We start from the raw sequence: 56,895 nt of genomic DNA, 5'->3' as shown, positions 1-56,895 counted from the left end.
CCCGATACTACGGCCGGGCCTTCTGGAAGCGCTGGACGGGATATCACGCCCGAAGTCGGGTCGAAGCCAAGATGCGCTGCCTGAAAGCCTTCGGCGATCGCATCGCCGCCAGAGACCCCGACCGCCAGACCGCCGAAATCCACATCCGCATCGCCCTCATCAACAGCTTCTCGGCCCTCGGCACCGCCGAGATCGTACGCGTCGCATAGACCCTACGGGGGAAGGGGTCGTCACGCCCTAACCGACACTTCTGCAACAATGCCCAATTGTGGGAAAGGCGTAAGTTTCGAGCGTCTGTATCCACTGCGCAATATGCTTGCCGTTGTTCATCCTGTCTTTGATCTTCCGCTCGTGAACGCGGCGAGCCATCACTTCGAAGGTCATTGCCCATCGCCGGCTCGAGTATACGCCCTTGGGCTGCCGCCCATAGCGGCTACGCGCCGCAACTCGAACGCCTGGGCACGCGCGTCAGCCAGAGAGATGACGTTGGCCGACCCAGGACCATAATCCCGACGCGGCTTTTTGACCGTTATGCGAAGAAGCCAACGCCGCGCGCCCGATTGGTCAACTTCCAGATAAAGACCCCCGCCGTCCGTATGCCGCCCGGGCGGCGCAGTCTTGACGAATGCCGCAGAGAGTCGCCGTTCAGTGTGTGGCCCCGGCTTTTTGCCTACGGGCGTCTTTTCAAAGTGTGAACCGTCTATCTGTTCTACCCCACAATTTCTTGAGGGTGGATTGAGGCCAGATGTTGGGCAACCTATCACAAAACCGTGGAAACCTTGTGGCTTTGGCTTCCAAACACCTCGAATAGAGGGGCTTCTGGCGGAGACGAAGGGATTCGAACCCTCGAGACGGTTTCCCGCCTACTCCCTTAGCAGGGGAGCGCCTTCGACCACTCGGCCACGTCTCCGCCGACGGGTATAACCACCCAAGTACAGGAAGGACAAGGGAAAAAACGCAGGCATGTAAATTCATTTTTGATCTCCATAAAGTTGCAAAAACCTCACCGAATCGCACTGAATCACACCCTGCTTGGGCAACTTTTGGACACTTTTTCCCTTTCACAAAAGCGCCTTGGCGGATTTCTGGCCGTCGAACCTACCTGTCAACAAAAATCGCAACCAGCGTTCATTTTTCTACTTTTGCGCGATCTGAAACGCAGCGACCTTTTGGGCAGAAAGGTCGTGCGTAATGTACGACTTCAACTTTTCGACCGGCACTGCGAGCCTTGAAGAGTTGCGTTGCTACTGGCGCCTTCCGACCACGCGTGCGGCGCGGGAGCTCGTCCGACAGCTCGGCCTGCGGAGGATTGTTGGTGGCTGCCGCCGTTGTTGCAAAACTCCGGCCGCGAAGGATTCACTTCGGGAATCCATGCGGTTGGGCGGGTTGGATGAGCAAGCCTCCTCCCGCCCGGTATCGCACCACGAACTGGTCCAGCTACAATGCATCACTCCGGAAGCGCGGTTCGCTGCTGATCTGGGTCGATAAGGGGATGACTTGGCTCGCGCCGCGCGACGGACGGCCTGGGCGTCCGCCGGTCCTTTCCGATGCCGCGCTCCAATTCTGCCTCTCCATCAAGGTTCCGTTCAAGCTTCCCTTGCGACAGACCTCCGGCATGGTGGCCAGCCTGCTTCGGCTGTCCGGGTTGGACTGGCCCGTGCCGGCAAGCCGCGCAAGCTCGCCATGACCGCCGTGATGAGAAAGCTCGTCGTCTTGGCGAACGCTTTGATAAGAGACGGCAGGAAATGGGCTCCAGAACCCGCTTGATCATCACGGATACTCGGAACATTGCTGCGCAATGCACTGCCGGGCAATGGATGGGGCCTATGACACGCGTCGGTGCCACAGCGCGATCCTCGCGCGCGACGCAGTCCCAATCATTCCGATCCGCAAGAATGGTCGATTGTGGAAGGAAGATTGCCCGGCGGCATGCTTCCGCAACGAAACCCTGCGCGCCACCCGATACTACGGCCGGGCCTTCTGGAAGCGCTGGACGGGATATCACGCCCGAAGTCGGGTCGAAGCCAAGATGCGCTGCCTGAAAGCCTTCGGCGATCGCATCGCCGCCAGAGACCCCGACCGCCAGACCGCCGAAATCCACATCCGCATCGCCCTCATCAACAGCTTCTCGGCCCTCGGCACCGCCGAGATCGTACGCGTCGCATAGCCCCTACGGGCGAAGGGGTCGTCACGCCCTACCCGACACTTCTGCAACAATGCCACCCCGAACGCGCCCTGCAAACCGGGAGCGGCCCGGTCACGGTGAAGGTACCGAAAGTCCGCGCCGAGGACGGCAAGCCCGTGACATTCCGCTCGGCGCTGGTCGCGCCCTATGTCCCCAAGCCAAATCCATAGAGGCGGCGTTTCCGTGGTTGTGCCTGAAGGGCGTCTCGACGGGTGAGATGGGCGCGGCGCTCAAAGCGTTGCTTGGCCCAGATGCGAGTGGTTTCTCAACCAGGACGGTAGCGCGCCTGAAGACGCAATGGGCGACAGACTATGACGCCTGGCGCAAGGCCGACCTTGGCCGCGATGAATGGGTCTATGTGTGGGCGGATGGCATTTACAGCGGCCTGCGCGGCTCGGAAGACCGGCTCTGCGCCTTAGTCGTCATCGGGGTCAGCGCCCGGGGTGAGAAGCATTTTTTGGCTATCGAGGACGGCGTCCGCGAAAGCACCCAAAGCTGGCGTGAGGTGCTTCTGGCGCTGAAAGCGCCTGGCCTGACCGCGCCCAAACTGGACACCGGCGACAGGGCCATGGGGTTCTGGGCCGGCTTGGAAAAGGTCTTCCCCTCCACCCGCCACAACGCTGTTGGATGCACAAGACCGGCAATCTCCTGAACTATCTGCCCAGGCGCACCCAACCGAAGGCCAGGAAGATGCTTCACGATATCCATTGACCGGCAGGGCATTTCCAAAGGAAATGTCCCGAGAGGTTGGCAGGCCGAGACCCGTGAAGACGCTCATGCCGCCTTCGATCCATTCGTGGACATGTTCGAGGCCAAACATCCAAAGGCCACCGAATGCCTGGTGAAAGATCGCGGTGAACTGATGACCTTCTACGACTTCCCGGCCCAGCATTGGCAGAGCATCCGGACTTCAAACCCGATAGAAAGCGCCTTCGCCACCATCCGGCACCCGGCCAAGCGTACCAAAGGCTGCCTCAGCCGGGATGTCATGCTCCACATGATATTCAAGCTCGGAGAATGCGCCCGGAGAAGCTGGCGCAAGATGCGCGGCTTGGCTCATCTCGCCGACGTTATCGATGGCGTCGATTTCATAAACGGCATCAAGCCATCAGCACCAGATCAGGCCGCCGCATGATAATCGCCGAACACCAGATTTGAAAATACCTCATGCGACGATCATGCGGCCAAGAGAGCGACCCCTGACCTTTTGTCGGATCGGGCGACGCGCGCCATGGCACTGCGGATTGAGACCGTGCCGGTGGGCAAGCCAACCTCTGATTATCGGGAATTGCACCTTTGGCCCGGCGCGGGGGCACCGTTTCGCAATATGCGGCTGAATGCTCTCCTGAAATTGCCGAAAGACCGGGTTGATGCCAATCTTGTTGGGAAGAGAGGCCAGGCGATCGGTGGATGTCCTCCGGGTTTTACGAGACAAACTTGCAGCCGCGCGGGTCTTAACCCCCGAATTTCATTAACAGCAGATGTCTTTCCCTTTACAACAAACCGAACGACGCTGACTGCACCGGGATCGAGGAAACGGACATGCGGACCAATGCTGCCTTCAGATTTGGCCTTCCGGGTCTCTTCACTTTGCTGCTTGCCGCGATCCTCGTTTTGGGAAGTTCGCCCATCGGCGCACAGCAGGACGAACGGGCGACACTGCGCATGCCGTGGAGCGCGGATTCGGGTTTCGGGTTCCACGAACCGGACGGCACGCCGCGGAGTTTTTTCATCGACCTCGTCGGGCTGATTGCAAAGGAAGCGGATATAAACGTCGACTTGGTCGAATATGCCTCCGCCGAGGCCGCCCGCCAGTCAATCCGGGACGGAGAAACTGAATTATTCGTCGATACGGGACGCACAGAGCTCGACGCCGCGTTGCTTTTATTCACAGAACCCGTCGCTGAAACCCAGCTGCGCCTCTACCAGCGGTATGATGCCCCGTTCGCCGCTGATTTTGCGTCTTTCGAAGGCGAGGTCCTGGGCGTTGTTCGGAATTCCATTGCAAGCCGAACACCGATGCCTGACGGCATATCGGTCGTCGAATACGATGACCTCGTGACGGCTTTTGCGCAGGCACTTGGCGGCGAAGTCGACGGGGTTCTGGCCTTGTCATCCCTGGCCCGGAGAACGCTTACGACGACAGGTCTCGACGACCTGATCGTCCCGGGGCCGTTTTCCGCCCCTAGCGTCGCACATGTTGTGGCTCTGCGGCGCGAGCATGCCGACTTGATGCCGCAAATCGAAGACGCCCTGGCCCGGCTTGAGCAACGCGGAGACCTGCAGGACCTGCGTAAGCTCTGGGATATGGTGACACCACCGCCAGCGCCCGAGGTGCTGACCGTCGGGGTGACCCATTTCCCCCCCTACTACGTGGTCAATGACGACGGCACCGTGACCGGCTTCGCCGTTGAAATCATCGAGGAACTGGCCGATAGGGCTGGACTGGAACTTCGGTTCGAGGTGGTTTCGCTCGAAAGCTGGTCAAAAGGCCCACGCATCGGCGCCTTTGATCTGCTTCCGGCCCGCAGCGTGACCGAGATCGAGAATGAGTTCCTGGAGTTCACCGTCCCGATCCAGACGATCGACTATGTTCCCTTCGTCCGGGCCGAAGACGCAGGCTTGCCGTTGTCACTTGTCGATGGTCGGATCGGAATTCTCTTCACAGCGCCGTTGCGGGATGAAATTGCACAGGCGCTCGGGGTAAACCTCCGACCGCTTGAAACGCCGCAAGCCGCAGTAGACGCGCTCGAAAACGGCACCATTGACGCATTGTTTTATGCGCGAAGCGCCTTTGAGAGCTTTCTGGAGACAAATGGGGGAGGCGAGCGCTTCGCACGCCTGCCCGAGCCCGCGTTCCGCAATGATCTCGCCATTGCGATGCGGTCCGGTCTGGGGGACCTCGATACAAGGCTCAATGTTGTGATCCAGGGTTTCATCGGATCCGCACAATACCGAAGCCTGGCATCCCGGTGGTTCGACGCCCCACCGTTCTGGACAGCCGCGCGAATCCGGCTTGCCCAGATCGGTGTCGCGGCCATTCTGTCCGTGGCGCTGCTGGCGGTATTCCTGCTTGTGCTGCAGGGTCGCCGGCGGGCGCTGCGCCACGCAGACGCGATGGAAAGCCTTTCGACACGGCTTGGTGCCGTGCTGGACACGGCGCAAAGCGCTATTCTGGGCTTCAACCGCGCAGGCGAAATCGCGTTCTCCAATGCGTGCGCCCGCGCGATGATCCCGGACCTGGTGACCGACAGCCCGGAGTCGTGGCCGAAGCATATTTCCTTCCTCGATCCCGAAACCGGAGAGCCGTTGAACGAGGAACGGCATCCGATCTGCAGCGCATTGGCCGGGTCCGACCTGAAAGGTGAGGTTGCCCTGATGCGGCGGGACACGTCCGGCGACGCGATACGCTATGTTCGCGTGTCCAGCACTCCGGCCCTGCGGTCCGTGGCAGGCGACATAGCAACGGTTGTCATTCTCGATGACGTCTCGGACTTGTACGAAAGTCGCCAGAACGCCGAGGACCAGGCCAAGATAGCAGCGGCCGCGCAGAAGCAGGAAAGCATCGGCAAGCTGACCGGCGGCATTGCCCATGATTTCAACAACCTGCTTGCGGTCATTCTGGGCAATCTCGAATTCCTTCAGGACGAAGAAGCAGACCCCGAACGCGCAAGGTTTACCAAGAACGCCATTGACGCAACGCTTCGGGGTGCGGAACTGGTCCGGAACATGCTTGCGTTCGCCCGCCGCTCGCCAATCGAGGCGCAGGTGCTGGATCTCAACGAAGTCACCCACGCAGTCGAGGCTCTGGCCGCGCGCACCTTGCCCGCGTCGGTGAAGATCGAAACCTCGCTTCTGGCCGGACTTTGGAAGATCCGCGCCGACCGGTCGCTCACCGAGAGCGCGTTGCTGAACCTGCTGCTGAACGCGAGCGACGCCATGAAAGGCGTCGGCCGTTTGACCATCGAGACGTCAAATCTGCGGATTGATGAAGACTACATCGACGACAGGCAAGAAGACATTCCCGTCGGACGGTATGTCATGCTGGCCGTCAGCGACGATGGTCCCGGTATCCCGGAGAAGATCGTGTCACAAATCTTCGAGCCGTTCTTTACCACCAAAGGTCCGCAGGGGGGATCCGGGCTCGGGCTGTCGATGGTGCACGGCTTCATGAAACAAACCGGCGGAACGGTTCGCGTGTACACGGAACCCGGCGTCGGCACGACGTTCAAACTGTACTTCCCGGCGTTCCACGTCGCGGGAACGCCCTCCACGGAAAGACCTGCTGACGCTGCCCTGCCATCGGGTGCGGGCGAGCGCGTTCTTCTCGTCGAAGACCAGCCTGATGTCCTCGCGGCTCTGAAACGCGCGCTCGAACGTGGTGGATATGAGGTCGTGACCGCAGAAACCGGCGATCTCGCGTTGAACATCTTCGAGGGCGATCCCGCGTTCGACATCGTCGTCACCGACATTGTCATGCCCGGGAACCTTCAAGGACCCCGATTGGTGAAAGCCTTGAGGGCCATAAGCCCTGAGCTTCCGGCGATCTTCATGTCAGGATACGCCGAGGAGGCGACAGTTCACGGCAACGGACTGCGGCCGACCGACATTCGTCTGATGAAGCCGGTCCAGCGCACAGCCTTTTTCGCGGCCTTGGAACGGGCGCTCCTGCAGGCCAAAACGCGCGAATGAAACCGTCCCTCCCGATTTCAGGAGCATTGCCCGTTGTGTTGCAGCAACGACCCTGAAACAGGGGGGGGCGGTCTCGCTGACGTCGTCCGCGCCTTGACGAGACCGCCTCCACCGCGCGGGGCCCCACCCCGAAGGCAGGGCCCCATCCGTTATTTTCCCCGGTTCAACCAGGCCGGTCCTTGGGTGTACCCCGACGCGTCATCGCGCCAGAACCTCGCCGTATCGGCGGCCATGCCATTGGCCACGGCTTCCCTCGGGTCGTTGTAGATCGTGGAAGAGCCAAGGTTTGGAAAAATGTCTGCCACGGAAACAGCGCCCATGTCCGAGGCGCAAGCACCAGCCAGGACAAGGTTGCCGGACAGCGTCCAGGCGCTGTTGCTCGTGTCGTCGGTCAGAGTCGTCAGAATATTGTTCGTCAATACGACCCCGGATGCCTTATCCCGTCGTGTCTGGGCATAGGTTGCGTTTTCGAGCCCGCGCGATTCGGGATCTCCAATCAGCACGTTTTCAGAAAGCTCACCAATGAAGCCCTGCGGATTGAACGCGTTCGGTTCGGAGGCCGTGATGACGTTGCGTCTGAAAATCCAATCATAGGCGTTTCTCGACGGGTGATCCGTGGCGGAATAGGAGCCACCGCCCCCCATGTTCATCTGGATAGCCTGAACCCTGTACCATCCCACGTCCACGAAGAAACAATCGAGGACCGCCACACGTTCACCGCAGCCATTTCCTGCATCGGCAGACTGCACAGCATCTTGGTGTTCCGACCCGACAGAGTTGGTCCTCGGGGCGGACCCATCATGGCCAGCGCGGCAATTGGTTACAACGAGACCTTGCGCGCCATGAATGCGAATATGATCGACACGGGTCTTCTCGAATGTCAAATCGAACAGTCCACTCATTTTGCCTTTGGCCATGACACCGAAGGCACAAGAGACAAAGCGACAGCCCTGAACGATACCGAGGTTTCCCACTTCTATCCCGCCGCCATAAACCCCGCGCGAGGCTGGCCCGGTGGTTGGCAGCTTGCCGGATGGATCGTCCTGAAGACCGCCGTTTTCATCGAGCGTGAGACGCCAGCCGGTTTCATTCGACAGGTCCGTCTCATAGCCTTGGAAGGTGACGCCCGTATAGCGGTTGAAACACCGTGGGACGCCTTGCGCAGCAGTCCAGCTCCCGACCATCCAGTTCTGGTAGCCGAAATCGGGAGCGGTTCTGACAGCGAGATCAGACAGATCGCCAGAGGGCAGCGACGTGCGCCGGAAGGTGATGTTTCCCTCAAACCAGATGCCGTGCGCTCGGTTCATGATCCCAGGGTTGATGTACGCCATGCCGGACGTCGGCCCCATGATGATCACGGGCGCATCTGCATTGCGGACGAGCCCGTAAAGATTTCCAAGATCGTACGTGTCGCCATCCACGAGCCGGAAAACCTCCGGGCCCGCCCCGCCGTAAGTGATGCCGGTGGCATCCGCAATCGTGCCACTGGCCGCCGCGATCTCAGTCGGGTTCGCGCGATCCACGGAAAAGATCTCCACCGGGATGGTCACGGTGATCTGCGCGCCGATCGCATCGGTCAACACGGCAACCACCTTGGTCTGCGCACCTGCTTCTCCCGATGCTTCTCCTTCCAGGACACCATTCCCGACATCCCTCAACCACGCTGGCATGGAGGTGAAGGACGCGGTGATCGGCCAAACGCCCCCTTTCATGAAAAACTGCGGATCAACCACCAGCTTCTGACCGGCCTCAACATGGATCGTCGGAATGGCTATGCCCTCCTCATCCCACGTGGTCATGGGATCACAGTGATCAGCCAGAACCGGGATGCGCACCGGTCCAAGGCTCCGCGCACCTTTTGCGGTAACCGCCCCGAAACATGCGTATTCGGCAGTTTCAATTGTCCCGGTCGGCGCGAAGCTGGCCGTCGTTCCGGAAACGGAAATCCCGGACTTGGCCGGAGCGCTGTCGAGCGTGATCCGTGAAACCTCGGACCCGGCGAAGGAATCCCTGAAGTCCAGCGACCGGCTTTCACCGATCACCGACTGAAATGCCCATGGCCAAGGCAAGCGCTCAGGGTCGCAGGGGTATGGCGAGACACTCCCATCCGTGACATCGCGCAGCTGCAGATAATACAGCACAAACGGCGCGGTCCCCGAAGAGGCCACATTGCGCCGCCGCAGCTGGACGCGGAAGGTTGCCGCAGCCGAAGGGGCTGCCAGACTGGTGTAGACACCAACATTTGTCGGCTGGTACAAAACCTCTCTTTCGCCAATCTCCCTGCCGGCTGCGTCAAACCAGAAGAACTCCAGCCTCGGCATTGTGAGATAGTCGAACTTGTACTGTTCGCCCTCGAATGTTGTCGGCTTGTCGAGGACCCAGTAAACCTCGAACACTTGCCCTTTCCTGGCAGCAAAATCGCGATAGCGATAGCTTCCGAACGTCTGTCCGCCACCAAAGGATATTGCTCCTGCCTCGGTTGTTCCGAGCCAGCCGGGATAGTCATCTCCAGCATAGCGCGCATCCGGGTGATACCGGACATCCCCGCCCTGCCAACCGGCGGACGCGTTGGTGTCCAGGTCCAGAGCGTAGATCAGGTTCGGATCGAACCCGACATAATCGCCGCCTTGCGCATTGAGCCCGGAAATCAGGTCCGAGCGGAACAGGTGTTTCATATCCTTACCTCATGCATAACTGTCTAAGTCTGTGGAATTCGGAACGGGACCGGGCTTGAGGCGCGCCATTTCTGGATCGCGCAGAAAACGGCAAGAGTCTGCGTCAACGGCTTTGCGGCCAAGGCAGACAGGATCTTGCAGGAAAACGCCCATGCACGGCCGCGCGGCAGAAGCCACTCCTGCAGCGCCCGCATCGAATTGGTCATCAAGCTGGTCATATCGGTTCCTTTCGTTCAACTTACGCTATGAACCGGGACCTAACGGACCGTTGCACGACCGTTCGGACAGGCTCGCCGCGCGCAACAGTCCCACGGCTCTTGATCATCGTGGAGCGTCTGTGTCCGCCCGGAAAACCGGACAGTGTTTGCGCTGGCACAAGTCATCATACCGGGTTGGAAAAAGCAGGCGATAACCCGCCATCCCCCTGGAGAGGTTGAATTTCAACGGAATGCCGCGAGGCGGCGAAGGTGGGCCGGAGCGCGCGCGCCTATTGCCCGGCTTTGGTCTTTTCCGTCGGCAACAGCATCGACGCCTCGAAACCGGAAGACGCGCCGGGGCGCGGTGATCGCAAGACCAGGGGACAGTCGATACGCTCGGCTATGGCGGATACAATCGCAAGGCCAAGCCCGCTGCCGTCGCCATGCGCACCCGCCCGTTCGAAACGACTCGCCAGTCGATCCAGCGTTCTGGGTGGAACCACCGGCCCTTCATTGGCAACGATCAAACGACCATCAGGGGTCAGCGTCACAGCGATGGGCGCATTTTCATCGCCGTGACGCAGGGCGTTTTCCACGAGGTTGCGACACAGGATCCCAAAGGCATCGGGATCAAGATCCGACATCACCGGCTCATCCGGCAGCGTCAGTTCCATGCGGCCCGCGCCACCCATACGGTTGATGTCGTCAATCACCAAACCCGCGACGGCCCTCAGGTCCGTTGTACGGTCGAGGCGAAGCTGTGCGCCCTCGGCGCGGGCCAGTTGCATCAAGCGCTCGGACAGACGGGTCAGCCGCTTGAGCGTCGTTTCGATGTCCAAAGCGCGGGCAGCAGCAGCGGAATCAAGGGTTTCCGCGCGCAGGCGCTGCGCCTGTGCGATGGCTCCGGCCAACGGCGTGCGCAGCTCATGCGCTGCATTGGCAGCAAAGCCGCGCTCGGCTTCGAACGCATCGCGCAGCCGCGCCAGAAGGCTGTTCAGTGTCGTGGCAAGCGGATTGATCTCCGCAGGCAACCCGCCGGTGGACAGTGGCGAGAGGTCCCGTGCGTTTCGCGCTTCAAGGCTTGCCCGGAACCGCCGCAAGGACCCAAGGCTCGTGCGCACCGCGATGATGATCGCCAGGAGCGCCACCGGCAGCACGATCAGGAGCGGCAGCCCAAGACCCATCTGGATCTCGCGGGCGACCGAGGCACGATGCGCCAGCGGCTCGGCAACGGAAATACGGATCGTGCCTTGCAACGCCGCATCGCTGTAAAAGCGGTGCGTATCCGTTTGTTGAAACCCCGGCGCGGCATAGTCCGGGAAGAGCGCCGGATCGGCGGCATGCGATTGCAGCAGGATACGCCCTTCGACGTCGCGCACCAAATAGGTAAAGAACTCGTCATGGTTCCGGATGGGCGCAAGCCGCTGCGTGACCCCCATTTCCTCGCGCCCGACAATATCGGTGACTGCCAGCGGCAGGATGCGTTCCGCCGTCTCGCGCAGGGCAGAGTCAAAAACCTCGTCCATCTCCGAACGAACGATCACCGCCGTAATCGAGGCAGCCAGGACCCAAAGCACAGTCAGCACCAGCCCGACCGACAGGGCGAGCCGGGCCTGCAGGCTGCGCGTCAGCCTCATGCTTTGCCCAGCCGGTAGCCCATGCCGCGCTCCGTCTCGATCACCGCACTTCCGAGCTTCTTGCGCAGGCGGCTGACATGAACCTCGATCGTGTTGCTCTCGACCTCGGCGTCGAACGCATAGAGCTTCTCCTCAAGCTGCGCCTTGGACAACAGTTGACCAGGACGCGACAGGAACGCCTCGAACAGCGCCCATTCGCGCGCCGTCAGTTGAACAGGCTTGCCCTCGCGATAGATGCTGCGGGCCGCAAGATCGATATCCAGAGGCCCGTGTGCCACGATCGGATTGGGGTTTCCCGAATAGCGCCGGGCAACAGAACCGATCCGCGCCGACAGCTCCGAAAGGTCGAACGGCTTGACCAGATAATCATCCGCGCCCGCATTCAGCCCCTCGATCCTGTCCGACACCTGATCGAGCGCGGTCAGGATGATCACCGGGGTCACCCCTCCGCCTGCGCGCAAACTCTTCAAAAAGCCGATCCCGCGCCCGTCGGGCAGCATCAGATCCAGCAAGATAAGATCATAGGACGTTCCGCGCACCGCATCTGAGGCCGCATCGAGCCGCGTCACCCAATCCACCGACTGGCCATCGGCGGTGATCTGATCCCGCACGGCGGCGCCCAAAACCGTGTCGTCCTCGATCAACAGGATGCGCATGATCGTTCCATTCCTTTGTTCACCGACACGGTTTGCCCGGACAGGCTGACATAATGCTGACGCGCCGAACCGTCCGCCTTCAGGCTCCCGTCAGCTTCGCGCTGCATGAATGGGAATGGTTTGGCCGCAAAGGGGAGTCTGGCCCATGACGAAGACATTGACAATTCTCGCGGTTCTTGCGGTTTTTCCGGCGGGTGTCGCGCTGGCCGATGATGACTGTTTCGTACCGATGGCCAATTGGCAACCGCGCGCCTCCGTGGTGCGGCTTGCCGATGAGAACGGCTGGACCGTGCGCCGTATCAAGATTGACGATGGCTGTTACGAAATCGACGGCCGCGACGCCGAAGGGCGCGCCATCGAGGTGACCGTACACCCCGCGACGCTGCAGGTCATCGAGATGGAATACGAAGACGACGAACAAGAAGACGAGCACCGCCTGCGGGATCGCATCGGGCGTGACCACGACTGACACTGGCCAAGTTCGCTTTGGTTCATTGGAGTACAAAATTCGGCGGCCTGTCCTCCAACCCGGGGACAGGCCACCGCTGCGCAGGACCGACGCAATACACGGCCCGCTGCACGACCATCCCGGCACAAAGGGACGGCTGTGCTGCCCGGTCAGCTGCTAACAATACCGCCCTTACCGGCGGCACCTTGCCTTCCTGACGGCAAACTGAAGCACGAAATGCTCGAACGTCAGGAAACCCTCAGGTCCGCCCCCGATGTTGATGACAGCAGACGCAAAAGGAGACCCTGCCATGCGAAAGACCCTGACCTTTCTTGTCACCACCTCGGCCCTGACCGCCGCTATCGGCGTCCCGGCCTGGAGCGCGATCCACGCTCCGGCCAACGGCGTCCTTGGTTCGATTTCCACGCTCTTCGAAGAGGACGCGCACCCCCTGCACCTGCTGCGTATCAGCGGCGATGACGATGATGATCACCGCCAAGGCACGCGGCGTGGGCACGACGACGACGATGATGATGACGATTGCGACGATGAGGATGACGATGAGGATGACGGGTGCCGCGATGCTGGCCGCAATCCGGCCCCTGCCGGTGCGGTCGCACCGCCTGCGAACGGGCTGTTCGGCAATGGCGCCCCACCCAAGGTTCAGATGAACTGAAAGATGGCTCAAGCGCGGCGCGGATGCCTGCGCCGCTCCCTCTGCCTTCCCTCACTTTCGGAGTTTCCCTGCAATGAAAACCCTTCTCGCGACGCTTGCCGTCACCACCGCGTTGACGCTCCCCGGTCTTGCCATGGCGCGGCCCGTGACGCTTACCACGACAATGAACGCCTACGGCGGCGATGGCGCCTATCTTGCTCTCTATGTCACCGACCCTGCCGGAACCTATGTCGGCAGCCTCTGGATGGCCGGTGGAAAATCCAAATACTACAAGCACCTGACCGACTGGTACCGCGCCACGGGCGGCGACACGGCACAGATCAACGGCATCACCGGAGCGAGCGTGGGCGCGGGCCGTTCGCTCACGATCACGCTTGATCTGGCGGATGCGCTTTTTGACGCGGGATACACGCTGCATGTCGACGCCGCTGTCGAAGACATGCGCGACAGCCCGAACGAGATCGCGGTGCCACTGACAACCCAAGGGGCCGGGACCCCGGTGCGCGGTCGCCGCTACATCGCGAGCTTTGCCTACGACATGTAAGGAGGCACAGGGCATGATCCGTGCATTTCACCGCTGGCCCGGCCTGCTGGCCCTCGCGCTGCTGACAGTGTTGTCGCTGAGCGGCGCGGCGCTGTCGGTCTTTCCCGCAGCCGAGCGCCTGACCGCGCCGCAGGCAGAGGCCGACCTGTCGGTCGCGCGTCTGGCAGACCGCATCCAGAGCGTCTATCCAGGCGTCGAACAAATCCGCCGCGCACCGTCGGGTCGGATCGTGGCCTATTGGTTCGATCAGGACACGCCCGGCGCCGCCGTGATCGACCCGGCCACCGGCGCGGGTGTCGCCTCTGCCGATCCCAATCAAGTCCAACGCTGGCTGACGCGCTTGCATCGCTCACTGTTTCTCGGAGATGGCGGGCGTCTCGCCATGGCCGCCGGGGCCGCCGCGATGCTGCTCCTGACCTTCACCGGCACGGCCCTGGTCCTGCGGCGGGTCGGCGGATGGCGGCAGTGGTTCGCGCGCCTGCGCGGGCCTCTCGCGGGCCGCATCCACGTTGAAATCGCCCGGATCACCGTGATCGGCCTTGCCTTGTCGTCCGCCACGGCCCTGTGGATGACTGCATCGACCTTCGATCTGCTCCCGGATGGCGGCGCCTCGTCCGCGTTTCCAACCGAAGTCAGCGGGCAGACCGGCGCCGCACCCGGTCAAATCGCCCTCCTGCAACAGACGCCCGTCGCGGAGCTTCGCACACTGAATTTCCCCTACCCCGGAGACGCCTCGGACGTTTTCACGCTGACAACCGATCGCGGGACCGGATACCTTGACCAAGGCACCGGCGCGCAGTTGGCTTGGGCCGATCAGACCGGATGGCAGCGCGTTTCGGAAACCATCTACATGCTCCACACCGGACAGGGCGCCGCCGCGCTCGGTCTTCTGCTCGGGCTTATGGCGCTCGGCATACCGGCGATGGGCGCAACCGGCGTGCTGATCTGGTACGCAGGACAGCGCAATCGGCCCCGCATTCCCGGCAACCAACCTGCAGCGCGCGCCGAGACAATCGTGCTCGTCGGCAGCGAGACCGGCAGCACCTGGGGTTTTGCCGCCACGCTGCATGCGGCTCTGACACAGGCGGGGCACAGGGTGCATGTCGGCGCAATGTCGGGCTTTGCGCCGCACCGCTACACGCGGGCCAGACAAGTCCTGGTGCTGGCCGCGACCTACGGTGACGGCGCGGCCCCCGCCTCGGCCAAGGGGTTTCTCGAACTACTGTCAGAACGCGCGCCCCTCCCGGAAGCACGGCTTGCTGTCCTGGGCTTTGGCGATCGCAGCTTCCCGGCCTATTGCGCTTTTGCCAAAGCCGTGGACCAGACTGCCAGGGAGAAAGGCTGGCCCGCACTTCTGCCCTTCGATACGGTTGACCGCCAGTCGCCACAGGATTTTGCCCGCTGGGGCCGGGCGCTGGGTCAGGCCCTCGACCTTGATCTCGACCTGTCACACCGGCCGGTTCTTCCGGCGACACAGGCGCTCACTCTTCTGTCACGGCGCGACTACGGCGCAGAGGTGCAGGCCCCGACCGCGATCCTGCGTTTTGCCTTGCCGAAGGTTACGCGATGGCAACGCCTGACGGGGACCGGATTTGCCCGATTCAAAGCCGGCGATCTGATCGGTATCCTGCCAAACGGCAGCCCTGTGGCGCGCCTGTATTCCCTCGCCTCCGCCCGCCGCGACGGCTTTTTGGAAATCGTCGTAAGACGGCAACCCGGCGGACTTGCCTCGTGCCAACTGACCGCGCTGGCCCCGGGCGATACCGTCACCGCCTTCCTCCGCAGCAATCCCGGGTTCCGGCCCGGACGCGGCCGCGCCCCGCTGATCCTGATCGGAGCCGGGACCGGGATCGCCCCCCTCGCCGGCTTTATCCGCCGCAACAGCAGCAGACGACCGATCCATCTCTTTTTCGGGATGCGCGACCCGGAAAGTGATTTCTTCTACGACACGGAGATGCCGGACTGGCGGGCGGACGGAAAACTGACCCGCCTTGTCACCGCCGTGTCACGCGCGTCCCGGCCGCATTATGTGCAGGACGCGCTGCGGGGTGACGCGGCACAGGTTGCACAGCTGATCCGAGACGGCGCCCGCGTCATGGTCTGCGGGGGCCGTGATATGGCTGCGGGGGTGAGCGAAGCGCTGGCCGAGATTCTCGCTCCGACCGGGCTGACACCCGCAACGTTGAAAGCCGAGGGACGTTATGTCGAAGATGTCTACTGAGTCAAAGCGCTTCGCGCTGAACGGGCCAACGATGGGCACGCGCTGGTCGGCGCTCTTTTTCGCCGCGCCGGATTGGGACCCGGACCCGCTGCGCAAAGCCTTGCAATGCGCCGTCGAAGAGATCGATGCGCAAATGTCCACCTGGCGCGAAGACAGCGATCTGATGCGGATCAACGCGGCGCCGCTGGATGTCTGGATCGCGGTTCCGGCGCAGATGCAGGAGGTTCTGCGCCTCGGACTGGAGATCGGCCGCGCCTCGGGCGGCGCCTTCGACATCGGCATGGGCGACGCGGTGACGGCCTGGGGATTTGGACCAACAGGCGCGGCACAAGAGGCCATTCGCACGGCCATGAGCGCCGCCCGCGTGCCCGCCTTCAAGGCGCTTGAGCTTGGCGACCGCCGGGTCCGCAAATCCGCGCCAATCACGCTCGATCTGAATGGCATTGCCAAAGGATATGGCGTGGACCGGCTGGCCGAGACACTGCAGACCTTCGGGATCGCTGACGGGCTTGTCGGGATTGATGGCGAAATGCGCGCCTTTGGTCTGCGCCCCGATGGCGACGCCTGGACCATCGCGGTGGAAGCGCCGGACCCGGACCGCCGGACGCCGCAGGCCATCCTCGCGCTCGAAAATGCCGCCGTGGCGACTTCGGGCGATTACCGTCATTGGGTTGAGGTTCAGGGACGGCGCCTGGCGCACACCATGGACCCAAGGCGCGGCGCGCCGCTGATCGCCGCCCCCGCCTCCGTGACCGTTGTGGCCCGCACCTGCGCGCAGGCCGACGCCTGGGCCAGCGCCCTCATGGTGCTCGGGGCACAGCAAGGCGCTGACCTCGCGGCGCAGCGTGGGCTGGACGTTCTGTTTCTTCTGCGGGACAGGGCAGGCCAGATCTCGGAGTTCGGTGTCGGGCCCCTGTTTGGCGATGACAGCACCGCGTCGGAGCCCGTGACCAAAACCTGAGGCCCATGCCGGGCGCACTCAGGCGATCACCTGTTCTTCAAACCTCCCGCTCCAGCCCGTCCAGTTGAACAAGCCCTGCATCGCCAAGCCCGACCGTCGCGATGGACCGGGGCCGGAGCGCGGCGCTCTGATCGCTCACCCGAAGCGTGCCGCCTTTACCGTCCAGATCGCACACCCGCAATACCGGCATGTCGCGCTCCTCCGCCATCTTGAGCGTCGAGACATGTGCCGTCTCCGCCCTCACGGGCATCCATTGCCCACGGGGTCCGGCAGTGCCAACGCGGGCGACATGGGGCGTGACCACAAGCGGCTTGTTCAGCGTATCGGCCAGCGCCACGGCGTCCTTGCGGCTCACCTGCGTCCCGGCGCGGATCCAGATGGTAAAGGCCTGCTCCCCCTGATCCATATAGCGATAGCGTGCGCCCGGCTCGATCGGGATCGGGTCGTGATGGGCAAAGACCGGCGCACGCACGGCGGTCATGTAGACCGTGCCGTCCTTGCCCGCGAAGGAATACTTGGAATCGTTGATCAACGCGACTTCGCGCTGCGGCCCGGTGGCGCGGATCCAGCGCAACGCGGGCACTTCGCGCCCGTCCATTGGACGCGCAGCCCAGCCGCCCGGCACCTCGCATTCCATCGTATCGGCCGCGAGCGGATAGGCCAGCCGCAACAGCGTGTGCTGCTCGCGCCAGTCCAGATGAACCCGAAGCTCCACCGGCAGGCTGCCATCCGCGGGCAGGACGATGCTCGTGGTCATTCGAGACGCGCCTGCGCTGCAGGTCACTTCGATGACCTTGCGCACCGGGCCATCCTCGATAAGGCAGATACGCTCCAGCGCCATGGCCTCTCCCGTCAGCCCGAAGGATTTCCCACCGTGGCCCCATGTGTCCGACAGGTCCTCCACGAGGATCGCGCGATGCCCGGGCGCTGTGAAAATCTCCTGTCCCGCGCAATCTCGCAGCGAGGCAATTGCCCCGTTGTCGTCGATCTCCAGAGCGTAACCATCGGTTGCAAAGTGCCGCTGCTGCACCGGCTGGCCAAAGCCGACAGGCGGCGCCTGAACCCCGCGCTCATCAACTGCAAAGCGCAGCATACGCCAGCCGTAGGCGGGGATTTCGAGCGGAAAGGCAATGCGCTGCAGGCCGGTCGTCTTGCCATGCGGATCGGCGTATTGAAACGGAACGGCGGTGCCCTCTTCGTCCACGACAATACGTTTCGAAACGATATCCTTGTCCACCCACGGCTCTGCCTCCATCAGACAGCGCGCGTCCTGCCCATTGGTATTGACCAGCAGCATGGTCGCATCTTCGGGATATGGCGACGGGGCGATTGTCCGGGCCAGATGCCGGATTGCGGCGTTGAGTTCCAGCTCGGCACCATGGATCACCCCGCCCAGCTCGCGCTCGGAATCGATGCAGGCGGATTCGAGGCTGGTTCCGCCAAGCGTGTCGTGGAACTGGTTGAACAGCAGCACACGCCAAAGCTGCTCGAAGCGCGCGCGCGGATAGGGAACGCCGACCTCGCGCGTGGCCAGCGTGGCCGCCGCCTCGGCTTGTTCCAGCAGGCTTTCCGCCTTGCGATTCAGCGTCTTGAGCGCCGAGGCGACGGCATAGCAGCCAACCGCATGGAATTGCAGCTCATCGTTGAAGACCGGCCAATCGCCCCCCTCCACCTCATCGAAAAAGCGTTCCGGATCCGAAAACGTCAGCCGTTCGCCCGCCGTGATCCGGCGTTCGATCTCGTCGATGTTGGCCTTCGTCGGCGCGCCGCCGTGGTTGCCGACACCGTAGAAACACATGAAAGGATGCCCCGCCGTGCGAATTTTTTCGTAGTGCAGATCGGTTTTTTCCGGCAGCGGCATTTCCCGCTTCGAGGTGTTGTAGGCCCCCTGAATACGGAAGGCCGTCACCTCCGAGCCATCCGGAGACTGCCAGCGGAAAATCTCGCCCGGCAGATCCAATTCGGAGGCATTGGGGCGCATGAAGGTATAGCTGGTCGATCCGGTGTGGCGCAGCAGCATGGGAAAGGTGCCGGGGTGTCCAAAGCTGTCGACATTGTAGCCGGTGGGCACCTCGATGCCGAATTTCTGCCGGAAATAGCGTTTGCCATAGAGCGCCTGCCGGATGACGCTTTCGCCCGACGGCACGTTGCAATCGGGCTGAATCCACCAGCCATTCACCACGATCCAGCGACGCGCGGCGATGTAATGGCGGATGCGCGCGAACAACTCCGGGTCCATCTCCTCGATCCAGGCATAGATATGCGCCTCGCCCTTGGAAAAGATGAAACCCTCCCCCTCTTCCAGCCGGTCTATCGCGGCCCAGCAGGTTCCGATCGCTTCCGCGCAGCCCTCCTGCCAACGCCAGAGCCAGACAGGATCAAGGTGGGCATTGCCGATCATATGCAGCATGGGCTGCGTGGGTGTCTCTGCGTCTTTCATGTCGGCCCCTCCCAAGGCGTTATGACAATCTCGTGGCGGCCCGACCCAAGCGTGAAACGGCAGCCTGAGCCATGCGCCTCGGGTTTGGTGCCAAGGACCTTGACCGAACTTGCGGGCTGGGCCAGTTCGGCGGTTCCGGTGCAATTGGGCGGGATCTCCACCGTCCAGCGGACGGCCTCCCCGTCGATGTCCCATGCGCTGCGATAGGTGCCGGTGGGGGCGGTGTACTGCGCGCGGACCGGGGCGACACGCCGATCGAACAACGGGCGCAGCCGCGCCGCCCGGAACCCGGGTGCCGCCTCGTCCCAGTCGAGCCCGGCCATCCGCGCATAAAGCCATTCCCCGACGCTGCCATAGGCATAGTGGTTGAACGAGTTCATATTGGCGCTCTGGAACCCCTGCTCCGGGGTCCACCCGTCCCAACGCTCCCAGATCGTCGTGGCGCCATGGCGAATGCTGAAGCCCCAACTGGGGTAGGTTTCCTTGAGCAGCAGGCGGTAAGCGTACTCTGCCGCGCCATTGTCCGCGAGCACCCGGCACAAATGTCTGACCCCGAGAAATCCTGTCTGCAGGTGCCCATCCGCCGAATCGAGCGTGCGCAGCAGGTGATCACGCGCGGCATGGCGCAGCGCCGGGGGCAGCAGGTCGAAATCCAGGGCCAGTAGATAGGCCGTCTGCGTGTCGCCCGTGATCCGGCCATCCCCCGCGACGAAGGCGTCAAGGAAAGCGGCGCGCACGCGGGCGGCGGTGTCGCGGTGCTGGCGGGCCTCGGCCTGCCGCCCCAGCGTCTGCGCCATGCGCGCCAGGAGATCCGCCACATGCGCCCAATACGCCGTGGCAACCATCGTGCGATCCGAGGCCGGGCCAACGTTGAGCCAGTCGCCGTAATTGTTGTGAACGCGATTGACCCGCAGAAACGTCGGGTTGGCCTCGGCGATATAGGTGGCCCATCGGCTAAGCGCGGGCCATGCCTGTTCCAGAAGCTCCAGATCACCATGACGCAGCCAATGCTGCCAGCACATGATGACCGGCCCATCGCCCCAGCCCGGCGCGCCGGGCTGCCCGGTCAGCCGGTAGGGGTTGAGCGGTTTCGATGGCGCGACATCCGTGAACGCACCGTCAGCCAACTGCGCATCGAGAATATCGTCGAGCCACTTTGCAAAAAAGCCGCTGGTGTCCATGACGAACCCTGCCGTGCGCCAGAAAACCTGCGCATCCGCGCTCCAGCCATAGCGCTCGTCCCGCTGCGGGCAATCGGTCGGCACCGACAGAAAATTGCCCCGCTGGCTCCACGCGATGTTCGACAGAAGCTGATTGACCAACGGGCTGCCGGTCTCGATCGCGCCGGTCGTCTCAAGGTCCGACTGGATCGCGATCGCGGTCAGCCGCACGTCCTCAGGCGACAGGCCCACCGGCAGCGAGAGCGCGGCAAAGCGAAAGCCGTGAAAGGTAAAGCTCGGCTTGACCGTCTCGCGCGCCGCCCCCTTGGCGGTATAGTGGTCGGTGCACACCGCGTGCCGCAAGTTTGCGGTATAAAGGCCGCCATCCGCATCGAGGATTTCCGCATGGCGCAGCGTGAACCGATCCCCGGCCTGCGCGCCCCGGATCTCCATTTCCACATAGCCGGCGATGTTCTGCCCGAAGTCAAAGATCCATTCGCCGCCGCGCGCATGCATGCACTGGCCTTCGAGGCGCACCGTTTCCCGCACTGGAGGGGACTTCATGGCCGTCAGGGCCGGCGCCGCCGGGTCCGGCTCATAGACCTCCACCGGCTGCCATCCGCTGTCGTCGAAGCCGGGGCTGGCCCAGCCGTACTGCTCCAGAAGGGCATCGTAATGTTCGCCCATCAGGAAATCGCTGTAGCGGATCGGGCCCTGCGCGGTGCGCCAATGCGCGTCCGTCACGATGCGATCACGCCGCCCATCTGCATAGTCAACGTGGATCTGGCAAAGCAAACCCGGCCGCCCGCCGTAGTGGTTTCCGGCGCGGCGCTGATTGTGGCCGACACGGCCCGAATACCACCCTTCCCCAAGGATTGCGCCAATCGCATTCGCGCCGGGCTGCATCAGGTCGGTGACGTCATGCGCTTGATACAGCGCGCGCTGGTGATAATCGGTCCAGCCCGGTGCCATGACCTCATCCCCGACGCGCTGCCCGTTGAGGTGCAATTCGTACAGGCCCAGAGCCGAGACATAGGCCGTCGCCCGCACCGGCGCGGCCTCCAGCGTGAACTCGCGGCGCAGATAATCGGCGGGCCGCGCCTGCCACGGGTTGTCATAGAGATTGTCCGACGGCGTCTCCCGCCCGGCGGGCAGAACAAAATAGCGCGCAATCCATTGCGCCGACCAGTCTTCGGCATGCAGCAATCCGGTCATCACCGGCGCCGGATCGGCCCAGTCCGAGACCGCACCATCCGCGCGCCGCACCCGGACCGACCACCAGAACCGCAGGTCCGATGTCAACGGCGCCTCGCCCCATCGGATCCACTGCGTCTCATCGCGCGCCGTCCAGCCGCTCTGCCACAGATCGCCCTGCCCCTTTGCCACCGCTGCCCGGTCGCGCCCGGCACAGATGTCATACCCGGCCTGATCCCCGACGCCCTCCAAAGCCCAGGAAAACCGGGGGCGCGCCGTGGTCAGCCCGCAAGGGGCGGCCAGATAGTCGCAGCGCAGACGTGTCGGCGTCAGTGTAGTCATTGGATCACAATTCAATTGCCCGATCGCGGGCGTTGCGGACGTGGGTTTCGATGGCAAGGATTGCCGCTGCGGCATCCCTTGCCTTGAGCGCCGCAATCACCGCGAGATGATCGGCAAAGGCCGACGGCAGCGTCAGCCTAGTCAGGCGAATGCGATCCAGCTTGATCAGGCGAATGCGGATGGTGTTGACGTTGTATGCCTGGATCATCAGGTCGTTGCCCGTATCGGTAATGAGCCTGTCATGGAACGCGCTGTCCACATCCTGCCCCGCATCGAAAAAGGCCGGCGGCGGATCGCCAAGCGCGGTCAGCTGGTCCAGGATCTCGCGATGCCTGCGCTCTTCAGCCTCCAGCACCGCATCCGGCATCTTGCGAATGGCAGAAAGCACCGCCTCGCGCTCCAGCGCCATGCGCATCTGAAAGGCATCACGAATCATCGGCAGGTCGATGCTGGTGATCTGTATCCCGCGCTTTGGCATGACGTGCAGCAGCCCTTCTGCCTCCAGCCGTGGCAACAGCTCGCGCAGAGCCCCCACCGACATGTCCAGAAGCGCGACCAGCTCTTTCTGCGAGACCACCTGACCGGGCCGCAACCGCCCCTGCAGCAACGCTTGCTTGAAACGGTCATAGGCCGCTTTCTTGAGCGGCGTTTCGGCAGGCGTCAGGGCGGTGCGGTCGGCGGCGGCGGTCATAGGGTTCTCCGGTCTCGTGGCGGTCAGGCTGCGGTGTCCGGAGCGTATCCGGTTTCCGCCAGCGCGGCGAGAACCCGTGTCTCCACGGCCTCCGGAAGCGATCCGAGCGGCGGCACTGCCCGTGTCCAGCCGGGCTCTCCAGTCTCCCGCGCGAGCATCGCCTTGATCACGGGCAGGCCGCCATTGCCGTCCACGGCCTCGATCCGGCGCGCCGCATACGCGCGCAATGTCGCGGTATCCGCGCCATCCGGAGCCGCCAGAACCTGCACCGCGTCGGCGGCAAAGAGGTTTGGCATTCCGCCAATCATGCCCGCGCCCCCCTTCAGCCGCAACGGCGGCATCACCCGGTCGTCCCCGGTAAAGATGGCAAGTTCCGGAAAGGCCTCGATCAGCGCCAGACCGTTCTGCAGATCCCCGGTGGAATCCTTGACCCCGGCAATCCGCGCGCCAAATCGCGCCAGCAGCGCGGAGATCAACGACGGCGTATAGGCGATACGCGAAAACTGCGGGATATTGTAGAGCAGCAGGTCGAGCCCGGTCGATCCGGCGCGCGCCAGAAGCGCCTCGAAAAAGGCGACAATCCCCGCGTCGCCGGGGGCTGAATAGAAGAAAGGCGGCAAGACCAGCGCGGCACGACAGCCGGCGCGCTCGATTGCACCCAGCATGTCGGCCGCTTCAGAAAGAACCGGCGTCATGATCGCCGGTATCAGGCGATCCGCTGGCACCCCCGCCCTGATCAGCCCGTCCAGCGCCGCAATCTTCTGCGCCGAGGAAAACGACGCCCCCTCCCCGGTGGTGCCAAAGACTGACACGTACCTGCATCCCGCCGCCATCACCCGCTGGCAATGCCGGGCCAGCAAATCCACATCGATCTGGTAATTCGCGTCTACCGGCGTCACCGCCGCGCAGACGATTCCGCTCATGTCGGCCTTGCCCGTCATGGTGTCCTCCCCATGTGCAACAACTGATACAATCAGATGTGCAATCAAATATACCATTAGTGTTTACATTAGAAACCAGTTCATGCAAGGTCGTTCTGTCAAATCGGTCCGTCAGGTATGGGAGTGCCGCACGTCGCACCGGTTTCGCAGACATTCTTTTGGAGGGAGGAGCCCCATGAACACCTATAGATTTAAGACACTCGCCTTGTCTGCCGTGTCCGCCGTCGCGCTCAGCGCAGGCGTGGCGCTGGCACAAGACCCGATCGAGGTGAAGTTCACCACCGTGTCGGTGCCGACGGATCTGCACACACAGGCCATGGGCGTCTTCAAGGAGACACTGGAATCGCTGGAGCCGGACAGCTTCGACATCCAGCTCTACGATTCCGGCTCGCTCTTTGGCCAAAACGGCGATCTCGACGCGCTCCAGCGCGGCAATGCCGAGATGGCCTATGTCTCGTTCCAGCTGATTGCCGATGCGATCCCGCAGTTCGGCCTGTTGACTGCGGGCTACCTGTTCCAGAACGCCGATCACTACCGCGCCTTCATGCAGAGCGACATCGGCGCCGAGTTCAAACAAACCGTCCGCGACGAGATGGGCATCGAGCTGCTGTCGGTCTGCTATCTCGGGACACGTCAGCTCAACCTGCGCAGCGCCATGGACGTGCAGACGCCCGAGGATCTCGCCGGCCTGAAGCTGCGCATGCCTGGCTCCGACGCCTGGCTGTTCCTTGGCAAGGCGCTTGGTGCAAACCCGACGCCGCTGCCCTTCTCGGAGGTCTATCTCGGCCTGCAGACCGGAACCGTCGATGCACAGGACAACCCCCTGCCAACCGTCGAGGCGGCAAAGTTCTACGAGGTGACGCAGCAGATCACCCTGACCAGCCACCTGGTCGACGGGCTGCCGATGGTGGTCAATTCACAGACCTGGGAGCAGCTGGACGAAAGCCAGCAGACCCATATGGTCGAGGCCGCTCAGGCCGCCTGTGACTGGAACAACACGCGCCGCTATGCCGAGGAAGACCGACTTGTCGCCTTCTTCGAGGAGCAGGGCCTGACGGTCACGACGCCGGACCTGGACGCCTTCCGCAACCATGTGCAGGAGACCTACATGAACTCCGATCGCGCGGCGGACTGGCCCGAGGGCTGGGTCGAGAAGATCAACGCACTGGCCGGAAACTGATACCGCATGGCTGACACAGCCAACACCGGACTGGCCAGGGCAGTGTCCTGGCTGAAGCGGGGCGCCGACACCGTCGGCGTCCTGCTCTTCCTCGCGGCCTTCTGCGGTTTCATCGCGCAGGTCTTCTGGCGCTACGTGCTGAACGATCCGCTGGCCTGGACCGAGGAATTCGTGATGATCTGCTTCATCTGGACCGTGTTCTGGGCCGCCGCCTTCATGGTGCCGGTGCGCGATCACGTGTCCTTCGACGTGGTCTATGACGTGGTCAGCCCGCAGACCCGGCGCGGCTTTTGCATGGTGACCCTCGCGGCCATCGTCGTCGCCTTCGTCTGGCTGGTGCCCTACACGTGGGACTATCTCGACTTCCTGACCCGCAAGAAATCACCGGTCCTGCGCATTCAGATGCACTGGATCTACGGCTGCTACATCCTGTTCGTGACCGCCTTCGCCGTCCAGTCCGCGTGGCGGCTGGCCGAATTGTTCCGCCCGAACTGGCGCGACCAGATCTGAGAACAGAAAGACCACCATGTTCGTCACCATCGCGCTTCCGCTGATGATCGTCATCCTCGTCGGCACCACTGTCATGGGCATGCCGCTTGGCATCTCGATGATCGTCTCGTCGATCTTCTACCTGATCCTGAGCGGACGGGATGTGGGACTTGCGGCGGAAATGGTGCTCAACGGCGTGTTCGGCAATTTCGTCGCGCTCGCCGTGCCGCTGTTCATCTTTGCCGCCAACATCATGAATGCCTCGCAGATCTCCGACCGGCTGCTCAAATTCGCGCTGGCGATGGTCGGGCGGCTACCCGGAGGCCTGGCACAGGTGAACATCTTCACCAGCCTGCTGTTCTCGGGGATGAGCGGCAGTGCCGTGTCGGACGTGGCCGGCGTGGGCAAGATCCTGACCAACATGATGATCGAGGGCGACCGCTATCCGCGCGGCTTTGCCGGGGCCGTGACCGCCACCTCCTCCGTCGTCGGACCGATCTTTCCTCCGTCGATCCCGATGGTGTTCTATGCGCTGATCTCGTCGACCTCCGTCGGGGCGCTGTTCCTCGGCGGGGTCGTCCCGGCGCTGATGGTCGTCGTGACGCTGGGCATCGTGGTCGGCGTGGTGGCAAAAAAGCGCGGTTTTCCCGTCGAAGAGGCCATCCCGTTCCGCGCGATCCCGATGATCGTGCTACGCGCCCTGCCGCCGTTGATGATGCCCGTCATCTTGCTCGGCGGCATTTACTCCGGCGCCTTCACCCCAACCGAGGCCGCCGCCGTTTCGGCCTTCTACGCGCTGCTTCTGGCGATCTTTGCCTACCGGTCGCTGACGCTGCGCTCGTTCATCGAGGTGGTGCTCGCCACGGTGCGCACCACGGCCGTTGTCACCATCGTGCTCTGCGGTGCGTTCATCTTCAACTATGTCGTCACCGTCGAACGCATCCCGCAGGCGGTTTTCCTGTTCTTCGACCAGTTCGAGCTGAACGTGGTGCTGTTCTTCTTGATGATCAACGTGCTCTACCTGCTGCTTGGGTGCTTTCTCGATGTCTCGACGATCATGCTTGTGATCACGCCGCTGTTCATCCCGACAGCCGCCGCGCTCGGCATTGACCTGCATCACTTTGGCATCGTGATCGTCTTCAACATGATGATTGGCCTGATCACGCCGCCCTATGGCATCCTGCTGTTCATCATCAAGGCGCTGAACGGCATTCCGCTGGGTGAGATGATCCGCGAGATCTGGCTGTTCATCGGCGTACTGGTCACCCTCCTGATGGTCATAACCTTCATACCGTCGCTAAGCCTGTGGCTGCCGCGCTTTGCGGGCCTGCTGAATTGAGCCCTCAGCGCGCCCCGGCCCCCAGCCTGCGCGAGATATCCGCTCCGAGCGCCACGAGCTTGTCGCGGCATTCATCTGCCGTAGCGATGGTCGTGCCGGTCAGGCGGTGAATGAAGGGGATGGTGATCGCCGCTGTGACCTTGCCGGAGAAATCGAACACGGGGACCGAAATGTTCTGCACGCCCGCGATGGTCAGCGAGGGCGACTCGCAGTAGCCCTTTTCGCGCACCGCTGGCAGATCCCGGACGAACGACTCGTACTTTTCCACCGGCTCGCGCCCGGTCTCCGTGAAAAGGGCCTCCAACGCCCCGGGATCTTTCCACGCAGCCAGCACGCGGCCCGACGCGGTGTCGAAGATCGGGATATGCGCTCCGAGCCGGACGGCGGTTATGTTGTTGTCCGGGCAATCGACCTGCGCGATGACCAGCACGCGACCCGAATGGATGATGCCGAGGTGCATCGATTGGTTCACCTGGTCCGCGAGCCGCTGCATGGCATCCCCCGCAATCGAGGTCAGACGCCGGATCGGCGGATGGCGATGCGCCACCTCGAACATCTTGGTCGTCAGGTGATAGCGGTCATCCTCGTCGTTCAACTCGACATAGCCACGCTGGCGCAGCACCATCAGCATCCTAAAAATCTCGGAGGTGGTGCGGCCAAGCTGCTTGGCGATGTCCACCTGCGTCCGCCCGTCCGCCTCGGAGGCAAGAAGTTCAAGGATATCCAGCCCCTTGGACAGCGCGGGAGCGCGGTACTTCTCGTCGTCTGTCTGGTCTTCGGTGTTGGTGCTCATCGGATCCCCGGACTGTGGCCTGCCGTTGCGGTCCGGCGTTTATAGGCGCTGTGCCCGGGGGCTGACAACAACGCTCCGCATGATGTCATTAAATATAAAATCTTCTTTTACTTGTGAATAGCGCGCGCTATTCTGATGCAAAGAGGAGGAAAAATTGTCCCAAACCTGTGTACTCAAGGGCATGACGTGGTCCGACCCGCGCGGCTATGATCCGCTCGTCGCCGCAAGCGCCGCCTTTCAAAAGCGCCATCCGTCCGTCACCATCACTTGGGACAAACGCTCGCTTCAGGGGTTTGAAAGCACGCCGGTGGAAGAGCTCGCCCAAGCCTACGATCTGATGATCATCGACCATCCGCACGTGGGCGACGTTGTCGCGGACGGCTGCCTGCTGCCCATCGACACCCATGCCGCCCCCGCCGCCCTGGCAAGGCTTGCGGCGGAGACGGTGGGAAAAAGCTACCACAGCTACTTCTATGCCGGGCATCAATGGGCGCTCCCGGTCGATGCCGCCTGTCAGGTACAGGCGATCCGCCCCGACCTGCGCCCCGCGCCTGCCGCGCGGCTTGCCGAGGTGATGCGCGAAGCGCAGGACGGCCGCGTCCTCTGGCCCCTCCGGCCACCGCATGTGCTCATGTCCTTCTTCACCTTGATCGCCAATACCGGCAGCGCCTTTCCCGTGACCCGCGATCTGCCGCTTGATCGGGGCGCGGCCAAACGGATCCTTGACGTGATGCAGGCGCTGGCGGATCTGGTCGATCCGGCCTGCCACGGCATGGATCCGATTGCCGCGCTCGATGCGCTGGCCGAAGGCGATCGCTTTGCGCTGATCCCCTTGACCTATCTCTACGCGCCCTACGCGAAGAACGGATACCGCCCGCATATGATCGCCTATCACGACATCCCGGCAGAAGGCATGTCCGGCCCGCTCGGCTCCGCGCTTGGCGGCACCGGGCTTGCGGTTTCCGCACGGACAAAACACCCGGAGATCTGCACTGAATTCGCGCTTTGGGTCGCGTCAGCAGAGGTCCAGCGCGGTCTCTACACCGCCAACAACGGCCAGCCCGGCAACGCCGTCGCCTGGGCGGATCAGCAGGTCAACACCCCGGTTGGCAACGCCTATCACCAGACCCGGATGAGCCATGAGGCCGCCTGGCTCCGGCCCCGCCACAAGGGCTACATGGGGTTTCAGGAGGAGGCCTCACACATCCTGCTCGACGCGCTCACCGGCAAGACGACGCAGGACGCCGCGCTCGACGCCCTGCAAACCCGCTTCAGCGAAAGTTTCGACGCATGACCGAGATACTGCCCCTGGACGGGCTGAAAGTCCTTGATTTCTCGCAATTCCTCGCCGGCCCCTACTGCGCGCTGAAGCTCGCCGACATGGGCGCGGATGTGGTCAAGGTCGAGCGCAGCGGCATGGGCGACCTGTCGCGTTATCTCTACCTGACGGATACGAAGATCGGCGGCGAAAGCACCATCTTCCACGCCATCAACCGCAACAAGCGCTCGCTGGCGGTCGATCTGAAATCCGACGCCGACCGGGAGAAACTCTGGACGCTGGTGCGCGAGGCGGACGTCGTCTTGCAGAACTTCCGCCCCGGCGTGATGGAACGGCTGGGTTTTGGCTATGATGCGGTGAAAGCGGTCAATCCCACCGTCGTCTATGGCACCGTGACCGGCTATGGCTCGGACGGGCCTTGGGTCGATCTGCCGGGGCAGGATCTGCTGGCGCAGGCGCGGTCCGGCGTGATGTGGCTGTCGGGCGCGCGCGACGACGGGCCGGTGGCCATGGGCCTGCCGATTGCCGATGTGCTGGCCGGGGCGTCACTCACGCAAGGTGTGCTCGCCCTGCTCTACAGGCGCGCGACCAAGGGGATCGGCGGCCGGATAGAAACCTCCCTGATCGAGGTGCTGGCCGATCTGCAATTCGAATTGCTGACCACCTGGCTGAACGACGGCCACCGCACGCCGACGCGCTCAGTCAACAACCCCGCCCACGCCTACCTCGCCGCGCCGTATGGCGTTTACGAGACTCAGGACGGGCATCTGGCGATTGCCATGGGCAAGCTGGACCTGCTGGCGCAGATCACCGGGCTGGACCCGGAGATCGCCGCGCGGGATGCCTTTGCCGAGCGTGACGCAATCAAGGCCGGACTGGCGACGCGGCTCAAGACCGCAAGCACCTCGCATTGGATGGAGCAGTTCATCAAGGCCGATATCTGGGCCGCTCCGGTGATGGACTGGGACGGGGTCATCGACAGCGGCGTGCTGCAGACGCTTGACATGGTACAACAGATCTCGCGCGGGGAGGTCTCCATGCAGACCACCCGCCTGCCGATCCGCATCGACGGCACACGCCCCGCCTCGACCACCGCCGCGCCGGAACTCGGGGATGCGAACGGGTTGTTGGAGACCGGATGGTGAAGACTGTGATCAAAGGGCGCCAAGGCCCGCGCCCTTTGCCATGACGCAAAGCCTAGCTCTGCGGTGAGAGTCCAACTCGATCTTGGATCCGTGTATGCGAGGGGATATGACTCGCAGACGGGATTTGAGCAAGGCTGGCGATCGGCTGGTCGCATGTCGGGAGGACGCCCAATGGACAATCTTGCAACCGGACAGTGTCTTTGTGGTTCTGTAACGTTCCGGATATCGGGCCCGTTTGAGGGGTTCTTTCTGTGTCACTGCACCCGCTGCCGCAAGGACAGCGGGTCCGCCCACTCCGCAAACCTGTTTTCCTCCAAGGCGACGATCGAATGGCTTTCGGGAGAGAAAAACATCAAGGAATTCCGGCTTCCCGGCTCAAGACACATGAAGTGCTTTTGCACGGAGTGCGGGTCCGCCTTGCCGTTCTCTCAGGAGAGCGATGGTGTGCTTGTGGTGCCGGCTGGCTCGCTCGACAGCAAGATCGACATCCGGCCCAACGCGCACATCTGCATGTCCAGTCGCGCCGATTGGGACAACGACCTCGCCTCTGTCCAAAGCATCGACGGCCTTCCCGGTTGAGCGGTCGATGTGTTGGCGCATAGCCAACAGCCCCCTCTGACAAGCCGATATCAAAGCCACCGAAAGACAGCCGGGAGCCGGACAGGGCCGCGACACGCCGCGTGTCAATCCGACCCCGCGCACCGCATGGCAAAAGGGCGCCAGAACCGGCGCCCTTCTTCATGTCTGCGGCCCGTCTCACTCGTCGTCGACGCAAACCTGACGCTGTTCGCCCAGCTTTTCGATCCCCAAACGCACCTCGTCCCCGGCCTTGAGATAGCGCGGTGGATTGAAGCCAAGGCCGACGCCGGGAGGTGTGCCGGTGGAAATGATATCGCCCGGCTCCAGCGTGAAGAACTGCGACAGGTAAGAGACGAGATACGGCACACGGTAGACCATGGTGGACGAAGAGCCGTCCTGCATGCGCTCGCCATTCACGTCGAGCCACATGTGCAGGTTGTCGAAATCCCCAACCTCGTCCGGGGTAACAAGCCACGGGCCTGTGGGGCCGAAGTTGTCCGAGGATTTGCCCTTGGACCACTGGCCCGCGCGCTCGATCTGATAGGCGCGTTCCGAAACGTCATTGATCAGGCAAAAGCCCGCGACATGATCCATCGCATCCGCCTCGTCCACGTATTTGGCCTTCTTGCCGATGACAAAGCCAAGCTCGACCTCCCAATCGGTCTTTTCGGAGCCGCGCGGGATGAGGATCGGATCGTTCGGCCCGCATATGGCAGAGGTGTACTTGGCAAAGATCACCGGTTCGGGCGGAACCTCCAGCCCGCTCTCGGCGGCGTGGTCGGCGTAGTTCAGACCGATGCAGATGAACTTGCCCGTCCGCCCGACACAGGCGCCCAGACGCGGCTGACCCTCGACGATCGGCAGGCTCGCCGGGTCGATGCCCTTCAGGGTTTCCAGCCGTGTCAGCACATCGCCCGCGATATCGTCGACATGGCCGCTGAGATCGCGCAGCGTACCGTCATCCTCGACCAAAGCGGGCATTTCTGATCCGCGCTCGCCATATCTTGCAAATTTCATGAAACTTCTCCCGATTTACGCGGTCCAGCCGCCGTCGATCACATGCACCTGTCCGGTGGTAAAACCGCTCTCGTCCGCCGCCAGATAAGCGACCAGCGCGGCCACCTCTTCGGGCTTGCCGATGCGGCCCATCGGCTGGCGCGCAATGAAGGTTTTCAAAGCGCCGTCATAGTCCCCGGTCGCCCTCAGCCGCTCGTGCAGGGACGGGCTGTCGACGGTGCCGGGCGCGATGGCGTTGCAGCGGATGCCTTCGGTCACGTAGTCATTTGCGATGGCAAGCGTCATGCCCGCCACAGCCGCCTTTGACGCGGAGTAGACAAAGCGGTTGACCGGCCCCGTCACCGGTCCTGCCACGGACGACATGTTGATGATCGAGCCGCGCTTCTGCGCCAGCATTCCGGGCAGAAAGGCGCGGATCATGCGGTATTGCGCCTTGGCGTTCAGATCGAAGGCAAAGTCCCACTCCGCCTCGGTGGACTCAAGGATGGTGCCGCTGTGCACGATTCCCGCGCAGTTGAAGAGCACATCCGCGGTGCCAACCTCGGCGGCAAAGGCGGTGATCGCCTCCCCGTCCAGCACATCGAGCCGCCGCGCCTCGATGCCTGGAGTGGCATTCAGTGCGTCCAGGGCCGCCACATTGATGTCGGTGGCAATCACCCGCCCTCCTTCCGCCGCCAGCCGCTCCGCTGTCGCGCGGCCTATCCCCTGCCCCGCCGCCGTAACGACGCAGGTCTTTCCGTCCAATCGTTTCACTGTCTTCTCCTTGTCACGCCGCCGGCAGGCAGCTTGGTCCGATGGGCTCGAATGCCTTGTAGGTCAGGATGAACTCCCGGTGGCCCATGGCCTCCGACTTGGTCTGAGCGCCGCCCGCCACGGCCACGACGAGATCGCGGATCTCCTGTCCGACCGCGTCGATGCTGCGGACCCCTTCGATGATGTCGCCCGCGTTGACATCCATGTCCTCGCTCAGGGCGCGGAAGGTGTCGGGATTGGCGCAGATCTTGATCACCGGCGAAATCGCCGAGCCGACAACCGAGCCGCGCCCGGTCACGAACAACGAAAGATGAGCGCCACTGGCGATCATCTCGACGATCTCCGCGTTGTCCGAGATGTTCGGAAACCCGAAGCGCACATCGCCATCGGGCACCACGTCCATCAGGTACAGCCCGCCGCGCGGCGGGATGTCTCCCGGTTTGATCAGGCCCGAAATCGGCGACTCGCCCGATTTGACGTAGGCGCCGAGGCTCTTTTCCTCGATGGTCGACAGGCCACCGGCGGCATTGCCCGCCGCAAAGGAGCCATAGCCCAGCGTGGCATAGTAGCGTTCCGCCTTCTGCACGCTCTCGCGCAGCGCCTGGCCAAGCTCCGGCGTCACCGCCCGCTCCGCCATGATCTCCTCACAGCCGATCAGCTCGCCGGTTTCCTCGAAGATGCAGGCCGCACCCTCCGCCACCAGCATGTCAAAGGCCTTGCCCGCCGCCGGGTTGCCGGAGATGCCGGAGGTGCCATCCGAGCCGCCGCAGACCGTGCCGATGATCAGCTCGTCCACGCCCATCGGCACCCGCTCAAGCCCGGCCACGTCTTGCAGGGCCTCTTGCACCCATGCGCGCCCCGCCGCTACCGTGGATGCGGTGCCGCCTGCCTTCTGAATAACCAGAGTCTTGACCGGGCGCGCAGAGCCGGCCACCGTCTCGGAAGCCCGCACCTTGTCGAAACTCTCGCACCCGAGCGATACGAAGAGCACCGCACCGACGTTGGGGTGGGTGCACAGCTTGTCCATCATCCCCGCCGCGTATTCATTCGGAAAACAGCCCGGAAAGCCAATCAGCTGCACATCGTCGTCGGGAAAGCCCGCGACGATCTTCGACGCCACGAAATGCGCGCACTCAACCAGATAGGCCACGACAACCGTGTTGCGAATGCCCTTGCGCCCATCGGCTCTCGGATAACCTGTCAACGTCGTCATTGCGCCACCCCCGCGCTGATCCCGTCCGCATCCTGAAGCGCATGCGTCGGGGTATAATCGGACCGGATGTTGTGAACATGCACATGCTCTCCGGCGGCAATCGGCTGCAATGCGACGCCGATCGGCATGCCGTACTTCAGGATTTTCTCGCCTTCCGCGATGCCGCGCCGGGCGATCTTGTGTGCCAGCGGAATGAGCCGCGACAGCTTGACCGCCCCGCCCTCCAGCGTGACCTCAAGTCCTTCCGCCGCGCTCTGGCGCGCAACAAGCACGTTGTCGTCGGGATGCAAAAGCAGGAACGGCCCGGTCACCCTTTCATCTCCACCATATAGATGTGATCGGCGACAAGCGCCGTCTCGCCGCTGTGCTTTGACACGGTCAGACGTTCGGTCACGCGGCCATAGCCCGGGCGCTTCTCCATGACGTCCTTGCCGATGATCTCCACCTTGCTGCGGATCGTGTCACCGATGAAGACCGGCGTGACAAACCGCATACGGTCATAGCCGTAGGAGAAGGCCACCGGGTTGATGATCGTCGCGGTCAGGCCCACGCCGATGGTAAACACCATGGTGCCATGGGCGATCCGCTGGCCAAAGGGCAGCGTCTTGCAGAATTCCTCGTCGAGGTGATGCGGGAAGAAATCGCCCGAATGGCCCGCATGCACGACAAAGTCGGTTTCGGTGATCGTGCGGCCCACGGTCTCGCGGCCTTCGCCGATCTCGTAATCCTCGTAGTATTTCACCTGCTCAAGCATCGGGTGTCTCCTTGATCGCGTGCATGGGTTTGGCGGAGCTTTCATAGGCCGCCTCGACAAGCGCCATGGTGTGCCATGCGTCCTCGGCGGACCCTTCGAGGATCTCGTCCAGCCCGGCCGCGAAGCGTTGAACCTGCGCAAAGCGGCCATGGAAGGCGGCAATAAACCAGTTGCCATTCAGCGGCACCTGCTCCCAATCGCCTCCGGTGTTGAGCCAAAGCGCGTCCGGCTCGCCGTTCGGATAATCGAGATTGACGCCCAGTTTCATATAGGCCGCGCCCTCGGTGCCGCAGATACGGAACTCGCAGGCCTGAAACTTGCGCCCAAAGCTGTGGTTGTGGTTGATCGACAGGGCGCACCGCGCCGCCTGACCATAGTCCAGCATCATCGCCGTGCGTGTGTTCGATACGGTCGACGACGGATGCCCCATGGTTCGCGCATGCACCCCTTGCGGATTGCCCATCAGATCGCGCACGAAATCGAGATAGTGGATCGAGTGAAGCAGGATCTCCACACGCGGCAGATCGGCGAGAAACTCCCAAAGATGCCACGGCGTATCCAGCGCAAGCCAGGCGTCGAAATCGACGATCTCACCGAGCAGGCCTTGCGCCACTGCGTCCTTGAGGGCAAGGCTCATCGGCGCGAAACGCAGCTGGAAATTCACCGCCGCCTTGATCCCCTTACGCCGCAGGATCCGGATGATCGCGTCCGCCTCGGCCAGATCGGAGCCAAGCGGTTTTTGGATAAGTGCAATCGCTCCATCGGGCAACGCCTCCAGAATGCCGGGGATCGCCGATGGCGGCACGGCCAGATCGTAGATCATCTCCGCCTGCCCGATGGCCTCACCCATCGTCGCGAAGGCATGCGTCTTCCAGGCGGCGGCGACCTGCGCCGCCTTTGCCGTGTCCGGATCGAAGATCCCCGCCACCGGCACGCCGAGATCGCGGTACGCTGGCAAATGCGCGTCTGTCACGATGGAGCCCGCGCCAAAGATTACCACCGGGCGCGCGGTTTGTGGCATGTCGACGCTCTGCCGCAGAGTGGCCAGATCAGTCATGATGGAACACCTCTTCCATCTCGGCCCACCATTCGCCGGGCCCCCGCTTCTCCAACGGCGTCTGCAGCGGCATGCAAACCTCCCACCATTTCTGGGTCACCGGATCGGCGGCCATCTTGGCCATGTCGCCTTCGAAATCCTGCCCCACGTATTCGAAATAGGCGAACAGCAGGTTTTCCGGCTCCTTCAGGAAGATGGTGTAATTGCGGATGTTACAGTCCGAAATCATCCGCAGCACCCGCGGCCAGACCTCTTCATGCAGGGCCTTGTACTCAGCGATGGCCTCGGCCCCGATCCCGATCAGTTGTCCGTGTCTTTGCATCTCACTCCCCCTTGATCTCGAACGCGCTGCCCGCGCTCGTCAACGCCCGGAGCCGGTCAACGTCCCAGTCGATCCCGAGCCCCGGCGCCATCGGCGCCAGCGCCATGCCGCCATCACGCCCCATCGGCGCGGCCACGTCATCAAGCTGCGGGATGTATTCAAGCCACGGCGCATTCGGCACGGCGCAGACAAGGCTGACGTGCAATTCCATCAGGAAGTGCGGGCAAATGGCGAGGTTATGCGCCTCCGCCAGATGCGCGATCTTGAGCCAGGGCGTGATGCCGCCCACCCGCGCCACGTCCGCCTGCACGATGCCGCAGGCACCCTGCGCGATGTAATCGGCAAACTGCCCGGGCGAGTACAGGCTCTCGCCCACGGCCACCGGCACCCGGCTCTGGCTCTGCAGGCGGGCATGGCCCGCGATATCGTCAGAGGGCAGAGGCTCCTCGAACCAGCCAATGTTCAGCGCCTCCAGCATCGGCACGCGGCGCAGCGCCTCGGCGGCCGTCATGGATTGGTTGGCGTCGGTCATGATCTCGTAATCGTCACCAAGCGCGGCGCGCACCGCACCGAGCCGCGCCGCATCCCCGGCAACCGTCGGCTTGCCGATCTTCACCTTTGAGCCGCGAAAACCCTGCGCCTGCGCGGCTTGTGCATCCTCGACCAACGCCTCCGGTGCGATATGCAGCCAGCCGCCTTCGGTCGTGTACATCGGCACACGGTCCTTTGCACCGCCCGCCAGACGATGGAGCGGCAGTCCGCTCCTGCGCCCGCGCAGATCCCAGAGCGCCGTGTCGATCGCCGCAAGCGCAAGCGACATGATCGGGCCCACCGCCGTGGCATGGGTCCAGAACAACAGATCGCGCCAGATCGCCTCGATCGCATCGGCCTCCTGTCCCATCAACCGGGGCAGCAGCGTATGCTGCAAAAGCGCCAGGACAGACGGCCCGCCATCCCCGATGGTATAACTGTAGCCCATGCCAGCCGCGCCATCCGCGTCGAAGACCTCGACGAAAATCGTTTCCTGGCTCTTGAACGACTGGATCGCGTCGGTGCGCAGCACTTTGGGCGTCAGATCCACCATGAAGGCGCGCGCGTGGCTGATCCTGGCCATCACTCAGCCCTCAGTGCCATGCCGCTCTCGGCATCAAAGAGGTGGCATTTGTCCAGCATGATCTGGAACGTCATGCGCTCGCCGGCCTTGACCGGGCGCGGGTTCAGCATCTTGGCCTGCACCTCTGCCCCGGCCAGTTCGGCGAACAGCAGAGTTTCGGTGCCCAGCGGCTCCGTCAGGTTCACGCCCATGTCGATCCGGGCCATGTGCTCGGTCGGCGGCAGCGAATGACCCACGGGCATGATGTTGTCCGCCCGCATCCCCAATTGCACCCTGCGCCCTTCGGCGGCGGCATAGCGCGGCGGCATCGGGACGGTCGTCCCATCCTCCAACACCACATCCCCGCCCCGGATCACCCCATCCAGAAGGTTCATCGGCGGCGAACCGATGAAGGTCGCGACAAAGGTGTTCACCGGGTTCTCAAAAACCTCCAGTGGCGTGCCGATCTGCTCGATGTGCCCGTCACGCATGATGACGATCCGGTCCGCCAGCGTCATCGCCTCCACCTGATCGTGGGTGACGTAGACGATGGTGGATTTCACCTTCTGGTGCAGCTTCTTGATCTCCACCCGCATCTGGGTGCGCAGCTTGGCATCGAGGTTCGACAGCGGCTCGTCGAACAGGAACACATCCGGGTGCCGCACGATGGCGCGGCCCATGGCGACCCGCTGCCTCTGACCACCCGACAGCGCGCCAGGTTTGCGGTCCAGCAGCGGCGTCAGCGACAGAATGCCGGCCGCCTCGTCCACCGCACGGTCGATCTCGGCCTGCGGCCGCTTGGCGATCTTCAGCGAGAACCCGAGGTTTTCGCGCACCGTCATATGCGGATAGAGCGCGTAGTTCTGAAAGACCATGGAGATGTTGCGCTCGCGCGGGGGCAGATCGTTGACAAGGTTGTCCCCGATGAAAATCTCGCCACCGGAGATATCCTCCAGCCCGGCGATCATGCGCAGCGTCGTGGACTTGCCACAGCCAGACGGACCGACGAGCACGACGAACTCATTGTCTTCGATGTCGAGATTGATCGCGTGAACGACTTCGAGCGCGCCGTATGTCTTGACCACGTCGCGGAGGTGGACCTGAGCCATCTGTTATCCTTTCACGCCGCCGAACGTCAGGCCGGCAATGAGGTGTTTCTGTACGAGGAAGGTGAGAATGAGCGCCGGAATGATCATCAGCACGGCAAGGGCGCACATGCCGCCCCAGTTGAGCGTGAACTCCGCCTGGAAATCGAGCAGACCGACCGGCATTGTCTTGGACGTGACCGACCGGGTCAGCTGCGACGCCAGGGCATATTCATTCCACGAGGTGAGGAAGGCAAAGATCCCGGCGCTGGCGATCCCGGCCTTGGCCACCGGGAATTCCACCTGCCAGAACGCCTGCCAGCGGGTGCAGCCGTCGATCTGCGCCGCTTCGGCCAACGATGGCGGGATCTGCCGGAAGAACCCGTCGATCAGCCAGATTGTGAACGGCACGTTCATCGCCACATAGGCCAGGATCATGCCAAAGTGCGTGTCGATGATCCCGACGCGGGCAAAGATGATGAACAGCGGCAGTGACAGCGCCACACCAGGCACCGCACGGGTGCACATCAGCCCGACAAAGATCCACGCCTTGCCCTTGAACCGGTAGCGGGCAAAGGCATAGCCACCCGCCATCCCGACCAGAAGCGCGATGATCGTCGACGTCACGGAAATGATCAGCGAATTGCGGAAATAGGTCAGCACCGGCACGCCGCCCTCGCCCACTCCGCCAAACATGGCGCGGTAATGATCGAGGTTCAGCTCGTTCGGGATCCAGACCGGCGGTTTCGCCATGATCTCGACCGTGGGCCGGAAGGAATTGAGAACCACCCAGAGCCCCGGCACACAGAGCACCATCATGGCGCAGAACAGGCCAAAGAAATGCAGCGCCTTGAGCGCGCGGCGGCGGTTGCGATGTGTTGCATTGCTCGCCATGTCTCAGACCCCCATGCCCAGCTCGGCGCGCGCGGCGGTAAGCTTGCGAAAGAAGAACACGGTGAAGAAAATCGCGAGGAAAATGGAAATATACCCCATCGCGTTGGCATATCCCATTCGGGCATCGACGTAGCCCGTCCTGCCTATGAGCGTCCAAAGCAGTTCCGTTCGCCGCGCCGGCCCGCCATTTGTCATGATCTGCACGATGTCATAGGCCCGCGCCACGTCGAGCGAGCGGATCGCCATCGCGATGTAGATGAACGGCATCAGAAACGGCAGCGTCACGAAGCGGAACGATTGCCACGGGGTACAACCATCGACCTTCGCCGCCTCCAGCGGGTCCTGCGGAATGGCATAAAGCCCGGCGAGGATGAGGATCGCGAAAACGGAAGTGGCGGTCCAGACCTCGGCAAAGATGATCGAGAACATCGCCAGGTTCCCGTCGACAAGCCAGGGGATCGCCACATCGGTGATCCCGAGCGATTGTAGCGCATTGTTCACCAGGCCGACGTTGTCGTTGAAGATGAACTTGAACTGAAACCCCACGAGAATGGGCGAAAACATCATCGGAAACATCATCATGGTGCGCAGCGTGCGCTGTCCCCGCGTGACCTTTGACACCATCACCGCCAGCCCCAGTCCGAAGAGCATTTCGAGGTTCAGCGCCACGGTCAGCAATAGCACGGTGCGCCCGAAGGCGGCCCAGAACTTGGAATCACCGATGGCCTTCTCATAGTTGAAGGTGCCGATCCATTTATAAAGGCTGTCCGGCCGCGTCAGCTTGTACGGCGTGAAGCTCGAATACAGCGACAGCAGCAGCGGAACCAATACGACGGCCGCAAGGATTATGATGGCTGGCAGCAAAAGCACCAGCCACGGGGGCAGTTTCAGACGTGTCATGGGGGTGTCCCGGTTCGGTTGCGCGGGGGCGGACAAGCACCGCCCCCGCAAAGGCGCGTCAGTAGACGCCTTCTTCCTGCATCAGCTCGTCCACCGCCTCGGAGGCGTCGGCAAGGGCCTCATCGACGCTCTTGTCACCGAGGATCGCGGCCTGAAGTTCGGGGTAGATCAGGTTGGTTGCCTCGATCCAGTATTCGGTCGGCGGCACGGCAAAGGCTGTCGCTGCGGTTTCCTTGAAGGCGGCAAGCACTTCGGCGCGATACGGATCATCCTTGGCCTGCTCCGAGACATAGTCCCAAACCGCGGTGCGTGACGGCAGCGGGCCGGCTGCGCTTTCGAGCTTCTGGCTGTCTTCGTTTGTCAGGAAGTCCACCAGCGAGGCCGCGGCCTCCTTGTTGGCGCAGTCCTCGGTGACGGAGAAGCCGTGGAAGCCGGACCAACCGGTGCGCACGCCTGCCGAGCCCTTGGGCGCCGGGGCGACGCCGACATTGCCAGCCGCTTTGGACGCGGACGGATCGTTGAAGAAGCCCGCCCAGCCCGGCCAATCGAGGTTCAGCGCGATGGTGCCGGAGGCAAAGCCGTTGCCAAGGTCATCCCAGAGGTAGTTGGTGGTGCCTGCCGGAACCGCGCCCGCCTCATAGAGATCGACGAACCATTGCAGCGCTTCCTTGCCCGCATCGGAATCGAACGCCGGGGAGAAGTCGTCGTTGAAAAGCGCCCCGCCATTGGCCACGACCAGCTCATAGAAGCGGCCAACGATGGCTTCGTCCTTGCCCGCGTATTGCGTGCCATAGAAATTCGGTGGATCGGCAAAGAAGATCGCCTGATCCTTCATCTGGTCCCAGGTTTCCGGCACGGCCAGCGGATAGCCATACTCTGCCTCGAAGGCCGCCGCCTTTTCCGCATCTTCGTAGAGGTCCTTCTGGTAATAGAGCGCCGAGACGTCGAACTGCGCGCGCGGCAGCATCACCAGCTTGCCGCCCAGCGTTGCGGCCTTGATATTGGCCTGCACGAAACCGTCGATGGTCTCCTGCGGGATCAATGCACCAAGATCAGTGTACAGCGAGGGGTACTGCGAGGCGAAGGATGAATGGTTCGATCCGACGCACCAATCGGTGGTGCCCGCCGCGATGTCGGACTTGAATTCCTTGTCGAGCTCGAAGTGGTTCTTCTTCGAGATCACGTTGACGCTCGCGCCGGTCATCGCTTCCCAGTCGGCGATGCGCGCGTAGAGCGCCTCGTACTGCTGACCGCCGATCAACTTGGCTTCGAGGGTCACCCCGTCGAATTCCGCGGCGCTGGCGCCGGACGCCATCGCGATGGCAAGCGCGATCAGCGATGCGCCTGTTGCTTTGTTTGTCATGTCGTTCCTCCCGTTTTGATGTGTCGCCCGAACTTTGCGGACAACCCACGCCCCATGACCTCCAGCCCCGCAGTCTCCCACTTCATGGCTTTCATATTCAGAAGCGTCTTTTATATCTAAACTTGACTTCGATCCCAAGTCAAGGTGAACTCCGCAGGCAAAACGCCCTTGCCGTATTTCCGTGCAGGAGGCAGAACCGCCCCATCCCGGGCGAGGAGGAGGAGCCGCCATGACCCCGCTGATCGATACTCATCTGCATCTCGTGGATCGCAGCCGCATTCACTATCCGTGGCTGGAGAGCGCCCCGCCGTTGAACCGTGACTGGACCTATGAGGAATACGCCGTGACGGCCCGCCGGGTCGGGATCAGCGGCACGCTGCATATGGAAGTGGATTGCGACCCTGCCGACATCGGGACGGAAACCGCCATGATCTCGGAGCTGATGGCGCGCGAGGACAGCCTGATCCGCGGCGCGATCTCCTCCGCCCGGCCCGAAGACGACGGGTTCGACGCCTTCCTCGATAAGCTGGACACAAACGTGGTCAAGGGCATCCGCCGCGTGCTGCACGTGGTCCCCGATGAGATCAGCCAATCGGACCGCTTCCGCGCCAACATCCGAAAACTGGGGCAGCGCGACCTGCCCTTCGACATCTGCGTGCTGGCGCGGCAATTGCCCATCGCCACCGATCTCGTTGACGCCTGCGAAGGCACCCGGTTCGTGCTGGATCACTGCGGCGTGCCGGACATCGCGGGTGGCGCCTATGACGATTGGGCCGCCGCCATCACGCGCCTCGCGGAGCGCCCGCATGTGAGCGCCAAGATCTCCGGCGTCACCGCCTATGCGGAGCCGGACTGGACGCTCGACAGCCTGCGCCCCTACATCGAGCATGTCATCGAAAGCTTTGGATGGACCCGTGTGGTCTGGGGCTCGGACAGCCCGGTCTGCACGCTGAATTCCTCGCTCGACCAGTGGGTCGCGATCACCCGTGCGTTTCTCGATGAAGCCTCGCCGGACGAGGCCCGCGCCTTTGCTTCGGGCAACGCGGCGCGCCTCTGGTCACTCTAGGTCGGTTCGCGCGCCCCGGGGCCAATGGCCCGCCCCTGCCGCGTCACGCCGCCGCGAAACCCGCGTCCAGCGCCGCAAGGATGATGGCCGCATCCGCCTCCGTCAGCACAAGCGGCGGCGAAATGATGAGGTTCGGACCGGACACCCGCACCATTGCGCCAGCCTGATAGGCGACAGTCTGAACCGTTGCCGCGGTGGCCGCGTCGATCGGCTTCTTCGTGTCACGGTCGCTCACCATTTCGATTGCTGTCATCAGACCATGACCACCCCGCACATCGCCAATGATGTCGTATTTGTCCTGCAGCCTGAGGCAGCCGTCATATAGCTGCGAGCCGCGTGCAGCCGCATTTTCGATGACGTTCAGACGGCGTGTCTCGGCCAGACAGGCCAGCGCCGCCGCCGCCCCGACGGGATGGCCGGAATAGGTATAGCCATGGCCGATCTTTGCCGCCGGGTTGCCCTCGAACACCTCGATCATCCGCTGCCCCAGCATGACGGCCCCGAAGGGGAAGAAGCCGTTGGTGATGGCCTTGGCGGTGCACATCATGTCGGGCTGAATGCCCCAGAGCCTTGAGCCGGACCAGGCGCCCGTGCGGCCATAGGCCGTGATGACCTCATCGGCAATCAGCAGGATGCCGTGGCGGTTGCAGATGTCCTGCACCATCGGCGCAAAGGACTTGTGCGGCACAATGACACCGCCCGCCCCAAGAATTGGCTCCATGATCAGGGCCGCAATCGTGTTGGCCCCTTGAAACGCGATCTCATCCTCCAGCGCGGCGGCACAAAGCAGGGCCAATCGTTCGGGGTCCGTTTCATTGAACGGGTTGCGATAGGTGTAGGGCGCCGGAATATGATAACAGCCCGGCAGGAGCGGCTCGTAGGCGTTACGAAAATTGGCATTCCCGTTCACGCTTGCCCCGCCGATGTGGGTGCCGTGGTAGCCTTTCTTCAGGCTTAGGAACTTCACCCGCCCCGCCTCCCCGCGCAGCTTGTGATACTGACGCGCCAGCCGAAGCGCCGTCTCGACTGAATCCGATCCACCGGACGTAAAGAACGCGCGCGACAGCCCGTCCGGCGCGAAGAATTCGCTCAGCTCATAGGACAGCTCGATTGCCGTGTCGTTGGAGGCGCCGCGAAAGGTGGAGTAGTAGGGCAATTGCTCAAGCTGTGCGGCAATCGCGGCCTTCACCGGCTGGCAGGAATAGCCGAGATTGACATTCCACAGCCCCCCGACCCCGTCGACAACCGTATGCCCGTCGACATCGGTAATGCGAACACCACTGCCGCCGGTGATGATCTTTGGCGGATTGTCGATACTGTCCTGCGGCGAGGTCATCGGGTGCCACATCAGGCGGCCATTGTGTTCCTTCAGGAAGTTGGAGTCTTTCATGGCGTGGTTTCCGTTTGAGGGATTTTTGCGAGCGAGCGGGCCCAGGCGGCCTCGATGGATTTGGGCATGATACCGCCCCAGTTGTGCGTGATTGTGCGGCTCGCCTGGATCAGCTGCTCGCGGATCGTCACCCCGAGCGCCGGAGTGAAGCGCGATGCGACGCTGGCCACGGCTACCGCACCGGCATAACCGCCACTGTGATCAAAGATCGGCGCGGACAGGCCGAGAATATCCCGCTCAAAACTGTGATCGGCGCGCCCAAACCCGGTTTCCCGAATTGCGGTGATTTCCTGCGCGAGGCGGTCGCGGGTCGTGACGGTGCTGTCGGTAAAGCCCGTCATATCCTGCGCGGCGATGTCAAAGAGTTCCTCCGGACCAAAGGCCACGGCGCAGAGCCCCGACGCCGTGGCATGAAGCGGGAAGGTCGTGATGTCGATCACTGCGCGCGCGCCGTGCCGCGACGATTCGCAGGACATCAACCCATAGACGGCCCGGCCCGAGAGGACCGTCACATGCGCCGTCTCGCCGGTTGCCTCCGCCAGCGTCGCAACCGCGCCCTCCGCGCCCGTTTTGCGCGGAACGGTGTCTTCCCGGATCTGCGCAAGCTGCAGCAGCGCAGGTCCGAGGCGATACTGCTTGGTGACGGGATTGCGCTCAACAAAGCCAGCCACTTCAAGCGATTGCAGGTGGCGGTAGGTCGTCGCCTTGTCACGGCCAGCAAGGCGGCAAAGCTGCGAGAGTCCGATTTCCGGCCGCGACGCCGAAAAAAACGACAAAAGCGCAAGGGTCTTGGCTGTCGAGGACATCTCCGGGCCTTTTCCTTCAATCCGATTTGAGAAAAATTTTGACACAGAGTGATTAACAAGGCAATCTTTTTAAATAACATCGTTTCATTATATGAACCAACCCTGGGAGACTGAGATGTCCACGATTGCAAAGACCCTGACAGCGGCGGCGCTCGCCACGGTGGCCATGACCGGAGCGGCCATGGCGGACTATCCCGAAAGACCAGTCTCCTTCATCGTGCCATGGCCGCCGGGCGATCTGGAGGATGTGCTGACCCGCATGATCGCCGACAAGTTCCAGGAAACCTACGGCGTTCCTGCGGCGGTGGTGAACAAGCCCGGCGGCGGCGGCGGCCCCTTCCCCGGAGCCATCGACGTGGCAAACGCCCCGGCCGATGGCTACACCATCGGCTCTTTCGTAACGGACGTCCCCATCGGCGGCCCGCAGATCGGCATTCCGGATCTCAGCCCGAACCCTTTCGAGCCGCTGGGCATCTTTCTCACCTACCCCTTCGTGATCGCGGCGGGCGCCGATGCGCCCTATGATGACTGGGCTGGTCTGGCCGCCCATGCCGCCGGGACCGATGTCGCGCTCGGGCATTTCGGGGATTTCCTGCCGCCGACCAAGGTGACCTTTGCCGCAGCGCAGGAATCCGGTTTTGCATTCGCGTCCAACGCCGCCTTTGACGCGCTCGATTGCAACACGCTGGCCTCCGGCGATGCGGATGTCATCAACACCACGCTACAGCAGATCATGCCCTGTCTGGGAGAGGTCAAAATCCTCGCCTCCATCGGCGGCGAGCGCATCGGCATCCTGCCGGACGTGCCGACCGTCGAAGAGTTGCATTCAGACCTTGCCCTGTCACTCTGGAATGGTTTGTTCGTCACCAAGGGTGTGCCGCAGGACGCCCGAGACAAGATCACCGCCGTTGCCAAAGCGGTGATGATGTCCCCCGAGGCCGCGCAACTGGCCAAGGACACGGGCGCGTTGATCTACTGGAAGGATGCGGCAGCATCCGAGGCCCAGATCGAAGCCGACACCGCGACGATCGACGCCATCGAAGCGATGTTGGACAACTGATCCGCATCAGCCCGGGCAAAGGAAGGGGCACACCATGAACCGGCTCAAGACCGCGCAGGAACTGTTCAAACGCGAGCGCAGACCCGGCGATCTGGTCTTTGCGATCGCCTTCGTGCTGTTTTCGCTGTTCCTGCTGTGGAGCTTGCCAACGCAAGCCCCCTGGCGGGAGGGCGTGAAACTGGTGGCGCAACCTGCGCTCTGGCCGACGATTTCGGTCGTTGGCATGGTCTTTTTCGCGGGCTTCCACTGTCTCGGGTCGCTCTGCTCCCCCCGCATCCATGGCCGTCTTGCCGAGGTGATACTGTGGGTCCGGGCCGTGGAGTTCGGCGGCTGGTTCGTGGCCTATGTTCTGGTGCTGCCTGTTGTCGGCTACCTGAGCGCCAGCCTGATCCTCGCCGTCGCCCTGTCGTTCCGGCTTGGCTATCGCAGCGCGCGCTCCCTTCTGTCGGCGGCGGCGCTGGCGGTTGTCACGGTCGCGCTCTTCCGGGGTTTTCTGAAGGTCAATCTTCCGGCTGGATCGCTGTATCAGGTCCTGCCCGATGGTTTGCGCGCCTTTGCGCAGACCTACCTCTAGGCGCGGAGCACGCGAACGATGGCAACCCTGGCCTCCAGCCTTGAGATCCTGCTTCACTGGCAGGTTCTTGCCGCGCTTCTGGTCGGCTCCATTGGCGGCGTGATCATCGGGGCCATCCCCGGCGTCGGCGCCGTGGTTGCGATCGCCATTCTCTTGCCGGTGACCTTTTCCATGGAGCCGATTGTCGGGCTGACCATGCTGCTGGGGATCTATGGATCGTCGATGTACGGCGGGGCCATTCCGGCCGTTCTGATCAACACGCCCGGCACGCCAGTCAACGTCCTGACGACCTATGACGGCTATTCGATGACCAGGGCGGGCGATCCGCGCCGGGCGCTCGCCCTGTCCTATTCGGCGTCCTTCTTCGGCGGCATCTTTGCGGTCCTCTGCCTGGTTCTGCTGGCGCCGGTTCTGGCGCATGTGGCGCCACAGTTCGGCAGCCGCGAGATCTTTCTCGCCGCGCTTCTGGGCATTGTCTTGGTCATCCTTGCGCACCGGGGTCAGATCATGGCCGCCGGGATGATGGCCTTCTTCGGCATCTTTCTGTCCACTGTCGGCCTCGAACCGGTGAGATACACCAAACGCTTTACATTCGACTTCGCGTTTCTCAGCTCGGGCATTGATCTGATCGTCGTGGTCCTTGGCCTCTTCGCGCTGAGCCAGGCGTTCGAATTGATGATCCAGCGCGACACGCGGCCCAAGGCCGTCAAGATCACCGGCGGCCTGTTTCAAGGCATGTTCGAAGTCTTCCGGCACAAGCGGGTCGCCACCGCCGGGTCGTCGTTCGGCGTGATCATGGGCATCATTCCCGGCGTCGGCGAATTCACAGCGCAGTTCATGTCCTACACCTACGCACAGAAGACGTCGAAGACGCCCGAGCTGTTTGGCAGAGGCTCGCCCGAAGGGCTGATCGCATCGGAAGCGGCCAACAATTCCGTGCCGCCCGCCGCGATGATCCCGCTTCTGGCCCTTGGCATCCCCGGTGAAGCGCTGACCGCGATGATGCTCTCTGTCTTCTATGTCCACAACGTCGTGCCCGGCCCGCAGCTGTTCCAGACCCAGATGGACTTCATCATGGCGCTCTATATGGCGCTGCTGATCCTGAACGTGGTTGTGGTCGCCTTTCTCATGGTCTCGACAAACACGCTTCTCAGGATCATGGAAATCCCCACGCGTTTTCTGGGCATGGCAATCCTGATGCTGTCCTTCGTCGGGGTCTACACGCTGCGCAATTCGCTGACCGACTGCCTCATTGCCATTGTGTTCGGCCTTCTGGGGCTGATCCTCAAGCGGCTCAACCTGCCGGTCGTTCCGATCATCATGGGCATGGTGCTTGGCGGGATCATGGAAACCAAGCTGCGCAGCGCCCAGGCCCAGCTCAAGACACCGCTCGATCTGGTCAACCGCCCGATTGCGGCGCTGCTCGCGCTGGCGATTGTTGCTGTGATTGCGCTGCATATTCGCGCGCTGTTTTTCGAAGCCCGATCGCGCAGGCTCAAGGCGCTGGAGACGGACAATGCTTGATCAACCCCGGATAGACGCGCTCCGCACGCGGCCTGTTCCGCCCTGCTCGCATCTGATCGGCGGCCGCCCTGTCCCCGCCTCGGACGGGGGCACGATGCCGGTTGTCTCTCCGATCGACGGCCAGATCCTGACAACGCTGGCGCGGGGGACGGCTGCAGACATGACCAAAGCCATCGCCTCGGCACGCGCGGCGTTTGACGACCGGCGCTGGTGCGGGCAGCCGCCTGCGGCGCGCAAGATGGTCCTGATGAAATGGGCCGATCTGATCGAGGCCAACGCGGCCGAGCTGGCGGTTCTTGGTGTGCGCGACAATGGAACGGAAATCGCCATGGCGTTCAAGGCCGAGCCCGGCTCGGCCGCCGCCACAATCCGCTACTATGCCGAGGCCCTGGACAAGATCTACGGCGAAATCGCACCGACGCAATCGGACGTCCTCGGGCTGATACACAAGGAGCCGGTCGGCGTGGTCGGGGCGATCATCCCGTGGAACTTCCCGTTGATGATCGGCGCATGGAAGCTTGGACCGGCGCTGGCGATGGGCAATTCCGTTGTGTTGAAACCGGCGGAGACGGCGTCGCTTGCGCTAATGCGGATGGCCGAACTGGCGCTCGAAGCGGGCCTGCCGCCGGGGGTGCTGAATGCGGTGACCGGCGAAGGCGCCATTGTCGGCGCGGCCATGGGCCTGTCAATGGACGTGGACGTGCTGGCCTTTACCGGGTCCGGCGGCACGGGTCGGCGGTTGCTGGAATATGCGGCGCAGTCGAACATGAAACGCGTCTATCTCGAACTGGGCGGCAAATCCCCCAACATCGTGTTTGCCGACGCGCCCGATCTGGACGAAGCCGCCAAGGTGGCCGCCGCCGGGATTTTCCGGAATGCCGGGCAAGTCTGCGTCGCGGGATCGCGCCTGCTGGTGGAGGCGTCGATCCACGATGACTTCGTCGCCGCCGTCGTCCGTGCGACCGAGGCCATGCCTGTGGGTGATCCGCTGAAGCGTGACACGCAGATCGGCGCGGTCCATTCCGAACGACAACTGGCGGCCAACCTGGGCTTTGTCGAGACCGCCCAGGCCGAAGGCGGACAGGTCGTGACCGGCGGTGGCCGCATCCTGCAGGAAACCGGCGGATACTACATGTCCCCAACCATCGTCACCGGGGTGACACCGCAGGCGACCCTCGCACAAAAAGAGGTCTTTGGCCCCCTGCTCGGAGTAACTCCGTTCGAGAGCGAGACCGACGCGGTCCGCATCGCCAATGCCACGGTCTACGGACTCGCGGGCGCCGTGTGGACATCGAACCTTGGCCGCGCCCATCGCATGGTGCGGGCGGTGCGCACCGGCGTGATGCACGTGAACACCTATGGCGGCGCGGACGGCACCGTGCCGCTTGGCGGGGTCGGCCAATCCGGCAACGGGTCCGACAAATCGCTGCATGCGATCGATAAGTACATCAACCTCAAAACCGCGTGGATCAAGCTGCACGGAGGCCCGGCATGAGCGACAAGACCATTCTCGTTGTCGGAACCTACGACACCAAGGCCGCCGAACTGGCCTTTCTGGCCGGGGTGATCCGCGACCAGGGCGGTCGTGTCCGCACCATGGACGTCTCGGTTCTGGGCGATCCCCCCGCCCCCACCGACCACTCCAAGCATGACGTCGCAGAGGCAGGCGGCGGGTCGATCAGGGCGGCCATCGACAGCGGAGACGAAAACCACGCCATGCAGATCATGGCGCGCGGGGCAGGCCTCCTGGCCGCAAGGCTGTTTGCCGAAGGGGTCTTTGACGGCGTGATCGTGCTGGGAGGGACGATGGGCACCGATCTGGCGCTGGACCTGTGTTCGGCGCTGCCACTGGGCGTGCCCAAGTACATCGTATCGACCGTGGCCTTTTCCCCGCTGATCCCCGCCGAACGTCTGGCCGCCGATACGCAGATGATCCTGTGGGCCGGTGGGCTTTATGGTTTGAATGCGATCTGCAAGGCCTCGCTGAGCCAAGCGGCGGGCGCCGTCCTGGGCGCGGCGCGCGCGGCCATGCGCCCGAAGCCTGACAAACCCCTGATTGGAATGATGTCGCTGGGCACGTCCGCGCTGAAATACGTCGTCCCATTGAAGCCCGCGCTGGAAGCGCGAGGCTATGAGGTTGCGGTGTTTCATGCCACCGGCATGGGCGGGCGGGCCTTCGAAAACCTCGCTGGTCAGGGGGCCTTTGCCTGTGTCTTCGATTTCTGCACGCAGGAACTTGGCAATCACATCCACGGATCGAGCCTCTCCGCCGGGGCCGATCGTCTGACGAACGCAGGCGCGCATGGCACACCGCAGATCGTCGCGCCGGGGTGCTATGACCTTGTGGACATTGTCGGCTGGCAACCGGTCCCCGAGAAATGGGCAGGGCATCCGCAACACGCTCATAACCGGCTGCTGTCCTCGATTGTCCTGAACAGTGACGAACGCAGGATGGTGGCACGCGCGCACACCAAGCGGCTGGCCAAGGCCGAGGGGCCGGTTGCACTCATCCTGCCGGAACGCGGTCTTGGGGAATGGGACCGCGAGGGCGCGGATCTGCACGACACGGAAGGGCTGGCGGCGTTTCTGGCGGAGATCACCGCAACCCTGCCCGGCAACGTCACGGCGCACCCGATCGACTGTCACATCAACGACGCGGGATTCGCGGCAAAGGCGCTGGAGATTTTCGACCGCTGGCGGGCCGAGGGCATCGTCGCGGGCTAGTCCCGCGATCCGGGATCGAGAAGGGTGAGCAGGTCGAGCAGCGTCTCGTAGTTCTCGGCGCCCAGGGTGGTCTTGAACCCGTCAACGATCTGCGCCGCCTGCAGGCTATGGTCGTCGATGATTTTCTGCCCCTGTGGCGTGATCGCGATGAACTGGCGCCGCCTGTCGACGCGGTCGCGGGTCTGGCTGATCAGCCCCTTGTCGCGCAGCGTGGCCGCGATGCGGGTGAGACTGGGGAACAGCAGGCTAGCCCTGTCGGCCAGTGTCTTGGTGTCGAGCTGGCCGTATTCAGCCAACACCCGCAGGACGCGCCATTGTTGTTCGGTAATCCCGGTTTCGGCCAGCATGTCACGGATCGGCAGCATGACCCCTTCACGCGCGCGGATCAACGCGATCGGAAGCGAGCGGTTCGTCGATGGCAATCTGGACGTCATGGGGACCTCGGAAATAGCATGGCATGTCACATGCACGGGGAGGTTGGGCTTGACAACCGGGGATCGCAATACTTAACTTGGCAATAATTAACATGTTAATGAAATGCCAAAGGACACCTGAGTGTCATCACGGGCATTTCACCGACATATCGACACGCATCCGATCCGCTGGAGGCCCACCGCATGACGGCATTCGACGACAACCTTGCCAAGCTGGACATATATCTGGCTCCGTTCCGCAGCGCGGGCATCCAGAACCGGATCGCGGGCAAGGACGCGCCCGGGGCGGGCGGAGTCTTCCAGACCCGCTCGCCGGTGGACAAAAGCGTGATCTGCAACGTGGCCCACGGCACTGCCGAGAATATCGACGCCGCCGCCAGAGCGGCGCACGCCGCCTTCGCCGCGTGGCGCGACATGCCCGCGACGGCGCGCAGGGCGATCCTGATCCGCATCGCCGAAGGCATCGAGGCGCGCGCCGAGGAAATCGCCCTATGTGAATGCTGGGACACCGGTCAGGCCTACAAATTCATGTCCAAGGCAGCGCTGCGCGGTGCGGAGAACTTCCGCTATTTCGCGGATCAGGTCGTGCAGGCCCGCGACGGCCAACACCTCAAGTCGCCCACGTTGATGAACATCACGACACGCGTTCCTATCGGCCCCGTCGGTGTCATAACGCCCTGGAACACGCCGTTCATGCTGTCGACGTGGAAAATCGCACCGGCGCTGGCGGCGGGCTGTAGCGTTGTGCACAAACCGGCCGAGGCCTCGCCGCTGACCGCCCGTTTGCTGGTCGAGATTGCCGAAGAGGCCGGGCTGCCGCCGGGTGTGCTGAACACGGTGAACGGCTTTGGCGAAGACGCGGGCAAAGCGCTGTGCGCGCACCCGTTAATCAAGGCCATCGCCTTTGTCGGCGAAAGCCGCACCGGCAGCCTGATCACCAAACAGGGTGCCGATACGTTGAAGCGTAATCACCTTGAGCTTGGTGGCAAGAACCCGGTGATCGTGTTCGAGGATGCCGATCTCGACCGCGCGCTGGACGCCGTGATCTTCATGATCTACTCGATCAACGGCGAGCGCTGCACCTCCTCCAGCCGACTGCTTGTGCAGGACACGATCCGCGAGGATTTCGAGGCCAGACTGATCGAGCGGGTCAACGCCATCAAGGTCGGCCATCCGCTCGATCCGGCCACGGAGATCGGCCCCCTGATCAGCGAAGAACACTTCGACAAGGTCACCCGCTATTTCGAAACCGCCCGCGCGGAGGGTGCGACGATCGCGGCGGGCGGCGAGACCGTCGGGGAGACCGGGTATTTCGTCCGGCCCACCCTCTTTACCGATGCCAACAACCGGATGCGCATCGCGCGGGAGGAGATCTTTGGTCCGGTTCTGACCTCGATTCCCTTCGGCACCGAAGAAGAAGCCCTACAGATCGCAAATGACACGCCCTATGGGTTGACCGGCTATGTCTGGACCAACGATCTGACCCGCGCGCTGCGCTTTACCGACAGGCTGGAGGCGGGCATGATCTGGGTCAATTCCGAGAACGTCCGCCACCTGCCGACACCCTTCGGCGGGGTCAAGGCAAGCGGCATCGGGCGCGACGGCGGCGACTGGTCCTTTGACTTTTACATGGAACTCAAACACATCGGCTTTGCCACCGGCCAACACAAGATCACCAAACTGGGCACCCTCTCATGATTGGCGCTGCATTTGAACTGGCGCTGTCCGCGCATGCGGGACAGACCGACAAGGCAGGCATGGCCTATATCGGCCATGTCGCCCGTGTTGCGGCCGGTGTGACGGATGAAATCGACGTTGTCGTCGCGCTGCTGCACGATGTTGTCGAGGATTGCGACATTCCATTGGCTCAGATCGCTGACCAGTTCGGCCCCCGGGTTGCCGAGGCGGTCGATGCGATCACCCGCCGCCCCGATGAGCGGCCCGAAACCTATTACGCCCGCGTCGCCGCAAATCCCATCGCCACACGGGTCAAGCGCGCCGATATCGCAGATAACAGCCATCCCGCGCGGCTGGCACTGCTGGATGCCGAGACAAGAGATCGGCTGACCCGAAAATACCAAACCGCATTGCGCCATCTTTCCTGAACCCAAGAAGCCAAAACCATGCCCGTCCCCGCCCCCAACCTCTATCCCGATTTCAACACCATCCGCCTGAGCCATGTCTGCCTGAACGTGGCCGATCTGGTCGCCTCCAGGGCGTTCTATGCCGATACGCTCGGCCTGCAGGTCACCGATGAAAGCGACAGCCATATCTATCTGCGCGCCATGGAAGAGCGCGGCCATCACTGTGTGATCCTGCAAAAATCGGATTTGCCCGGCACCGTCGAAGTCCTTGGTTTCAAGACCTTTGATGAGGCCGACCTTGACAAGGCAGAGGCCTATTTCCGCGCCCGGGGCCGCCCGACCGCCTGGGTCGAACGCGCCTATCAGGGCCGGACGCTGCTGACTTCGGACAACATGGGCATTCCGCTGGAGTTCTATCACACGATGGACCGGCTTGCGCCAATCCATCAGAAATACGCGCTTTATCGCGGGGTCAAACCGCTGCGCATCGACCATTTCAACTGTTTCAGCCACGACGTCGATGCTTCGGTCGCCTTCTACAGCGATTTCGGCTTTCGCGTGACGGAATACACCGAGGACGAAGTCAGCAAGAAGCTCTGGGCGGCCTGGATGCACCGCAAGGGCGGCGTGCATGACATGGCCTTTACCAACGGCACAGGGCCGCGCATGCACCATCTGGCCTTCTGGGTGCCGACCCCGCTGAACATCATTGACCTGCTCGATCTCATGGCGACGACCGGTTATGTGAAGAACATCGAACGCGGCCCCGGACGGCACGGCATCTCCAACGCCTTCTTCCTCTATATTCTCGACCCCGATGGGCACAGGATCGAGATCTATTGCTCCGATTACCAAACCGTCGATCCCGATCTGGAACCGATCAAGTGGGACTTGCAGGATCCGCAGCGCCAGACCCTTTGGGGTTCGCCGGCACCGGAAAGCTGGTTCAAGCACGGCTCTGGTTTTGTCGGCGTCGATACCCGCGACTCGCAAATCGCCGCCAGCCCGATCATCGCGCCCTGATCGCCGGCTTGCCCGGCTCTCACACGTTCACGCGCCCTGCCCGCGCAGCACACGAAAAAAGGTCCAAGTCATGAATTGGGATGAATTCGCCGAGTGGAGCAAACAGATCGCCGATTGGGGCGCGGCCTATCATACGGGCCTGCCGGACCGCCCCGTCCGCGCGCAGACAAAGCCCGGCGAAATCGCCGCGCAACTGCCCTCAAGCCCTCCGCAACAGGGCGAAGACATGGCCGCGATCCTGAAGGACTTCGATGCGATCGTCATGCCCGGCATGACCCACTGGCAGCATCCCCGCTTCTTTGCCTATTTCCCGTCCAATGCCGCGCCGCCCTCCATCCTTGCCGAGCAATTGGTGAACACCGTGGCGGCGCAATGCATGCTGTGGCAGACCTCCCCCGCCGCGACCGAGGTCGAGGGCGTCATGGTCGACTGGCTGCGGCAGGCGCTCGGGCTGGCCGAAGGCTACACCGGCGTCATTCAGGACAGCGCCTCCTCCGCGACGCTCTCCGCAGTTCTGACCATGCGCGAGCGCGCGACCGGCTACACCGGCAACCGCGAGGGACTGTCGGGCAAGGGACACCTGCGGATCTACTGCTCCGATCAGGTCCATTCCTCAATTGACCGGGCGTGCTGGGTCGCCGGGATCGGGCAGGACAATCTGGTCAAGATCGGCACCAATGGCCCCCGCCACGCCATGGATGTGGCCTCGCTCGAAGCCGCGATTGCGGCGGACCGCGCGGCGGGCCACACCCCTGCGGGGATCATCGCAATCACTGGTGGAACAGGGATCGGGGCGAGCGACGATCTCGCTCCCATCCTCGACCTGGCACAGCGCCACGATCTCTATACCCATCTCGATGCGGCCTGGGCCGGGTCGGCGATGATCTGCCCTGAATTCCGGGAAACCTTCTGGACCGGCGTCGACCGCTGCGACAGCATCGTGTTCAACCCGCACAAATGGCTCGGGGTGCAGTTCGATTGCTCTGTCCAGTTCCTGCGCGATCCCGCGCCGCAGCTCAACACGCTGAAAATCGAGCCCGAATACCTCAAGACCACCGGTGCGGCGGTGACCAACTATTCGGAATGGACGATCCCGCTCGGGCGGCGGTTCCGGGCGCTGAAGATCTGGTTCCTGCTGCGGTCCTACGGCCTCGAAGGCCTGCAGACCCGCATCCGCAATCATGTGGCCTGGGCTGGAGACCTGTGTGAAGCCATTCGCGGTCTGGATGGCTTCGAGATCGTCACGGAACCCATCCTCAGCCTGTTTTCCTTTCGCTGTCCCGGCGATGACGCCGCCCAACAACGGCTGGTGGACGCAATCAACGACGATGGCCGGGTCTACCTGACCCAAGGCGCGTTCGATGGTCGCAAGATCATTCGCGTACAGGTTGGCCAGTTTGACACAACCCGCGAAGACGTGATGACGGTGCTCACCGTCATCCAGGATACTTGGGAGCAAATACAATGACTTTCGCCACCTACACCGCTGGAGGAGAGACCTGTTACGGCGCCGTCACCGACGGCGGGCTGATCGCCCTCAACGACATCTTCCCGCAGTGGCCGACGCTCTTTGATGCGGTTCAGGCCGGCGGACTTGCAGCGCTTGGCGAGGCGGCCCGGGGCAAAGCCGTGACCCACGAGAGCGTACAATACGAGATGGTCCTGCCGACGGCGCGCCGTATCCTGTGTGTCGGCGTGAACTTTCCCGACCGCAACGCCGAATACAAGGACGGCAGCGACCTGCCAAAATACATGTCGCTGTTTCCGCGATTTGCCAGCGGTTTTACCGGGCACGATCGCCCGCTGATCCGCCCGCCGGAAAGCCACACGCTCGATTACGAAGGCGAGTTGGCGATTGTCATCGGCAAGACCGGGCGCCGCATCGCCCAGGCCGACGCCTATGACCACATCGCCGCCCTAACCCTTTGCAACGAAGGCACGATCCGCGATTGGGTGCGCCACGCCAAGTTCAACGTAACCCAAGGCAAGAACTGGGACAACTCCGGCGCGCTTGGCCCCTGGCTTGTGCCCTTCACCGACGCGGCGCAGCTGGACGAGGCGCGCATTGTCACCCGGGTCAATGGCGACATCCGGCAGGACGATCTGGTATCGCGGATGCTGCACCCGATCCGGCGGCAGATCGAATACATCTCGACCTTCATGACGCTGTTGCCCGGCGACATCATCGTCACCGGCACGCCGACCGGATCGGGTGCACGGCTGGACCCGCCGCACTACCTCAAGCCCGGCGATGTGGTCGAAGTCGATGTGTCCGGCATCGGCACCCTGCGCAACACGGTCGAGGACGAAGCCATATGACCCCCGAAGACCACTTTCGCGCCGCCGCAGACCTGCTCCATGCCGAGGCCACCGGGCAGCAGATCGGCTTGCTCACCCATCGGCACCCGGACATGACCATGGACGATGCCTATGCCGTGCAAAACGCGCTCTCACGCGCGAAGCTGGCGCAGGGCCGCACGGTCATCGGCTGGAAAATCGGCCTGACGTCGAAGGCGATGCAATACGCGCTCGATATCGACATTCCCGACAGCGGCATTCTGTTTGATGATATGGCCTTCGGGACCGGCGCGGCTGTGCCCGCTGGCCGGTTCATCCAGCCCCGGATCGAAGCCGAGATCGCCTTTGTGATGAAATCCGCCCTTGGCGGGGCCGCTGTCACCCGCGCCGACGTTCTGGCCTCAACGGACTATGTCGCGCCCGCGCTGGAAATCCTCGACACGCGGATTGTGCGCAAAGATCCGCAGACCGGCAAAACGCGCACCGTGTTCGATACGATCAGCGACAATGCGGCCAACGCCGGCATTGTGCTGGGCCGGCAGAAACACGCGGTCGATGCGTTTGACCTGCGCTGGGTCGGCGCGATCACAACCCGCAATGACGCGGTGGAGGAAACCGGCCTTGGTGCGGGCGTGCTGAACGATCCGGTCGAAAGCGTCGTCTGGCTCGCCCGGCGCATGGCGCACTACGGCCAAAGAATCGAACCGGGCCAGATCATCCTCTCCGGCAGCTTTATCAGACCCGTCGAATGCCCGTCCGGCAGCGTGATCCACGCGGATTTTGGCGCATTCGGCGCGGTCGATCTCTCGTTTGAATAACGCGAGTTTCACCCTCGGATATCAGACAGAACCGACCTGTGCCTTCCATCACTGAGCTCAGACTGTTTTCCATACGCCTGAGGCAAGGGAAGCCACCGCGACCTGCACAGCGAAAGTCGGCTTGGAGCCCTCAGTGACGGATGCTGCAGCACGTCCTGACGACCGCTTCGGGGATTGCC

At 63.1% G+C, this 56,895-nt stretch carries 50 protein-coding genes, 1 tRNA gene and 3 pseudogenes (1 of these 54 running past the window's edge); 27 read left to right on the top strand and 27 right to left on the bottom strand.

From position 1 onward, the window contains the following. Positions 1–209 (top strand): annotated as a pseudogene (locus ACN2XU_RS15060) (transposase) (its annotated part extends 142 nt beyond the left edge of the window); the annotation flags it as partial. A 28-nt stretch (positions 210–237) separates the two neighbouring features. On the opposite strand, the gene ACN2XU_RS15055 reads toward ACN2XU_RS15060, so the two are convergent. The 3 genes from ACN2XU_RS15055 to ACN2XU_RS15045 form a co-directional block, all read right to left on the bottom strand. Beyond that, positions 238–369, bottom strand: coding sequence for a phage integrase central domain-containing protein (locus ACN2XU_RS15055; RefSeq protein WP_419411279.1), 132 nt, complete (start codon positions 367–369; stop codon positions 238–240). 11 nt (positions 370–380) lie between these two features. Beyond that, positions 381–764 (bottom strand): Arm DNA-binding domain-containing protein, encoded by a 384-nt coding sequence (locus ACN2XU_RS15050; protein ID WP_419411276.1) that lies wholly within the window; start codon positions 762–764, stop codon positions 381–383. A gap of 56 nt (positions 765–820) precedes the next feature. Continuing rightward, a tRNA-Ser gene (locus ACN2XU_RS15045) sits at positions 821–910 on the bottom strand. Positions 911–1,390: 480 nt separating this feature from the next. On the opposite strand from ACN2XU_RS15045, the pseudogene ACN2XU_RS15040 reads away from it, so the two are divergent. The 3 genes and pseudogenes from ACN2XU_RS15040 (at position 1,391) to ACN2XU_RS15030 (ending at position 6,877) form a co-directional block, all read left to right on the top strand. Next, positions 1,391–2,167: pseudogene (locus ACN2XU_RS15040) on the top strand (transposase). A 49-nt stretch (positions 2,168–2,216) separates the two neighbouring features. Continuing rightward, positions 2,217–3,320, top strand: a pseudogene (locus tag ACN2XU_RS15035) (transposase). Between the two features lie 407 nt (positions 3,321–3,727). Beyond that, the gene (locus tag ACN2XU_RS15030; protein WP_419411275.1) at positions 3,728–6,877 is read left to right on the top strand and encodes a transporter substrate-binding domain-containing protein; all 3,150 of its coding nucleotides are present in this window, start codon (positions 3,728–3,730) and stop codon (positions 6,875–6,877) included. Positions 6,878–7,026: 149 nt separating this feature from the next. Here the strand turns inward: ACN2XU_RS15030 and ACN2XU_RS15025 are convergent, their stop codons facing one another. From ACN2XU_RS15025 to ACN2XU_RS15010, 4 genes are all read right to left on the bottom strand, one after another. Next, the gene (locus ACN2XU_RS15025; protein ID WP_419411274.1) at positions 7,027–9,552 is read right to left on the bottom strand and encodes a hypothetical protein; all 2,526 of its coding nucleotides are present in this window, start codon (positions 9,550–9,552) and stop codon (positions 7,027–7,029) included. Positions 9,553–9,575: 23 nt separating this feature from the next. Next, complete coding sequence (locus ACN2XU_RS15020; protein WP_419411273.1) at positions 9,576–9,770, bottom strand: hypothetical protein; 195 nt, start codon at positions 9,768–9,770, stop codon at positions 9,576–9,578. Between the two features lie 269 nt (positions 9,771–10,039). Next, positions 10,040–11,386 (bottom strand): ATP-binding protein, encoded by a 1,347-nt coding sequence (locus ACN2XU_RS15015; RefSeq protein ID WP_419411272.1) that lies wholly within the window; start codon positions 11,384–11,386, stop codon positions 10,040–10,042. Next, entirely contained in the window at positions 11,383–12,042 is a 660-nt protein-coding gene (locus ACN2XU_RS15010) for a response regulator transcription factor (protein ID WP_419411271.1), read from the bottom strand. The genes ACN2XU_RS15015 and ACN2XU_RS15010 overlap by 4 nt, the downstream gene beginning before the upstream one ends. Before the next feature lie 145 nt (positions 12,043–12,187). On the opposite strand from ACN2XU_RS15010, the gene ACN2XU_RS15005 reads away from it, so the two are divergent. The 5 genes from ACN2XU_RS15005 to ACN2XU_RS14985 all read left to right on the top strand — a co-directional run bounded on the left by ACN2XU_RS15005 (position 12,188) and on the right by ACN2XU_RS14985 (position 16,892). Next, a complete protein-coding gene (locus ACN2XU_RS15005) occupies positions 12,188–12,511 on the top strand; it encodes a PepSY domain-containing protein (protein ID WP_419411270.1) in 324 nt (107 codons plus the stop codon). Between the two features lie 289 nt (positions 12,512–12,800). After that, positions 12,801–13,166, top strand: coding sequence for a hypothetical protein (locus tag ACN2XU_RS15000; RefSeq protein WP_419411269.1), 366 nt, complete (start codon positions 12,801–12,803; stop codon positions 13,164–13,166). Positions 13,167–13,239: 73 nt separating this feature from the next. Continuing rightward, positions 13,240–13,710 (top strand): DUF2271 domain-containing protein, encoded by a 471-nt coding sequence (locus tag ACN2XU_RS14995; RefSeq protein ID WP_419411268.1) that lies wholly within the window; start codon positions 13,240–13,242, stop codon positions 13,708–13,710. A gap of 13 nt (positions 13,711–13,723) precedes the next feature. Further along, entirely contained in the window at positions 13,724–15,931 is a 2,208-nt protein-coding gene (locus ACN2XU_RS14990; RefSeq protein ID WP_419411267.1) for a PepSY domain-containing protein, read from the top strand. Next, entirely contained in the window at positions 15,912–16,892 is a 981-nt protein-coding gene (locus ACN2XU_RS14985; protein WP_419411266.1) for an FAD:protein FMN transferase, read from the top strand. Before ACN2XU_RS14990 ends, ACN2XU_RS14985 begins: the two co-directional genes overlap by 20 nt. Before the next feature lie 37 nt (positions 16,893–16,929). Here ACN2XU_RS14985 and ACN2XU_RS14980 read toward each other — a convergent pair whose 3' ends face one another. Genes ACN2XU_RS14980 through ACN2XU_RS14965 form a run of 4 tightly spaced genes read right to left on the bottom strand, consistent with a single transcriptional unit; the run spans position 16,930 to position 23,660 of the window. Further along, complete coding sequence (locus ACN2XU_RS14980) at positions 16,930–19,332, bottom strand: glycoside hydrolase family 38 N-terminal domain-containing protein (RefSeq protein WP_419411265.1); 2,403 nt, start codon at positions 19,330–19,332, stop codon at positions 16,930–16,932. Further along, positions 19,329–22,028 carry a family 78 glycoside hydrolase catalytic domain gene (locus ACN2XU_RS14975; RefSeq protein ID WP_419411264.1) on the bottom strand — a complete coding sequence of 900 codons (2,700 nt, stop codon included), beginning with the start codon at positions 22,026–22,028 and terminating at the stop codon, positions 19,329–19,331. Before ACN2XU_RS14975 ends, ACN2XU_RS14980 begins: the two co-directional genes overlap by 4 nt. Positions 22,029–22,032: 4 nt before the next feature. Further along, entirely contained in the window at positions 22,033–22,719 is a 687-nt protein-coding gene (locus ACN2XU_RS14970; RefSeq protein ID WP_419411263.1) for a GntR family transcriptional regulator, read from the bottom strand. Between the two features lie 23 nt (positions 22,720–22,742). Further along, positions 22,743–23,660 carry a dihydrodipicolinate synthase family protein gene (locus tag ACN2XU_RS14965; protein WP_419411262.1) on the bottom strand — a complete coding sequence of 306 codons (918 nt, stop codon included), beginning with the start codon at positions 23,658–23,660 and terminating at the stop codon, positions 22,743–22,745. Positions 23,661–23,835: 175 nt separating this feature from the next. On the opposite strand from ACN2XU_RS14965, the gene ACN2XU_RS14960 reads away from it, so the two are divergent. From ACN2XU_RS14960 to ACN2XU_RS14950, 3 genes are read left to right on the top strand one after another with little or no spacing between them, the layout of a single operon-like run. Further along, entirely contained in the window at positions 23,836–24,840 is a 1,005-nt protein-coding gene (locus ACN2XU_RS14960; protein WP_419411261.1) for a sialic acid TRAP transporter substrate-binding protein SiaP, read from the top strand. A gap of 6 nt (positions 24,841–24,846) precedes the next feature. Next, on the top strand, positions 24,847–25,350 hold the full coding sequence (locus ACN2XU_RS14955) for a TRAP transporter small permease (RefSeq protein ID WP_419411260.1): 504 nt from the start codon (positions 24,847–24,849) through the stop codon (positions 25,348–25,350). Between the two features lie 16 nt (positions 25,351–25,366). Next, entirely contained in the window at positions 25,367–26,668 is a 1,302-nt protein-coding gene (locus tag ACN2XU_RS14950; protein ID WP_419411259.1) for a TRAP transporter large permease, read from the top strand. Between the two features lie 4 nt (positions 26,669–26,672). Here ACN2XU_RS14950 and ACN2XU_RS14945 read toward each other — a convergent pair whose 3' ends face one another. Next, positions 26,673–27,461: an IclR family transcriptional regulator gene (locus ACN2XU_RS14945; RefSeq protein ID WP_419411258.1), complete on the bottom strand. Its 789-nt coding sequence runs from the start codon at positions 27,459–27,461 to the stop codon at positions 26,673–26,675. A gap of 154 nt (positions 27,462–27,615) precedes the next feature. Here ACN2XU_RS14945 and ACN2XU_RS14940 point away from each other — a divergent pair, with 154 nt between their 5' ends. From ACN2XU_RS14940 to ACN2XU_RS14930, 3 genes are all read left to right on the top strand, one after another. Then, entirely contained in the window at positions 27,616–28,755 is a 1,140-nt protein-coding gene (locus tag ACN2XU_RS14940; protein ID WP_419411257.1) for an extracellular solute-binding protein, read from the top strand. Then, positions 28,752–29,885, top strand: a complete 1,134-nt coding sequence (locus ACN2XU_RS14935) for a CaiB/BaiF CoA transferase family protein (RefSeq protein WP_419411256.1) — start codon at positions 28,752–28,754, stop codon at positions 29,883–29,885. The genes ACN2XU_RS14940 and ACN2XU_RS14935 overlap by 4 nt, the downstream gene beginning before the upstream one ends. Positions 29,886–30,056: 171 nt before the next feature. Then, positions 30,057–30,464, top strand: a complete 408-nt coding sequence (locus ACN2XU_RS14930) for a GFA family protein (RefSeq protein WP_419411255.1) — start codon at positions 30,057–30,059, stop codon at positions 30,462–30,464. A gap of 177 nt (positions 30,465–30,641) precedes the next feature. Here the strand turns inward: ACN2XU_RS14930 and ACN2XU_RS14925 are convergent, their stop codons facing one another. From ACN2XU_RS14925 to ACN2XU_RS14870, 12 genes are read right to left on the bottom strand one after another with little or no spacing between them, the layout of a single operon-like run. Beyond that, complete coding sequence (locus ACN2XU_RS14925) at positions 30,642–31,481, bottom strand: fumarylacetoacetate hydrolase family protein (RefSeq protein ID WP_419411254.1); 840 nt, start codon at positions 31,479–31,481, stop codon at positions 30,642–30,644. 15 nt (positions 31,482–31,496) lie between these two features. Beyond that, positions 31,497–32,234, bottom strand: a complete 738-nt coding sequence (locus tag ACN2XU_RS14920) for an SDR family oxidoreductase (protein ID WP_419411253.1) — start codon at positions 32,232–32,234, stop codon at positions 31,497–31,499. A gap of 13 nt (positions 32,235–32,247) precedes the next feature. Next, positions 32,248–33,447, bottom strand: coding sequence for a UxaA family hydrolase (locus tag ACN2XU_RS14915; RefSeq protein ID WP_419411252.1), 1,200 nt, complete (start codon positions 33,445–33,447; stop codon positions 32,248–32,250). After that, entirely contained in the window at positions 33,444–33,758 is a 315-nt protein-coding gene (locus ACN2XU_RS14910) for a UxaA family hydrolase (RefSeq protein ID WP_419411251.1), read from the bottom strand. The genes ACN2XU_RS14915 and ACN2XU_RS14910 overlap by 4 nt, the downstream gene beginning before the upstream one ends. Next, entirely contained in the window at positions 33,755–34,201 is a 447-nt protein-coding gene (locus tag ACN2XU_RS14905) for a MaoC family dehydratase (RefSeq protein ID WP_419411250.1), read from the bottom strand. The genes ACN2XU_RS14910 and ACN2XU_RS14905 overlap by 4 nt, the downstream gene beginning before the upstream one ends. Continuing rightward, positions 34,194–35,258 carry a Gfo/Idh/MocA family protein gene (locus ACN2XU_RS14900; protein ID WP_419411249.1) on the bottom strand — a complete coding sequence of 355 codons (1,065 nt, stop codon included), beginning with the start codon at positions 35,256–35,258 and terminating at the stop codon, positions 34,194–34,196. Before ACN2XU_RS14900 ends, ACN2XU_RS14905 begins: the two co-directional genes overlap by 8 nt. Continuing rightward, complete coding sequence (locus tag ACN2XU_RS14895) at positions 35,251–35,580, bottom strand: L-rhamnose mutarotase (RefSeq protein ID WP_419411248.1); 330 nt, start codon at positions 35,578–35,580, stop codon at positions 35,251–35,253. The genes ACN2XU_RS14900 and ACN2XU_RS14895 overlap by 8 nt, the downstream gene beginning before the upstream one ends. A 1-nt stretch (position 35,581) precedes the next feature. Next, positions 35,582–36,694 carry a mandelate racemase/muconate lactonizing enzyme family protein gene (locus ACN2XU_RS14890; protein WP_419411247.1) on the bottom strand — a complete coding sequence of 371 codons (1,113 nt, stop codon included), beginning with the start codon at positions 36,692–36,694 and terminating at the stop codon, positions 35,582–35,584. Continuing rightward, positions 36,694–37,782, bottom strand: a complete 1,089-nt coding sequence (locus ACN2XU_RS14885; protein ID WP_419411246.1) for an ABC transporter ATP-binding protein — start codon at positions 37,780–37,782, stop codon at positions 36,694–36,696. The genes ACN2XU_RS14890 and ACN2XU_RS14885 overlap by 1 nt, the downstream gene beginning before the upstream one ends. A 3-nt stretch (positions 37,783–37,785) precedes the next feature. Beyond that, positions 37,786–38,652 (bottom strand): carbohydrate ABC transporter permease, encoded by an 867-nt coding sequence (locus tag ACN2XU_RS14880; RefSeq protein ID WP_419411245.1) that lies wholly within the window; start codon positions 38,650–38,652, stop codon positions 37,786–37,788. 3 nt (positions 38,653–38,655) lie between these two features. After that, complete coding sequence (locus ACN2XU_RS14875; RefSeq protein WP_419411244.1) at positions 38,656–39,552, bottom strand: carbohydrate ABC transporter permease; 897 nt, start codon at positions 39,550–39,552, stop codon at positions 38,656–38,658. Positions 39,553–39,610: 58 nt separating this feature from the next. Continuing rightward, positions 39,611–40,915, bottom strand: coding sequence for an ABC transporter substrate-binding protein (locus ACN2XU_RS14870; RefSeq protein ID WP_419411243.1), 1,305 nt, complete (start codon positions 40,913–40,915; stop codon positions 39,611–39,613). A 229-nt stretch (positions 40,916–41,144) separates the two neighbouring features. On the opposite strand from ACN2XU_RS14870, the gene ACN2XU_RS14865 reads away from it, so the two are divergent. Further along, positions 41,145–41,981: an amidohydrolase family protein gene (locus ACN2XU_RS14865; protein ID WP_419411242.1), complete on the top strand. Its 837-nt coding sequence runs from the start codon at positions 41,145–41,147 to the stop codon at positions 41,979–41,981. Between the two features lie 43 nt (positions 41,982–42,024). Here the strand turns inward: ACN2XU_RS14865 and ACN2XU_RS14860 are convergent, their stop codons facing one another. After that, positions 42,025–43,371 carry an aminotransferase class III-fold pyridoxal phosphate-dependent enzyme gene (locus ACN2XU_RS14860; RefSeq protein WP_419411241.1) on the bottom strand — a complete coding sequence of 449 codons (1,347 nt, stop codon included), beginning with the start codon at positions 43,369–43,371 and terminating at the stop codon, positions 42,025–42,027. Further along, positions 43,368–44,177, bottom strand: coding sequence for an IclR family transcriptional regulator (locus ACN2XU_RS14855; protein WP_419411240.1), 810 nt, complete (start codon positions 44,175–44,177; stop codon positions 43,368–43,370). The genes ACN2XU_RS14860 and ACN2XU_RS14855 overlap by 4 nt, the downstream gene beginning before the upstream one ends. 115 nt (positions 44,178–44,292) lie before the next feature. Between ACN2XU_RS14855 and ACN2XU_RS14850 the strand changes: the two genes are divergently transcribed. The 5 genes from ACN2XU_RS14850 to ACN2XU_RS14830 are packed head-to-tail and all read left to right on the top strand — an operon-like array spanning position 44,293 to position 50,059. Beyond that, positions 44,293–45,237: a tripartite tricarboxylate transporter substrate-binding protein gene (locus ACN2XU_RS14850; RefSeq protein ID WP_419411239.1), complete on the top strand. Its 945-nt coding sequence runs from the start codon at positions 44,293–44,295 to the stop codon at positions 45,235–45,237. 34 nt (positions 45,238–45,271) lie between these two features. Next, entirely contained in the window at positions 45,272–45,811 is a 540-nt protein-coding gene (locus ACN2XU_RS14845; protein WP_419411238.1) for a tripartite tricarboxylate transporter TctB family protein, read from the top strand. An 18-nt stretch (positions 45,812–45,829) separates the two neighbouring features. Further along, on the top strand, positions 45,830–47,335 hold the full coding sequence (locus ACN2XU_RS14840; protein ID WP_419411237.1) for a tripartite tricarboxylate transporter permease: 1,506 nt from the start codon (positions 45,830–45,832) through the stop codon (positions 47,333–47,335). Further along, positions 47,328–48,830: an aldehyde dehydrogenase gene (locus ACN2XU_RS14835; protein ID WP_419411236.1), complete on the top strand. Its 1,503-nt coding sequence runs from the start codon at positions 47,328–47,330 to the stop codon at positions 48,828–48,830. The genes ACN2XU_RS14840 and ACN2XU_RS14835 overlap by 8 nt, the downstream gene beginning before the upstream one ends. Continuing rightward, positions 48,827–50,059 (top strand): Tm-1-like ATP-binding domain-containing protein, encoded by a 1,233-nt coding sequence (locus tag ACN2XU_RS14830; RefSeq protein WP_419411235.1) that lies wholly within the window; start codon positions 48,827–48,829, stop codon positions 50,057–50,059. Before ACN2XU_RS14835 ends, ACN2XU_RS14830 begins: the two co-directional genes overlap by 4 nt. Here ACN2XU_RS14830 and hpaR read toward each other — a convergent pair. Then, positions 50,056–50,493, bottom strand: a complete 438-nt coding sequence (hpaR, locus tag ACN2XU_RS14825) for a homoprotocatechuate degradation operon regulator HpaR (RefSeq protein WP_419411234.1) — start codon at positions 50,491–50,493, stop codon at positions 50,056–50,058. The two genes, ACN2XU_RS14830 and hpaR, sit on opposite strands and share 4 nt — an antisense overlap. Before the next feature lie 183 nt (positions 50,494–50,676). Between hpaR and hpaE the strand changes: the two genes are divergently transcribed. The 6 genes from hpaE to hpaH all read left to right on the top strand — a co-directional run bounded on the left by hpaE (position 50,677) and on the right by hpaH (position 56,716). Further along, positions 50,677–52,191: a 5-carboxymethyl-2-hydroxymuconate semialdehyde dehydrogenase gene (gene hpaE, locus ACN2XU_RS14820; RefSeq protein WP_419411233.1), complete on the top strand. Its 1,515-nt coding sequence runs from the start codon at positions 50,677–50,679 to the stop codon at positions 52,189–52,191. After that, positions 52,188–52,598: an HD domain-containing protein gene (locus ACN2XU_RS14815; RefSeq protein WP_419411232.1), complete on the top strand. Its 411-nt coding sequence runs from the start codon at positions 52,188–52,190 to the stop codon at positions 52,596–52,598. The genes hpaE and ACN2XU_RS14815 overlap by 4 nt, the downstream gene beginning before the upstream one ends. Before the next feature lie 18 nt (positions 52,599–52,616). Further along, positions 52,617–53,600, top strand: a complete 984-nt coding sequence (gene hpaD, locus ACN2XU_RS14810; protein WP_419411231.1) for a 3,4-dihydroxyphenylacetate 2,3-dioxygenase — start codon at positions 52,617–52,619, stop codon at positions 53,598–53,600. Positions 53,601–53,670: 70 nt separating this feature from the next. Then, positions 53,671–55,068, top strand: coding sequence for a pyridoxal phosphate-dependent decarboxylase family protein (locus tag ACN2XU_RS14805; RefSeq protein WP_419411230.1), 1,398 nt, complete (start codon positions 53,671–53,673; stop codon positions 55,066–55,068). Beyond that, the gene (locus ACN2XU_RS14800) at positions 55,065–55,919 is read left to right on the top strand and encodes a fumarylacetoacetate hydrolase family protein (protein WP_419411229.1); all 855 of its coding nucleotides are present in this window, start codon (positions 55,065–55,067) and stop codon (positions 55,917–55,919) included. Before ACN2XU_RS14805 ends, ACN2XU_RS14800 begins: the two co-directional genes overlap by 4 nt. Then, entirely contained in the window at positions 55,916–56,716 is an 801-nt protein-coding gene (gene hpaH, locus ACN2XU_RS14795) for a 2-oxo-hept-4-ene-1,7-dioate hydratase (protein WP_419411228.1), read from the top strand. The genes ACN2XU_RS14800 and hpaH overlap by 4 nt, the downstream gene beginning before the upstream one ends. Positions 56,717–56,895: the final 179 nt, after the last annotated feature.

The organism is Pacificoceanicola niger (genome assembly GCF_048553275.1).
Lineage (GTDB): Bacteria > Pseudomonadota > Alphaproteobacteria > Rhodobacterales > Rhodobacteraceae > Pacificoceanicola.
The sequence above is the reverse complement of the archived record's forward strand: the minus strand, read 5'-3'. Positions and strand labels throughout refer to the sequence as shown.

Bases quoted from the DNA above. Each gene is read 5' to 3' on its own strand.
- ACN2XU_RS15055 (WP_419411279.1), bottom strand. From the start codon at position 369: ATGGCTCGCCGCGTTCACGAGCGGAAGATCAAAGACAGGATGAACAAC.
- ACN2XU_RS15030 (WP_419411275.1), top strand. From the start codon at position 3,728: ATGCGGACCAATGCTGCCTTCAGATTTGGCCTTCCGGGTCTCTTCACT.
- ACN2XU_RS15025 (WP_419411274.1), bottom strand. From the start codon at position 9,552: ATGAAACACCTGTTCCGCTCGGACCTGATTTCCGGGCTCAATGCGCAA.
- ACN2XU_RS15020 (WP_419411273.1), bottom strand. From the start codon at position 9,770: ATGACCAGCTTGATGACCAATTCGATGCGGGCGCTGCAGGAGTGGCTT.
- ACN2XU_RS15015 (WP_419411272.1), bottom strand. From the start codon at position 11,386: ATGAGGCTGACGCGCAGCCTGCAGGCCCGGCTCGCCCTGTCGGTCGGG.
- ACN2XU_RS15010 (WP_419411271.1), bottom strand. From the start codon at position 12,042: ATGCGCATCCTGTTGATCGAGGACGACACGGTTTTGGGCGCCGCCGTG.
- ACN2XU_RS15005 (WP_419411270.1), top strand. From the start codon at position 12,188: ATGACGAAGACATTGACAATTCTCGCGGTTCTTGCGGTTTTTCCGGCG.
- ACN2XU_RS15000 (WP_419411269.1), top strand. From the start codon at position 12,801: ATGCGAAAGACCCTGACCTTTCTTGTCACCACCTCGGCCCTGACCGCC.
- ACN2XU_RS14995 (WP_419411268.1), top strand. From the start codon at position 13,240: ATGAAAACCCTTCTCGCGACGCTTGCCGTCACCACCGCGTTGACGCTC.
- ACN2XU_RS14990 (WP_419411267.1), top strand. From the start codon at position 13,724: ATGATCCGTGCATTTCACCGCTGGCCCGGCCTGCTGGCCCTCGCGCTG.
- ACN2XU_RS14985 (WP_419411266.1), top strand. From the start codon at position 15,912: ATGTCGAAGATGTCTACTGAGTCAAAGCGCTTCGCGCTGAACGGGCCA.
- ACN2XU_RS14980 (WP_419411265.1), bottom strand. From the start codon at position 19,332: ATGAAAGACGCAGAGACACCCACGCAGCCCATGCTGCATATGATCGGC.
- ACN2XU_RS14975 (WP_419411264.1), bottom strand. From the start codon at position 22,028: ATGACTACACTGACGCCGACACGTCTGCGCTGCGACTATCTGGCCGCC.
- ACN2XU_RS14970 (WP_419411263.1), bottom strand. From the start codon at position 22,719: ATGACCGCCGCCGCCGACCGCACCGCCCTGACGCCTGCCGAAACGCCG.
- ACN2XU_RS14965 (WP_419411262.1), bottom strand. From the start codon at position 23,660: ATGACGGGCAAGGCCGACATGAGCGGAATCGTCTGCGCGGCGGTGACG.
- ACN2XU_RS14960 (WP_419411261.1), top strand. From the start codon at position 23,836: ATGAACACCTATAGATTTAAGACACTCGCCTTGTCTGCCGTGTCCGCC.
- ACN2XU_RS14955 (WP_419411260.1), top strand. From the start codon at position 24,847: ATGGCTGACACAGCCAACACCGGACTGGCCAGGGCAGTGTCCTGGCTG.
- ACN2XU_RS14950 (WP_419411259.1), top strand. From the start codon at position 25,367: ATGTTCGTCACCATCGCGCTTCCGCTGATGATCGTCATCCTCGTCGGC.
- ACN2XU_RS14945 (WP_419411258.1), bottom strand. From the start codon at position 27,461: ATGAGCACCAACACCGAAGACCAGACAGACGACGAGAAGTACCGCGCT.
- ACN2XU_RS14935 (WP_419411256.1), top strand. From the start codon at position 28,752: ATGACCGAGATACTGCCCCTGGACGGGCTGAAAGTCCTTGATTTCTCG.
- ACN2XU_RS14930 (WP_419411255.1), top strand. From the start codon at position 30,057: ATGGACAATCTTGCAACCGGACAGTGTCTTTGTGGTTCTGTAACGTTC.
- ACN2XU_RS14925 (WP_419411254.1), bottom strand. From the start codon at position 31,481: ATGAAATTTGCAAGATATGGCGAGCGCGGATCAGAAATGCCCGCTTTG.
- ACN2XU_RS14915 (WP_419411252.1), bottom strand. From the start codon at position 33,447: ATGACGACGTTGACAGGTTATCCGAGAGCCGATGGGCGCAAGGGCATT.
- ACN2XU_RS14905 (WP_419411250.1), bottom strand. From the start codon at position 34,201: ATGCTTGAGCAGGTGAAATACTACGAGGATTACGAGATCGGCGAAGGC.
- ACN2XU_RS14900 (WP_419411249.1), bottom strand. From the start codon at position 35,258: ATGACTGATCTGGCCACTCTGCGGCAGAGCGTCGACATGCCACAAACC.
- ACN2XU_RS14895 (WP_419411248.1), bottom strand. From the start codon at position 35,580: ATGCAAAGACACGGACAACTGATCGGGATCGGGGCCGAGGCCATCGCT.
- ACN2XU_RS14890 (WP_419411247.1), bottom strand. From the start codon at position 36,694: ATGGCCAGGATCAGCCACGCGCGCGCCTTCATGGTGGATCTGACGCCC.
- ACN2XU_RS14885 (WP_419411246.1), bottom strand. From the start codon at position 37,782: ATGGCTCAGGTCCACCTCCGCGACGTGGTCAAGACATACGGCGCGCTC.
- ACN2XU_RS14880 (WP_419411245.1), bottom strand. From the start codon at position 38,652: ATGGCGAGCAATGCAACACATCGCAACCGCCGCCGCGCGCTCAAGGCG.
- ACN2XU_RS14875 (WP_419411244.1), bottom strand. From the start codon at position 39,552: ATGACACGTCTGAAACTGCCCCCGTGGCTGGTGCTTTTGCTGCCAGCC.
- ACN2XU_RS14870 (WP_419411243.1), bottom strand. From the start codon at position 40,915: ATGACAAACAAAGCAACAGGCGCATCGCTGATCGCGCTTGCCATCGCG.
- ACN2XU_RS14865 (WP_419411242.1), top strand. From the start codon at position 41,145: ATGACCCCGCTGATCGATACTCATCTGCATCTCGTGGATCGCAGCCGC.
- ACN2XU_RS14860 (WP_419411241.1), bottom strand. From the start codon at position 43,371: ATGAAAGACTCCAACTTCCTGAAGGAACACAATGGCCGCCTGATGTGG.
- ACN2XU_RS14855 (WP_419411240.1), bottom strand. From the start codon at position 44,177: ATGTCCTCGACAGCCAAGACCCTTGCGCTTTTGTCGTTTTTTTCGGCG.
- ACN2XU_RS14850 (WP_419411239.1), top strand. From the start codon at position 44,293: ATGTCCACGATTGCAAAGACCCTGACAGCGGCGGCGCTCGCCACGGTG.
- ACN2XU_RS14845 (WP_419411238.1), top strand. From the start codon at position 45,272: ATGAACCGGCTCAAGACCGCGCAGGAACTGTTCAAACGCGAGCGCAGA.
- ACN2XU_RS14840 (WP_419411237.1), top strand. From the start codon at position 45,830: ATGGCAACCCTGGCCTCCAGCCTTGAGATCCTGCTTCACTGGCAGGTT.
- ACN2XU_RS14835 (WP_419411236.1), top strand. From the start codon at position 47,328: ATGCTTGATCAACCCCGGATAGACGCGCTCCGCACGCGGCCTGTTCCG.
- ACN2XU_RS14830 (WP_419411235.1), top strand. From the start codon at position 48,827: ATGAGCGACAAGACCATTCTCGTTGTCGGAACCTACGACACCAAGGCC.
- hpaR (WP_419411234.1), bottom strand. From the start codon at position 50,493: ATGACGTCCAGATTGCCATCGACGAACCGCTCGCTTCCGATCGCGTTG.
- hpaE (WP_419411233.1), top strand. From the start codon at position 50,677: ATGACGGCATTCGACGACAACCTTGCCAAGCTGGACATATATCTGGCT.
- ACN2XU_RS14815 (WP_419411232.1), top strand. From the start codon at position 52,188: ATGATTGGCGCTGCATTTGAACTGGCGCTGTCCGCGCATGCGGGACAG.
- hpaD (WP_419411231.1), top strand. From the start codon at position 52,617: ATGCCCGTCCCCGCCCCCAACCTCTATCCCGATTTCAACACCATCCGC.
- ACN2XU_RS14805 (WP_419411230.1), top strand. From the start codon at position 53,671: ATGAATTGGGATGAATTCGCCGAGTGGAGCAAACAGATCGCCGATTGG.
- ACN2XU_RS14800 (WP_419411229.1), top strand. From the start codon at position 55,065: ATGACTTTCGCCACCTACACCGCTGGAGGAGAGACCTGTTACGGCGCC.
- hpaH (WP_419411228.1), top strand. From the start codon at position 55,916: ATGACCCCCGAAGACCACTTTCGCGCCGCCGCAGACCTGCTCCATGCC.